Origin of the sequence: Bradyrhizobium sp. IAR9, assembly GCF_013408065.1 — a bacterium.
GTDB lineage: Bacteria > Pseudomonadota > Alphaproteobacteria > Rhizobiales > Xanthobacteraceae > Bradyrhizobium.
Window position 1 is genome coordinate 1 of sequence record NZ_JACBZW010000020.1, and the last position, 57,671, is coordinate 57,671.

At 64.4% G+C, this 57,671-nt stretch carries 50 protein-coding genes (1 of these 50 running past the window's edge); 18 read left to right on the forward strand and 32 right to left on the reverse strand.

Annotation, left to right across the window (positions count from 1 at the left end; translation table 11 throughout):
• Nucleotides 1-119 precede the first annotated feature (119 nt).
• From GGD67_RS35670 to GGD67_RS35695, 6 genes are all read right to left on the reverse strand, one after another.
• On the reverse strand, nucleotides 120-890 hold the full coding sequence (locus GGD67_RS35670) for a triacylglycerol lipase (protein ID WP_026201525.1): 771 nt from the start codon (nucleotides 888-890) through the stop codon (nucleotides 120-122).
• Nucleotides 891-1,078: 188 nt separating this feature from the next.
• Entirely contained in the window at nucleotides 1,079-2,365 is a 1,287-nt protein-coding gene (locus GGD67_RS35675) for a DUF445 domain-containing protein (RefSeq protein WP_092259562.1), read from the reverse strand.
• A gap of 220 nt (nucleotides 2,366-2,585) precedes the next feature.
• Entirely contained in the window at nucleotides 2,586-3,041 is a 456-nt protein-coding gene (locus GGD67_RS35680; RefSeq protein ID WP_092259565.1) for a phasin, read from the reverse strand.
• Nucleotides 3,042-3,259: 218 nt separating this feature from the next.
• On the reverse strand, nucleotides 3,260-3,853 hold the full coding sequence (locus tag GGD67_RS35685; protein ID WP_161966493.1) for a GNAT family N-acetyltransferase: 594 nt from the start codon (nucleotides 3,851-3,853) through the stop codon (nucleotides 3,260-3,262).
• Nucleotides 3,850-4,932 (reverse strand): alpha/beta hydrolase, encoded by a 1,083-nt coding sequence (locus tag GGD67_RS35690; protein WP_018315581.1) that lies wholly within the window; start codon nucleotides 4,930-4,932, stop codon nucleotides 3,850-3,852. Before GGD67_RS35690 ends, GGD67_RS35685 begins: the two co-directional genes overlap by 4 nt.
• On the reverse strand, nucleotides 4,929-5,312 hold the full coding sequence (locus GGD67_RS35695) for a hypothetical protein (RefSeq protein ID WP_026201523.1): 384 nt from the start codon (nucleotides 5,310-5,312) through the stop codon (nucleotides 4,929-4,931). The genes GGD67_RS35690 and GGD67_RS35695 overlap by 4 nt, the downstream gene beginning before the upstream one ends.
• A 168-nt stretch (nucleotides 5,313-5,480) precedes the next feature.
• Between GGD67_RS35695 and GGD67_RS35700 the strand changes: the two genes are divergently transcribed.
• Nucleotides 5,481-6,395 carry an alpha/beta fold hydrolase gene (locus GGD67_RS35700; RefSeq protein ID WP_179739415.1) on the forward strand — a complete coding sequence of 305 codons (915 nt, stop codon included), beginning with the start codon at nucleotides 5,481-5,483 and terminating at the stop codon, nucleotides 6,393-6,395.
• On the opposite strand, the gene GGD67_RS35705 is transcribed toward GGD67_RS35700, so the two are convergent.
• The 6 genes from GGD67_RS35705 to GGD67_RS35730 all read right to left on the reverse strand — a co-directional run bounded on the left by GGD67_RS35705 (nucleotide 6,392) and on the right by GGD67_RS35730 (nucleotide 14,110).
• On the reverse strand, nucleotides 6,392-7,066 hold the full coding sequence (locus GGD67_RS35705) for a spermidine synthase (RefSeq protein WP_018315578.1): 675 nt from the start codon (nucleotides 7,064-7,066) through the stop codon (nucleotides 6,392-6,394). The genes GGD67_RS35700 and GGD67_RS35705 overlap by 4 nt on opposite strands.
• A 30-nt stretch (nucleotides 7,067-7,096) precedes the next feature.
• A complete protein-coding gene (locus GGD67_RS35710; RefSeq protein ID WP_179739429.1) occupies nucleotides 7,097-10,333 on the reverse strand; it encodes a bifunctional cytochrome P450/NADPH--P450 reductase in 3,237 nt (1,078 codons plus the stop codon).
• A 115-nt stretch (nucleotides 10,334-10,448) separates the two neighbouring features.
• Nucleotides 10,449-11,444 carry an alpha/beta fold hydrolase gene (locus GGD67_RS35715; protein WP_018315576.1) on the reverse strand — a complete coding sequence of 332 codons (996 nt, stop codon included), beginning with the start codon at nucleotides 11,442-11,444 and terminating at the stop codon, nucleotides 10,449-10,451.
• 10 nt (nucleotides 11,445-11,454) lie between these two features.
• Nucleotides 11,455-13,005 carry a wax ester/triacylglycerol synthase family O-acyltransferase gene (locus GGD67_RS35720; RefSeq protein WP_179739432.1) on the reverse strand — a complete coding sequence of 517 codons (1,551 nt, stop codon included), beginning with the start codon at nucleotides 13,003-13,005 and terminating at the stop codon, nucleotides 11,455-11,457.
• A 47-nt stretch (nucleotides 13,006-13,052) separates the two neighbouring features.
• A complete protein-coding gene (locus GGD67_RS35725; protein ID WP_179739434.1) occupies nucleotides 13,053-13,853 on the reverse strand; it encodes a triacylglycerol lipase in 801 nt (266 codons plus the stop codon).
• Entirely contained in the window at nucleotides 13,853-14,110 is a 258-nt protein-coding gene (locus GGD67_RS35730; RefSeq protein WP_028135213.1) for a DUF6489 family protein, read from the reverse strand. The genes GGD67_RS35725 and GGD67_RS35730 overlap by 1 nt, the downstream gene beginning before the upstream one ends.
• A gap of 305 nt (nucleotides 14,111-14,415) precedes the next feature.
• Here GGD67_RS35730 and GGD67_RS35735 point away from each other — a divergent pair, with 305 nt between their 5' ends.
• From GGD67_RS35735 to GGD67_RS35790, 12 genes are all read left to right on the forward strand, one after another.
• A complete protein-coding gene (locus GGD67_RS35735; RefSeq protein ID WP_018315572.1) occupies nucleotides 14,416-16,011 on the forward strand; it encodes an ABC transporter substrate-binding protein in 1,596 nt (531 codons plus the stop codon).
• A 104-nt stretch (nucleotides 16,012-16,115) separates the two neighbouring features.
• Nucleotides 16,116-17,096 carry an ABC transporter permease gene (locus GGD67_RS35740; RefSeq protein WP_026201522.1) on the forward strand — a complete coding sequence of 327 codons (981 nt, stop codon included), beginning with the start codon at nucleotides 16,116-16,118 and terminating at the stop codon, nucleotides 17,094-17,096.
• A gap of 9 nt (nucleotides 17,097-17,105) precedes the next feature.
• Nucleotides 17,106-18,077, forward strand: a complete 972-nt coding sequence (locus GGD67_RS35745; RefSeq protein WP_028143436.1) for an ABC transporter permease — start codon at nucleotides 17,106-17,108, stop codon at nucleotides 18,075-18,077.
• A gap of 28 nt (nucleotides 18,078-18,105) precedes the next feature.
• Nucleotides 18,106-19,092 (forward strand): ABC transporter ATP-binding protein, encoded by a 987-nt coding sequence (locus tag GGD67_RS35750; RefSeq protein ID WP_179739437.1) that lies wholly within the window; start codon nucleotides 18,106-18,108, stop codon nucleotides 19,090-19,092.
• A complete protein-coding gene (locus GGD67_RS35755) occupies nucleotides 19,089-20,078 on the forward strand; it encodes an ABC transporter ATP-binding protein (RefSeq protein ID WP_091953652.1) in 990 nt (329 codons plus the stop codon). Before GGD67_RS35750 ends, GGD67_RS35755 begins: the two co-directional genes overlap by 4 nt.
• Before the next feature lie 81 nt (nucleotides 20,079-20,159).
• The gene (locus GGD67_RS35760; protein ID WP_179739440.1) at nucleotides 20,160-21,965 is read left to right on the forward strand and encodes a gamma-glutamyltransferase family protein; all 1,806 of its coding nucleotides are present in this window, start codon (nucleotides 20,160-20,162) and stop codon (nucleotides 21,963-21,965) included.
• Between the two features lie 9 nt (nucleotides 21,966-21,974).
• Nucleotides 21,975-22,685 carry a DUF1028 domain-containing protein gene (locus GGD67_RS35765; RefSeq protein ID WP_018315566.1) on the forward strand — a complete coding sequence of 237 codons (711 nt, stop codon included), beginning with the start codon at nucleotides 21,975-21,977 and terminating at the stop codon, nucleotides 22,683-22,685.
• A complete protein-coding gene (locus GGD67_RS35770) occupies nucleotides 22,682-23,671 on the forward strand; it encodes an ABC transporter ATP-binding protein (RefSeq protein ID WP_179739443.1) in 990 nt (329 codons plus the stop codon). Before GGD67_RS35765 ends, GGD67_RS35770 begins: the two co-directional genes overlap by 4 nt.
• On the forward strand, nucleotides 23,671-24,777 hold the full coding sequence (locus tag GGD67_RS35775) for an ABC transporter ATP-binding protein (RefSeq protein ID WP_179739446.1): 1,107 nt from the start codon (nucleotides 23,671-23,673) through the stop codon (nucleotides 24,775-24,777). Before GGD67_RS35770 ends, GGD67_RS35775 begins: the two co-directional genes overlap by 1 nt.
• A gap of 22 nt (nucleotides 24,778-24,799) precedes the next feature.
• Nucleotides 24,800-26,308: an ABC transporter substrate-binding protein gene (locus GGD67_RS35780; protein WP_179739449.1), complete on the forward strand. Its 1,509-nt coding sequence runs from the start codon at nucleotides 24,800-24,802 to the stop codon at nucleotides 26,306-26,308.
• A 10-nt stretch (nucleotides 26,309-26,318) separates the two neighbouring features.
• On the forward strand, nucleotides 26,319-27,260 hold the full coding sequence (locus GGD67_RS35785) for an ABC transporter permease (RefSeq protein WP_018315562.1): 942 nt from the start codon (nucleotides 26,319-26,321) through the stop codon (nucleotides 27,258-27,260).
• 3 nt (nucleotides 27,261-27,263) lie between these two features.
• Nucleotides 27,264-28,148: an ABC transporter permease gene (locus GGD67_RS35790; RefSeq protein ID WP_179739452.1), complete on the forward strand. Its 885-nt coding sequence runs from the start codon at nucleotides 27,264-27,266 to the stop codon at nucleotides 28,146-28,148.
• 219 nt (nucleotides 28,149-28,367) lie between these two features.
• On the opposite strand, the gene GGD67_RS35795 is transcribed toward GGD67_RS35790, so the two are convergent.
• The 9 genes from GGD67_RS35795 to GGD67_RS35835 form a co-directional block, all read right to left on the reverse strand.
• A complete protein-coding gene (locus GGD67_RS35795) occupies nucleotides 28,368-29,114 on the reverse strand; it encodes a hypothetical protein (protein WP_179739454.1) in 747 nt (248 codons plus the stop codon).
• Nucleotides 29,115-29,123: 9 nt separating this feature from the next.
• Entirely contained in the window at nucleotides 29,124-30,374 is a 1,251-nt protein-coding gene (locus GGD67_RS35800; RefSeq protein WP_179739457.1) for an adenylate/guanylate cyclase domain-containing protein, read from the reverse strand.
• On the reverse strand, nucleotides 30,371-30,760 hold the full coding sequence (locus tag GGD67_RS35805) for a response regulator (protein ID WP_018315558.1): 390 nt from the start codon (nucleotides 30,758-30,760) through the stop codon (nucleotides 30,371-30,373). Before GGD67_RS35805 ends, GGD67_RS35800 begins: the two co-directional genes overlap by 4 nt.
• A complete protein-coding gene (locus GGD67_RS35810) occupies nucleotides 30,757-33,354 on the reverse strand; it encodes an ATP-binding protein (RefSeq protein ID WP_179739460.1) in 2,598 nt (865 codons plus the stop codon). Before GGD67_RS35810 ends, GGD67_RS35805 begins: the two co-directional genes overlap by 4 nt.
• A gap of 146 nt (nucleotides 33,355-33,500) precedes the next feature.
• Entirely contained in the window at nucleotides 33,501-36,596 is a 3,096-nt protein-coding gene (locus GGD67_RS35815; RefSeq protein WP_038972774.1) for a MexW/MexI family multidrug efflux RND transporter permease subunit, read from the reverse strand.
• Nucleotides 36,597-36,666: 70 nt separating this feature from the next.
• On the reverse strand, nucleotides 36,667-37,860 hold the full coding sequence (locus tag GGD67_RS35820) for an efflux RND transporter periplasmic adaptor subunit (RefSeq protein WP_018315555.1): 1,194 nt from the start codon (nucleotides 37,858-37,860) through the stop codon (nucleotides 36,667-36,669).
• 1 nt (nucleotide 37,861) lies between these two features.
• Entirely contained in the window at nucleotides 37,862-38,548 is a 687-nt protein-coding gene (locus GGD67_RS35825) for a TetR/AcrR family transcriptional regulator (protein ID WP_018315554.1), read from the reverse strand.
• Between the two features lie 161 nt (nucleotides 38,549-38,709).
• Complete coding sequence (locus GGD67_RS35830; RefSeq protein WP_179739463.1) at nucleotides 38,710-39,300, reverse strand: thiamine pyrophosphate-dependent enzyme; 591 nt, start codon at nucleotides 39,298-39,300, stop codon at nucleotides 38,710-38,712.
• A complete protein-coding gene (locus GGD67_RS35835) occupies nucleotides 39,297-39,839 on the reverse strand; it encodes a phosphonopyruvate decarboxylase (protein WP_179739465.1) in 543 nt (180 codons plus the stop codon). The genes GGD67_RS35830 and GGD67_RS35835 overlap by 4 nt, the downstream gene beginning before the upstream one ends.
• Before the next feature lie 105 nt (nucleotides 39,840-39,944).
• Between GGD67_RS35835 and GGD67_RS35840 the strand changes: the two genes are divergently transcribed.
• From GGD67_RS35840 to GGD67_RS35850, 3 genes are all read left to right on the forward strand, one after another.
• A complete protein-coding gene (locus tag GGD67_RS35840) occupies nucleotides 39,945-41,165 on the forward strand; it encodes a cytochrome P450 (RefSeq protein WP_179739468.1) in 1,221 nt (406 codons plus the stop codon).
• 195 nt (nucleotides 41,166-41,360) lie between these two features.
• Nucleotides 41,361-42,575, forward strand: coding sequence for an ornithine--oxo-acid transaminase (gene rocD, locus GGD67_RS35845; protein WP_179739471.1), 1,215 nt, complete (start codon nucleotides 41,361-41,363; stop codon nucleotides 42,573-42,575).
• A 589-nt stretch (nucleotides 42,576-43,164) separates the two neighbouring features.
• The gene (locus GGD67_RS35850) at nucleotides 43,165-44,538 is read left to right on the forward strand and encodes a Spy/CpxP family protein refolding chaperone (protein ID WP_246784481.1); all 1,374 of its coding nucleotides are present in this window, start codon (nucleotides 43,165-43,167) and stop codon (nucleotides 44,536-44,538) included.
• A gap of 164 nt (nucleotides 44,539-44,702) precedes the next feature.
• Here GGD67_RS35850 and GGD67_RS35855 read toward each other — a convergent pair whose 3' ends face one another.
• The 10 genes from GGD67_RS35855 to GGD67_RS35900 form a co-directional block, all read right to left on the reverse strand.
• Nucleotides 44,703-44,894, reverse strand: coding sequence for a hypothetical protein (locus tag GGD67_RS35855; RefSeq protein WP_092259961.1), 192 nt, complete (start codon nucleotides 44,892-44,894; stop codon nucleotides 44,703-44,705).
• Between the two features lie 603 nt (nucleotides 44,895-45,497).
• Nucleotides 45,498-46,361: a sugar phosphate isomerase/epimerase gene (locus GGD67_RS35860; protein ID WP_179739477.1), complete on the reverse strand. Its 864-nt coding sequence runs from the start codon at nucleotides 46,359-46,361 to the stop codon at nucleotides 45,498-45,500.
• Entirely contained in the window at nucleotides 46,361-47,551 is a 1,191-nt protein-coding gene (locus GGD67_RS35865) for a dihydrodipicolinate synthase family protein (RefSeq protein WP_179739479.1), read from the reverse strand. The genes GGD67_RS35860 and GGD67_RS35865 overlap by 1 nt, the downstream gene beginning before the upstream one ends.
• Before the next feature lie 132 nt (nucleotides 47,552-47,683).
• Nucleotides 47,684-48,835, reverse strand: coding sequence for a Gfo/Idh/MocA family protein (locus tag GGD67_RS35870; RefSeq protein WP_179739482.1), 1,152 nt, complete (start codon nucleotides 48,833-48,835; stop codon nucleotides 47,684-47,686).
• Entirely contained in the window at nucleotides 48,832-50,229 is a 1,398-nt protein-coding gene (locus GGD67_RS35875; RefSeq protein WP_179739484.1) for a hypothetical protein, read from the reverse strand. Before GGD67_RS35875 ends, GGD67_RS35870 begins: the two co-directional genes overlap by 4 nt.
• 203 nt (nucleotides 50,230-50,432) lie before the next feature.
• Nucleotides 50,433-51,278 (reverse strand): ABC transporter ATP-binding protein, encoded by an 846-nt coding sequence (locus GGD67_RS35880; RefSeq protein ID WP_018322821.1) that lies wholly within the window; start codon nucleotides 51,276-51,278, stop codon nucleotides 50,433-50,435.
• Between the two features lie 151 nt (nucleotides 51,279-51,429).
• Nucleotides 51,430-52,422 (reverse strand): ABC transporter substrate-binding protein, encoded by a 993-nt coding sequence (locus tag GGD67_RS35885; protein ID WP_179739487.1) that lies wholly within the window; start codon nucleotides 52,420-52,422, stop codon nucleotides 51,430-51,432.
• 56 nt (nucleotides 52,423-52,478) lie between these two features.
• Nucleotides 52,479-53,288 (reverse strand): ABC transporter permease, encoded by an 810-nt coding sequence (locus GGD67_RS35890; RefSeq protein ID WP_018322819.1) that lies wholly within the window; start codon nucleotides 53,286-53,288, stop codon nucleotides 52,479-52,481.
• Between the two features lie 315 nt (nucleotides 53,289-53,603).
• The gene (locus tag GGD67_RS35895) at nucleotides 53,604-54,311 is read right to left on the reverse strand and encodes a TetR/AcrR family transcriptional regulator (protein ID WP_177237255.1); all 708 of its coding nucleotides are present in this window, start codon (nucleotides 54,309-54,311) and stop codon (nucleotides 53,604-53,606) included.
• Nucleotides 54,312-54,522: 211 nt separating this feature from the next.
• Entirely contained in the window at nucleotides 54,523-55,371 is an 849-nt protein-coding gene (locus tag GGD67_RS35900; protein ID WP_179739489.1) for a VOC family protein, read from the reverse strand.
• A gap of 225 nt (nucleotides 55,372-55,596) precedes the next feature.
• Here GGD67_RS35900 and GGD67_RS35905 point away from each other — a divergent pair, with 225 nt between their 5' ends.
• Entirely contained in the window at nucleotides 55,597-56,490 is an 894-nt protein-coding gene (locus tag GGD67_RS35905) for a sugar kinase (RefSeq protein WP_018322816.1), read from the forward strand.
• A gap of 6 nt (nucleotides 56,491-56,496) precedes the next feature.
• On the forward strand, nucleotides 56,497-57,411 hold the full coding sequence (gene rbsK, locus GGD67_RS35910) for a ribokinase (RefSeq protein ID WP_179739492.1): 915 nt from the start codon (nucleotides 56,497-56,499) through the stop codon (nucleotides 57,409-57,411).
• Here rbsK and GGD67_RS35915 read toward each other — a convergent pair whose 3' ends face one another.
• Nucleotides 57,412-57,671, reverse strand: the 3' portion of a protein-coding gene (locus tag GGD67_RS35915; RefSeq protein ID WP_179739495.1) for an NAD(P)/FAD-dependent oxidoreductase. It continues 961 nt past the right edge of the window; the window shows 260 of its 1,221 coding nt (coding positions 962-1,221); the start codon falls outside the window, past its right edge; it ends in the stop codon at nucleotides 57,412-57,414.

Sequence of the window (57,671 nt, forward strand, 5' to 3'; positions counted from 1 at the left end):
GGATCGCGCTTCCCTCCGGCGTAAAATCAAGCGCGCTGGCTGGGACAACGCATTCCTCTTGGCCACCCTCAGCCATATGCGATAGCCCTGCCGCAAGTGGGGCGAGGTGAAGAGGCGCACTACCGATGCGGATCGGGATAGGCCAGGCTGCGCCAGCCGCTACGATCGAACGGCCGCCACTGGCCTTCCTTCTGCGCGAGCCGGTCGGCCACCGCATAGACCACGGCGGGATGATGGCCCATGCCGCAATGGCTGCTCTCGACCTCGATGCTCTCTGTCTGGGCGCCCGTCTTTTCCATGCAGCCCTGCCAGGCGCAGACGCCGTCGGTGCGGCTGAAGATGGCGGTGGTCGGCACCGGCGGTGGCACAGCGAGCTCGCCGCCGAACCGCGGGTCGACCTCGTCGGACTTCCGCCCGCTCGCCCATTCATAGACGCGCCAGGCGTTGGTGGAGCGGGGATTGCCGGCGAAGGGGCTGCCGAGCGTGATCACCTGGCGCACGCGCTCGGGCATCATCTTGGCGAGCTGACGTGCATAGAGGCCGCCAAGGCTCCAGCCGACCAGGCTGATCTTGCGGCCATGGGTGTCGCTGAGCTCCTCGACCAGATCGACCATGGCATGCTGCACGCCCTCGCGCAGACCATAGTTGCGGCCCTGGCGCCAGCCGCTCACCGCATAACCCTTGCTGGTCAGAAACGTCCGCAACGCACGCGTGGATGCATCCGAGGCCACGAGGCCCGGCAGCACCAGCACCGGATGCCCATCGCCGCGCGGCGCAAGGCTCAGCAGCGGCAGCGCGCCGAGGAACGCGCCGAACTCGTGGATCGCGCGCCCTTCCAGAAACATCAGTGTTCTCGACGGCGGACGCAGCGTCTGGGCAGTAGCGGTCATCAATGTTTCCCCTGAGAAGACGCCGGGCGCGATGCCGGCAAATGGGCATGAATTCCAATACGCCGGCTTCTTGATCGTTCCGCAGCGCAGCATGAATCAGCTAGGCGGCCGGTTCCCGACATTCAAGCGGGAGAGTCGCGGGGCGACAATAGGCCCGCGCGTTAATGCTAACGTCCGTGACGCAAAAGTCACAGCAATCGGAGCAGGTATTCTACGGAGTAGAGCACCAGCCCGGCGAGCCCACCGATCAGCGAGCCGTTGAAGCGGATGTATTGCAGGTCGCGCCCGATGTTGATTTCGATCAGCGAAATCAACTGCGCCATGTCCCACGCCTTGACCTGGTCGGAGATGAAGATGGAGACGCCGCTTTTCTGGTCGGCGACGAAGCTGCGCAGCACCGTTACCAGCCCCTTGTTGATCTCGCCGCGCAGCTCGGCATCGCCCGCGAGCGCTTCTCCTGCAGCGACGAACATGCCGGCGAGATGATGCTGCAGCACCTGCGTTTCGCCGCTCGCGCTGCGCTCGATGAAAGAGCGCGTGTTGGCCCACACGGTGCGGGCGAGATCGGCAAGCTCGGGCCGCGCAAGCAGATCGCGCTTCAGCCCGTCGATCCGGTCGATATAGGCCTGATCGGTGCCGAGCCGGTCGACGAAGCTCAGCACCATGCGATCGAACTCGCCGCGGAACGGATGTTTGGGATCGCTGCGCACTTCATTGAAGAAGGCGGTGGCGGACGCCACGATCTTGTTCACCAGAAACTTGTCCGCGCGATAGAGCCGCAGCAGGGTTGGCAATTCCGCGCGCACTTTCTCGCGGATCATCCCCATCGTCTCTTTCTGGTTCAGCGTCTCGTGCATCACGCGCAGGAGATCGTCGAACAGGATCTGATGGCGTCCCTCCGCCACGAAGCCGCGCAACGTGCCGGCCGCGAGCGGGGCGAGGTCGATGGCCTGGAGCTGCGAAGACATGCGGCGGATGATGAAGGTCATCAGGCCCGAGCTCTCCGTCGCCGAGACGGCTTCCGGCAACAGGCGGAGCGCGAAGCGCGCGAGATCGTCGCTGCGCTTGCGGTCGCGCAGCCAGTCGGCGACGAAGGAGCCGAAATCGATCTCCTTCAACTTGGCCTCGACCGGACCGGCCTCGAGGAAATGCACCTGGATGAATTCGCCGAGCTTATCGGCGATCCGGGCCTGGTTGCTCTGGATGATCGCGGTATGCGGGATCGGCAGGCCGAGCGGACGCTTGAACAGCGCGACCACGGCATACCAGTCGGCAAGCCCGCCGATGGTCGCGGCTTCCGCGAAGGCGGCGATGAAGCCGAACACGGGATGCACCGGCAGCAGCCATTTCGCGACGATGAAGAGCAGAAGCGTCGCGGCCAAGACCAGCGTCGCCAGCGCCTTCACGCGGCGCAGCTCGGCCGCGCGTTCGGCATCGCCGGGAGTGTCGAAGGAGAAGGTGGCGGGTGCATTCATGACGGATGGGAGATTACGTCATTCCGGGGCGATGCGAAGCATCGAACTATGGTGCGCTCTTGTGCACCTGAGAAGCTCGAGATTCTCTGGTGCGCAATTGCGCACCAGAGTTCGCCCTTCGGGCGCCCCGGAATGACGGTCAGTCACAATGACGGCAGCGCAGAAACAAAAGGCCCGCCGAAGCGGGCCTCAAATTTCAGTTTTCACTCAGGGCGCCGGATCAGGCGGTCTTGTTGTAGACCTTGGCAAAATTGTCCTGAGCGGACTTCGCACCGTTGGCGGCGAGCTGGCCGAAATAGTCGGCGGTCGCCTTGGCACGCGAGACGAACACTTCGCCGCGGGCGCGGAGCAGGCTCGACTGGATCTCGACGGCTTCGCTGACCGACTTGGCGGAAGCAAGCTTGTCGATGCCGGCGAAGAACGCCTGGGCGTCGTCATAGATCGCCTGCTGGATGTTGCGGCTGATCTTGCCGGCCTCAGCGACGGATTCGGTCACCGCGTTCTCGACGGCGGCGGTCACGCGCTCGGAGCCTGCGAAGGCCTCGGCAGCACGATCCTTGGCGGTGTTGGCGGTCTTCTTGACGAACTCGCGGGCGGCCTCGGGAACTTCCAGATTCTGGATGTTCTTGAAAGCGTCCTTGAAGCCCTCGAAAGCGGTGTTGGTTTCAGTGGTCATGGGGTTCTCTCCATCCTCATTGGTTTGAGCTATGGGCTCACCCCGTCCGCATTGGCCCGGGGCACGGCTTATATGGCATAGTTAATTGTGCGATGCAACATTCATATTGCGATGCGATATCACGAAACTGTGAACATCCTTAACGGGCGGCAATCTGATGCCTCCCTGGCCAAGCGGGTTCCCTAGAATGGTCGGACCGCGGTGGCTGGACGGCGGTCCTAGTGCTGGACGGCGCCTGGCAGCCCGTAGGCCTCCATCTGGGCCTGGACCTGCGCGATGTTGTGGCCGAGCACGACGATGTCGTGGGTCTTGCCGTCGACGTCCCGGACATGGTCGCGCAGCAGCGCCTCGGCCTTGAAACCGAGGCTCTCGAACACGGCGATCGCAGCCTGCTGGTCGACCGTCATCTGAACCGAAAGTTTCTCCAGGCCCGCACCGAGCGCGAGCGCGAAGGTCTCCTGCGACAGCGCCCGCCCTACCCCCTTCCCGCGAACGTCGAGCGAGACGACCATGCGGATCTCGCCGACATGGGGTGACCAGGAGTGCGGATCGCGCACCAGCGTGCCGCAGCCGACGACCTTACCGTCCCTAACCGCAAGCAGGCTCGTAATCGCGCCACGCTCGATCTCCTTGACCCAGGCCGACAGCACCTTCGGTTCGCTGATATTGCGCGGCAAAAACAGCAAATCGTGGGTCGGCAGGCCTTTGCCGAAGGCGAGCACCGCGGCTTCATCCGCGGGCGACATCAGGCGAATCTCGATATCGCCGGCGTCGGTCTTGACGTGGCGCGGATACGAACGCTGCTCGCTCATGTCGATCTCTTCCCTAGCCAGGAATCCAGTTTCGGCCATAGCCGCTTGACGGCGTTGGCTCCCGCGACGAGCGAGACGTGACCGCCCTTCAGCATCACCTCTTCCTTGTCCGCAGAACCAATCTTCGCGATCAGGTGCTTGGCGGCCTCATACGGCACGATGTGATCGTGCTCGGCCACCGCATGCAGGATCGGCACCTTGATATTGTCGAGCTTCGCAGGCCGGCCGCCGACCGACATGGTGTCGTTGAACAGCTTGTTGTCCCACATCAGGTCCTTGGTGATGGCGCGGAAATACTCGCCAGCCAGCGGCAGCGTGTCGGTCGCCCAGCGGTCGAACATGCGGTACGACTTGACGAATTCGTCGTTCCAGATGTTTTCCCAGAGCTGGATCTGGCTGACCGTGCGCGAGGCTGGACGCAACATCTCGAACGAGGAAAGGATCATCTCCGGCGGCACGTTGCCGACACTGTCGACGAGATGGTCGACGTCGAAATAGCGACGGTCGGAGAAGTTCGAGAACAGCTTCATCTCTCGGAAGTCAATCGGCGTGGTGAAGCAGATCAAATTCTTCATCGGCCCGTCCTTGTGGATCGCGCCGTAGAGCAGCGACAGCACGCCGCCGAAGCAATAGCCGATGACCGAGACGTCCTGCTCACCGGAATCAGCTTGCACCCGGCGGACGCAGTCCGGGATGAAGTCGAGGACGTAGTCCTCCATCCGCAGGCTCTTCTCCTCCGGCCGTGGCGCACTCCAGTCGAGCATATAGACGTCGTAACCGCGCTTGAGCAGGAATTCGATAAAGCTCTGGCCGGGCACGAGGTCGAGGATGTAGCCGCGGTTGGTGGTCGCCATCACGATCAGCACCGGCACACGGTAGATCTCGTCCGACATCGGCCGATAGTGATAGAGGCTCATCGTGCCGCGCGAATGCAGCACATCCTTAGGCGTCGATCCAAGTGACGGACCCGAGGTCGAGAAATATTCGACGCCCTTGATGCTGCGCTGGATGGCGCGCTGCACCTCGGATTGGATGCGTTCCGGGATAGATGCGAAATCAAGTCCGGGAGCTGCATTCATGCCTGCTCTCCGCCCTCAGACGGCGGACGCTTGGTGCGTGGCGGCCGCAATGCGGAATCGGCCCCCTGAGACACGCCGGCACTTGCAGCCATCTGGCTCAGCAGCGACTTGATCTCACCGATCTGGCCTTCGATAGCTTGCAGCCTTTCGGCAAGGCCTGTGACCTGCTCCCGGCTCGGCAGGTTCATGGAGACCAGATACTTCTCCATGAGTTCGCCGAGCTGCTTCTGAGCACCTGCAGCAACTCCCCCCGCACGGTTCATCGCCTGCGAAAACTCGGGTGACGACATGGCCTGGTTGGCGAAGGAGTTGAACCCCTTCTCCATCTCACCAACCATCTTTTGCCACATGGCGACCGGGTCATTGGTCTTGTCGGTCATCGGCGTCCTCCAGATGTCGAGAGCTTCGATGCCCTTCTTTTTCGCCATACCACACCGTTGCGCCGTGCCGGTCAACCGGCAAGCAGCGGCTCGGTGCCGCGTGCGACTTTCATTGCAACGGGAAACCGTGCGATACACAATCGAGCAAAAAGCCAAGGGAAAGCGCCCGTGAATGCCCATCAGCCGCCTCAGACCGTCCGCGCCAACGGCATCGACATCTGCTACGAGATTTTTGGCAACGACAATGCCGAGCCGCTGCTGCTGATCATGGGATTAGGCGCCCAGATGATCCATTGGGACGATGCGTTCTGCGAGCAGCTTGCCGCACGCGGCTTCCGCGTGATCCGCTTCGACAATCGCGACATCGGCAAGTCGAGCCATCTGACGGGCGGCAAGCGGTTGACGCCACTCGAGCTACTGAAGCTGCGCTTCTTCAAGATTCCCGTCGCGGCAACCTACAGGCTGATCGACATGGCGAAAGACACGGTCGGGCTGATGGACGCGCTCGGCATCAAGTCGGCGCATCTTGTCGGGGCGTCCATGGGCGGAATGATCGCGCAGGAGGTGACGCTGTCGTTCCCGCAGCGCGTGCGCTCGCTGACCTCGATCATGTCGACGACAGGCAATCCGCGCGTGCCGCCGCCGACGCGCGAGGCCGCCGCAATGCTGATGGCGCCGCCGCCGCGCAGCAAGGAAGAGTTCATCGTCCGCTACGGCCAGACCTGGAAGGTGCTGCGCGCCGGACATTTTCCGGAGGAGGAAGCGCTCGATCCTGAACGCGCCGAGCGCGTGTTCGCGCGCGGGCTCAATCCGGCCGGCGTCGGCCGCCAGCTCCGCGCCGTGCTGGCGTCCGGCAGTCGCAAGGAAAGGCTGCACGCCGTGCAGGCGCCGACGCTGGTCATTCACGGCACCGTCGACCCGCTGGTGCGGCCCGAGGGCGGCAAGGACACGGCGGCGTCAATCCCGAACGCAAAACTGTTGATGATCGAGGGCATGGGCCACGCGCTGCCGATGCGGTTCTGGCCCGAGATCATTGGCGCCATCGACAAGCACGCGCATGGCGCGGCCGCGCAGGCGGCTTAACTCTTCTTCGCCATCCAGATTACGTGGCGCGCGCCGCCGCCTCTGCCGGTGGCGCGGACGGCGACTTCATTGACGTCGAAGCCCGCCCGCTTAAGGCGCTTGGTGAAGGCGTGATTGGGTCCCGACGACCAGACGGCGAGCACGCCGCCCGGCCGCAGTGCTGTCTTCGCCGCCGCCAGCCCGCTTGCACTGTAGAGCGCATCATTGCCTTTGCGGGTCAGCCCCTCGGGGCCGTTGTCGACGTCAAGCAGGATAGCGTCGAAGGCCGCGCTCTTGGCACGGATGACTTCGCCGACATCGGTTTCCCGGATGCTGACCCTGGCATCATCGAGACTATCGCCGAAGACCTCCGCCATCGGTCCACGTGCCCAGGTGACCACCGCGGGCACCAGCTCGGAGACCACGATTTTCGCCTTGGCGCCAAGCACCGCCAGCGCTGCACGCAGCGTAAAGCCCATGCCGAGGCCGCCGATCAGGACGACGGGTTTTGCGACCGTCTCGATCTGCTTCGCCGCGAGCGTTGCGAGCGCGGCCTCCGAGCCCGACAGGCGGTTGTTCATCAGCTCGTTGGTGCCGAGCTTGATGGAAAACTCCTTGCCCCGCCGCATCAGGCGGAGCTCCTCGTCGGAGCCGGGGATCTTGGCGGTATCGATTTTTTCCCAGGGAATCATGAGGGACGTTTAGCATGATCGGGCGAACAATCACCCACCCGCCCAGACGTCCAGCACATACCGGTTCTTCGTCCCCATCTCCTCGATCCAGCGCGCAGCTGCGGCCGCGTCGCTGCCGCTGTTCTCGCGATGGATCGCGACCAGTGCCGCCTTCACGTCCGGCTCCATCTTGCCGCCGTCGCCGCAGACATAGATGATCGCGCCCTGCCCGATCAGCGGCCAGACCTTGTCCTTCTGCGCGGCGAGCAGGTGCTGCACATAGGTCTTCGGTCCGTCCGCGCGCGAGAACGCCGTGAAGAGTTCCGTGATGCCGCTCGCCGCCAGCGCCTTCAGCTCGTCCTCGTAGAGAAAATCCTGATCGGGATGGCGGCAACCGAAAAACAGCATCGCGGGTCCGAGGGTGGCGCCCTTCGCCTTGCGCGCCGCCCGCTCCTGAAGGAAGCCGCGGAACGGCGCGAGGCCCGTGCCGGGGCCGATCATGATGATGGGCACCGAGGGATCGTCGGGAAGCCGGAAGCCGGCCTTGGTCTCGCGTACGGTGGCGTAGATCGCATCGCCCGCGCGACGGTTGGCGAGGTAGTTCGAGCAGATGCCCTTGTAGGTGCCGCGGCCGGAGGCGGCCGGCCCTTCGACCACGCCGACCGTGACGCTGCAGCGCGCCGGGTCGACCGACGGCGAGGACGAGATCGAGTAATAACGCGGCGCCAGCAGCGAAAGCATTTCCAGATAGGCATGGAACGGCAATTCGCAGGCGGAATATTCGAGCAGCAGATCGAACACCGATTTGCGACTGGTTAGAATCTCGCTGCGGTAACGCTCGAGCGGCTCAGGCTCCTCGCCGACGAAGGCGAGCAGCTTCGGCTTGGTGACCGGGCACCGGGTGTGCTCGGCCATGATCTGGATCTGCTTGCGCGTCGCGACCTGCTGCAGCTCGACGAACTCGCTGAGCAGGCGGCCGACCGACACGGCATCCCCTACCGGCAATTGCGCACGGCGGCCTTCGGCGACCTGAAGCCTGATCTGGTCGGCGGGCAGAAAGCCGAAGCGGCGGGCGACCGAATCCACCAGCGTGGGATCGTTGCGTGGCACGACACTCAAATGATCGCCGACGCGGTAGGCGACGTTGGACGGCAGCTGCACCTCGATGTGGCGCGTCGAACGCTCGGATGGATTGGATCCGCCCTTGTTCTGAAGCTCGTCGTTGGCGAGCACCTTCATCGCGACAGCACCGCCCTGGGCGACGATGGTGTTGACGGCTGTGACCGCCACCGGCTCGATCGCATAGAGCGGATCATCCTCGGCAGTGCGGGTGAAATTCCAGTCGATGCCGAACTCCTTCGTCGCGACCTGGGCCGCCGCCGGGAACCATTTCTGGAACTGGCCGTCGAGATCGCTGCGCGCATCGCCCTCGCCGCGCGGATAAACCGCGCGCGCACCATGCGACGACAATTGCTCGTCAATCAGGCGCGGCACCGATTGATAGGTCGCAGCCCAGTCGCTGTTGCCGCAGCCGAACACGGCGTAGCGGACGCCGGCGAAGGCATCTTTCGGCAGATCGCCGCCGAGCCATTTGACGAACTGCGTCGCGTTGTCAGGCGGCGCGCCGTTATAGGAGGCGCAGATGATCAGAACGCCGCCCTCCTGCGGCAGCTTTCCGACGTAATCGTCGAGCGGGCCGAGATGCACGGCAAAGCCGTTGATCTCGGCGAGATCAGCCATGCGCGTCGCGAGTTCCTCGGCGGTGCCGAGATTGGAGCCGTAAAGCACCAGCATCGGCGTGTTATGGCCGGGCCGGGCCGTCGGCTGGCGCGGCGCCTTCGGCGCCGAGGACGTAGCCGCGATGGGCCCGCCATAGGCGCCACGCTCGCGATCGGCGCGCGGACGCACCTTGATATTGAAGCCTTCCGGCTTCATCGTCAGGGTTTCCTTCAGATGCATCTGATAGCGCTGGTGGTCGATCAGCTTGAACCGCTGCAGGATCATGCCGAGCGCGAGCGCGGCCTCGTGCATGGCAAAGCCGCGGCCGATGCAGGCGCGCTGGCCGTTGCCGAACGGCTTCCAGGCATTGACCGGCCGCTTGGCCTCCGCCTCACGGCTGAAATTCTCGGGATCGAACGCATCCGGATTCGGCCCCCAGACGCTGGGATCGCGATGCAGCGCCGTCACAAGGATGGTGGTGAAGGTGCCCTTCCGGAGCTTGTACTTGCCGCCACCGAGTGTCTCGTCCTTGAGCGGCGAGATGCCATAGGCCGGCGCCGGCGGCCACAGCCGCAGCGCCTCTTTCAGGATCTGCGTGATGTAGGTGAGCTGCGTCACCTGCTGGTAGGTCGGCTTCGCGTTGACGTCGGGGCCGAAGACACGATCGACCTCGTCATAGGCCTTCTTGAGGATGTCCGGGTGCTTGAGCAGCGCATAGAGCGTGTAGGACAACAGGCCGCTGGTGGTCTCGTGGCCCGCGATCAGGAACGTGTTGATCTGGTAGCGGATGTTGACGTCGTCGAGCTGCTCGCCGGTCGAACGGTCGACGCCGGTCATCATCGCGGCGAGCATGTCCTTCTTGTCGTCGATCCCCTCCGCGCTCTTGCGCCGCTCGGCGATGATCTCGTCGACCATCTTGTTCATGAAGGCGACGTCTTCGGCGAGCGTCTTGCGCCGCTTCTGCATCCAGATCTGCTCGAACGGCAGGCCGCGTGTCATCATGATGGTTTCGAGCGAGCGCACCAGCGACTCGACGAAGGGATGGTAGTCGCGCCGGTAGAACGAATTGAAGCGATACTCGAAACCGCACAGGCCGATCGTATCCAGTGTCAGCGCCGTCATGTCGTGGACGACGTCGATCTCGTCGTCGGCGTTGAGCCGCTCCCACTTCTGGACGAGCTGCTCGGCGATATCGACCATGCTCGGGTGGTAGGACTGCATGGCGCGGTTGCCGAACGGCTGGAGCAGGATGTTGTGGGCCTTGCTCCAGTTCGGCTCGCGGGTGTCGGCCGTGAACAGGCCGTCGCCGCCAACCGCGCGCACGCGCCGCAGCGCGCCGCGCACCGTCTTGTCGAAACGCTTCTCGTCGGAGAGCTCATCGACGAGATCGTGGCCCGAGACGACCACGATCGGCGAGCCCATCATGTCGAGCCAAAAGATCGGACCGAGCTCCTTGGCGAGCCGCGTCAAATGCTGCACGGGGGCGGCCGAGTCCAGCGACAGCATGTTGCCGACCACAGGCTTGGTCGGCGGATGCGGGATCGGGTCCAGACGGTTCTTGGATGACATTGACGTGCGCTTCCCCCTGCCTTGCGTCATTCCGGGATGGTCCGAAGGACCAGACCCGGAATCTCGAGATCCCGGGTTCGATGCTATGCATCGCCCCGGGATGACGTCTGCGTCCTCACCCAAACCGCCTTCTACGCCATTCGATCAGCTTGGCGCTGACCTCTTCCGGCTTCTCCTGCTGCGTCCAATGGCCGCTGTCCTTCACCAGATACTTCTCGAGATCGGGAATCAGCTTGTCCATGCCATCGGCGGAGGACGGCGGCAGCACCGCGTCGTTCTCGGCCATGATCATCAGCGACGGTACGCGCACCGTATGATCGAGCCCTTCGGCACGCGTCCAGTTGCGCGACATGTTGCGGTACCAGTTGATGCCGCCGGTAAAGCCGGTCCGGGTGAAATTGTCGACGAACACCTTCTTCTCTTCCGGTGACAGGATGGGCGTGCGCGGATCGTGCTTCGCATCATAGGCAGCAATCATTTGCGGAAACGCCAGATTGACCCGCGGCGAAGCGCCGACGCCGGCAACCACCTCCTCTGCCGGCGCGTCGGGCGGGCGCGGCACCGGCTTGCGCATGAAAGCATCGAAGGTTTGCTCGACGCGACTGCCAAAGATCTTGTCGGGCTCACGCGCCGGATCCTGGAACTGCACGATGTACATCTTGTCGCCGAAGCGCGCGCGCAGGAGCTCGATCGGATCGGCCCAGGCGCGGTTGGTATGAGGCGTGTTGATGCCGACCACCCCCGCAACCCGCTCAATGTGGCGCAACGGCATCTGCCAGACAATGAAGCCACCCCAGTCGTGACCGACGAAGATTGCCTTGTCGATATTCAAATGATCGAGGAGCCCGACGAGGTCACCGGTCAGGTGCTCGATGTCGTAAGCCTCGACCGGCTCGGGCCGGTCGGTCGCGCCATAACCGCGTTGGTCGGGCGCGATCACGCGGATGCCGGCCTCGCTCAGCGCCTTGATCTGGTGACGCCAGGAGAAGGCGAGCTCGGGCCAGCCGTGACACAGCACCATCGGCGGCATGTCGGTGTTCGGGCCAGCTTCGTAATAGCCCATGCGGATTCCGTTCGTCTGCACGAACTTGAGCGGTGGCATTTCAATCATCGAACCATTCCTACTCAGCGGCACCCTTGATGTCGGCCGCCGGCGGCGCGTAGGCCGCCTCCAGCGCGGCGAACTCCTCCGGCAGCATGTCGCACATCACCTGCACATGCGGAATGATGTTGGCGCCGACGATGAAGCCGAAATCGAGCTGGTCGCGATAGCTCTGCACGGTGATGTTGAGCGCCTGCCCGTGCGTCGAGATCGACACCGGGAAGATGTGCAATAGCTCCGCGCCGGCAGCGTAGAGCGTCTGCCGCGGCCCCGGCACGTTGGACACCGTGATGTTCGCGGCCGGCGGCAGCACGTCCGACAGGTTCGAGCGGCTGTAGAGCAGCGCCAGGATCTGCACCATGATCGGCGCGCCGAGCATCGAGATGTTGGAGACCTGGGGCATCAGCGCGCGCAAGGGGTGCGACATCTCCTTGGACTTGGTCGATTGCGCGATGATGGCTTCGAGCCGCGCCTTGGGATCGTCGATGTTGGTCGCGATCGCGCAGATCATGCCGAACACCTGGTTATTGGCTTCGGTGTTACCCTCCTCGCGCAGCGAGATCGGCACCGCCGCGGTCAGCGATTTCGCCGGCAGCGTGCCGTACTCCTTCAGGTAACGCCGGACCACGCCGGAGGCGAGCGCCAGCACGACGTCGTTGAGCTTGCCGCCGGCCTGCTTGGCCAGCGCCTTCGCCCGCGACAGCGGGATCGAGACGCCGGCGAAGCTTCGCTCCGAGGAGATGGTCTTGTTAAGCATGGTCGGCGGCGACACCATGCTGGCGAGACTCTCGCGCGACTTCGGATCGGCAACCTTGCCAAGCACCTCGGAGACGCTCTTGACCATGGTCGGGATATTGCCGGCAAAGCGCACCGCGCTCTCGATCTGGTACATCGCGTTGTCGAACAGGATCGAGCCGATGTCGCTCTTGCCGGTGCGCGGCAATTGCAGATTCTGGGCGGCCTTGCCCGCGTCGAGTGGCTGGTTGAACAGCTGCTGATAGGAATCGAGCAGGTTGGCGGCGATGTCACGCGGCTCCTGTCCAGGCTTGGATCCCGCGGCCGGCGGATCGACCTTCCGCGGGATCGGCGAGATGTCGTAGATCATGTTGGTCAGGGCGGCACCAGCGCCGCCGTCGATCGCGGCATGGTGCATCTTCGAATAGAGCCCGACCTCGTTGTCCTTCATGCCCTCGAACACGTAGAACTCCCAGAGCGGGCGAGCCCGGTTCAGGAGCTTGGCGTGCATCCAGCCGACGATGCGCTCCAGCGTGGCGCGGTCGCGCGGCTGCGGCAGGCTGGCGCGGAAGATGTGGCGGTCGATGTCGAACTGATCGTCCTCGACCCAGGAGGGATGATCGATATCGAGCGGCGCCTTTTCCAGCCGCGCCTTCAGGATCGGCGCGATGTGCAGGCGCGATACGATCATCGCCTTGAAGTCTTCGAAGAAGTCGCCCTTGTAGTCGTCGGGCAGGCGAAAGATCGCCATGCTCCCGACATGCATCGGCATCTCCGGCGTTTCCAGATAGAGAAACGACGCGTCCAGCGACGACAGCTTCTTACCGTCAGCCATAGTTCCCTCCCGCAAGATTTGACGGGCGCCTTGGCCAGCGCTTCTCGTCAGGCCGATACTGCCTGTTCCGGCGGGGCATATGCAATGGCAAACGGCCCTGCCCGGTCAAATGGCGAGAATTCCCCTTCCGGTTGCGCCAGGCGGTCGGCCACGGCCCACAGCGCCGCAGGGTTCACCCCGAGCCCGATATGGCTCGCCAGATGCACCTCGATGTTCTCGGCACGGTCGGAGGGACGCAGCAAGCAGGTTCGCCAGTTCACGACACCGTCGGCCCGCGAATAGATCGACGTCGCCGGCACCGGAAGATCGCCGGCGATCGCCTCGCGCAATTCGGCGAAATCCTCGACCCGCTCGCCTGACAGCGCCTCGTAGAGCCGCGTGGCATTGGTCGCCCGCACGTCATTGGCAAACGGGCTGCCGAGCGTGACGACATAACGGACCATGTCGGGCGCCTGGAGCGCGAGATCGCGAGCATAGACGCCGCCGAGGCTCCATCCGACCAGGCTGACCTTGCGTCCGCTCGCAGCATGGATTTCGGCAAGACGGGCGCGCAGCGACTGGCGCATCCGCCCCAAGCCGCCAAAATTGCGGCCCATCCGCCAGGCATGTGCCTCATAGCCGAGCTCGGCGAGATAGCGCCGGATCGGGGCCATCGAGAGGTCACTGGCCAGAAAGCCCGGCAGCGCCAGCACCGGATGACCGTCCCCCCTGGGCGCGCGCATCAGGACTGGCGACAGCAGCAGGCTCGCATTGAATTCGAACAGGCCGCGCGCTTCTGCAAGCAGCAGGGCGAGGCCCGGCGGACGAAGCCCGCCCGGCGCCTGCCGCCCGTCCGGCCCGGACGACATTATTTCTTCTTGTCGCTGCTGCGCGTGCCGCCGAGGCCCGCCATCGTGACGAACATGTCCTGAAACCGCTCGGCGATCTTGGGATCGAAGGTGAACCAGCTCTGGATCAGCGATTCCGGCGAGACCTTCTCGATGTTGCTGAGTACCTGCTGCTGCAGCTTGTCCATCACCGCCGTCTGCATCGGCCCCACGTCAGGCAAACCGAAGAACTGGCGGGCCTCGAGGGGGGTGCAGTCGATTTCGATATTAACTTTCATGTCCCCTCCGGATGAGATTCGAGCGGCCTGTCGGCAGTATCGCCGCGAGTTGTGGTGCGACGCAAGCGACCTGATGCAGGCGCGACATGCCCCGTCCCGCAATCGGCCGATATAGTCAACCAAAGTCGAAAGACGCGGTCCTCCATGCCAGGCGGCACGGTCAGCATTGCTGCACAGCGGTGCAACTTGGCGCGTTCCTTGCTGGAATGGCGCTTGCACCGGTCGAGAACTCTGGGCAACATGGATCAATCAGCCCTGCCGAACAATCAAAAATCATCGGCACGGTAGAGTGGAGAGGGTCAAGAATGTCAGTCGGTCGAAGTCTGTTTGCGGCGACGCTCGCCGGTACGCTTGCGTTGACGGTCGCGCCGGCGTCGAGCCAGACGCTGCGTTATGCCAACCAGGGTGACCTGAAATCCCTTGATCCCTATACGCTGAACGAAAGCACCACCCACGCCCATCTCGGCCACGTCTATCAAGGCCTCACCGCGCGCGACAAAGACCTCAAGATCATTCCGGCGCTCGCCGAAAGCTGGGAAACCCCGGAGCCGACCCGCTGGCGCTTCCATTTGCGCAAGGGCGTGAAATTCCACAACGGCGACCCCTTCACCGCCGACGACGTAGTCTTCTCGGCCGATCGCGTCCGCAAGAAGGGGTCCAATATGCAGACCCGCCTTGCGCCCGACGTCAAGGTGGTCAAGGTCGACGACTACACTGTCGATTTCGTGCTGCCTTCGCCCAATCCCATCCTGCATAACTCGTGGGATGTCTGGTACATCATGGACAAGAAATGGGCCGAGGAGAACAACGTCGTCGACCCGACGCCGGTGGCGGCGACCACGCCGAGCTATGCCTCTCTCCACGAGAACGGCACCGGTCCGTTCACCATCGAAAGCCATCAGCCCGGCGTGAAGACGGTTTTCAAGGCCAACCCCAATTACTGGGGCAAGGTCGAGGGTAACCTGAAGGAGATCGTCTTCACCCCGATCGCTTCGGACGCAACCCGTGTCGCTGCGCTGCTCTCAGGCGAAGTCGACGTCATCGAGCCGGTGCCGATCCAGGACATCTCCCGCGTCGATTCCAGCCCGAACGCCCAGGTGCTGAAGGGGCCGGAGCTGCGCACCATCTTCATCGGCTTCGATCAGATGCGCGATGAGCTGCTCTACTCCAACATCAAGGGCAAGAACCCGTTCAAGGACGTCCGCGTCCGCGAGGCCTTCTACAAGGCGATCGACATCGAGCTGATCAAGAAGCGCGTGATGCGCGAGCTGTCGACGCCATCGGCGCTGATGATCGCTCCGGAGTTGTTCGCACTGTCCAAGGAGTTCACGCGGCCGAAATTCGACCCTGATGGAGCCAAGAAGCTCCTGACCGAAGCCGGCTATCCCGATGGCTTCGAGGTCACGATGGATTGTCCGAACGACCGTTACGTCAACGACGCCGCGATCTGCCAGGCCGTTGTCGGCATGCTGGCCCGCATCGGCGTCAAGATCAACCTGCTGGCGCAGCCGAAGGCGCAGTACTTCGCCAAGGTGTTGAAGCAGGGCGGCTACCAGACCTCATTCTACCTCCTGGGCTGGACGCCGAGCACGATGGACTCCCACAACGTGCTCTACGACATCATGGGCTGCCGCGACGATGCGAAATCCTCACGCGGCGAGGCCAATCTCGGCGGCTACTGCAACAAGGAGTTCGACGCCATCACCGACAAGGTGCTGGTCGAAACCGATACTGCCAAGCGCAACCAGCTGATCAAGCAGGCCTACGAAATCGGCAACAAGGACTGGTCCTACATCCCGCTGCACCAGCAGGCGCTGGCCTGGGGCGTGTCGAAGAAGGTCAACCTGCCGCAACGCGCCGACAATCTGGTCATGTTCCATTGGGCGACCAAGAAGGAATAGCGCCAGTTGAACACGAGGTCCCGGCGGCGTCAGGCATCCGGGACCTTTCCTTTTCCGGCTGACAAAGACGTCGACCGCACGCACACCCAAGGATAGTGGAAGGCATGCTCGCTTTCACTCTTCGCCGCGCCGTTCAGGCCATCGGCGTCATGTTCGCCGTCGGCATCATCGCCTTCTCGATGTTCCGTTTCGCAGGCGACCCCGTCAACCAGATCGTCTCGATCGACACGTCGGCGGCCGAACGCGAAGCCGTGCGCAAGTCGCTCGGCCTGGACGATCCCGTGCCGGTGCAGTTCGTGCGTTATTTCGCCGACGCCGCGCAATTCAAGTTCGGCGTCTCCTACCAGTTCCGCCAGCCGGTCTCGACCCTGTTGATGGAACGTATGCCGGCCACGCTGGAACTTGCGATCTGCGCCACCGTGTTTGCAATGGTGTTCGGCATTCTGATGGGCGTCTATTCGGCGCTGAGGCGCGACACCGTGCTCGCCAAATTATTCCAGGCGGTTTCGCTGATCGGCATCTCATTGCCGACTTTCCTGATCGGCATTCTCCTGATCTATCTGTTCGCGGTGACATTGGGCTGGTTGCCCTCGTTCGGCCGCGGCGAGGTGGTCAAGCTCGGCTGGTGGAGCACGGGCCTGCTCACGCTGTCGGGATTGAAGGCATTGATCATGCCCTCGATCACGCTCGGCCTGTTCCAGATGACCCTGATCATGCGGCTGGTGCGCGCGGAGATGCTTGAAGTGCTGCGAACCGACTATATCCGTTTCGCCCGCGCCCGCGGGCTGACTACCCGCGCCATCCATTTCGGCCACGCGCTGAAGAACACGCTCATCCCCGTCATCACCGTGGCCGGCCTTCAGTTTGGCTCGGTTATTGCATTTTCGATCATCACCGAAACCGTGTTCCAATGGCCGGGCATGGGACTCCTGTTCGTGCAGGCCGTGCAAAACGTCGATATCCCGATCATGGCCGCCTACCTGCTGATGGTCTCGCTGATCTTCGTCACCATCAATCTGGTGGTCGACATTCTCTACACCGTGGTCGATCCGCGCCTGCGCGCGACCGTCGGCCGCGCTACATAAGGCCCCTGCATGTCCGACGCCGTCGCCTCCAATTCCGACAAGCAGAGCGCGCCGCCCGCGCATGCCGGTCGCAGCTGGCTCAGCCGCGCCCTCGACAGCGACATCTTCTATTCGTTCCGCCGCTCCAAGCTGACCATGGTGGCAGCGGCCATTACCGTGCTGCTTTTCCTGCTCGCGATCTTTGCATCCGCGCTCGCGGTGCAGAACCCGTTCGATCCTGCGCAGCTCCAGTTGATGAACTCGCGCATCTCGCCGCTCTGGACCGCCGATGGCCAAAGCCCGTTCCTGCTCGGGACCGACGAGCAGGGTCGCGACGTGTTCTCCGCCATTCTCTACGGGATGCGCATCTCGCTCGCCGTCGGCGTGGCCGGTGTGATCTTCGCCGGCGCGCTCGGCATCGCACTCGGCCTGATCGCCGGCTATTTCGGCGGCGCGGTCGATGGCGTGATCATGCGGATCGCCGACGTGCAACTGACCTTTCCCGCCATTCTGATCGCGCTGCTGGTCAATGGCATCGCGAAATCCATCCTCGGCAACCGCCTGGATGCCACCAGCATGCTGGTGGTGCTGGTGATCTCGATCGGCCTGAGTTTCTGGGTCGGGTATGCAAGGACGGTGCGCGGTTCCGTGATGGTCGAGAAGAACAAGGACTACGTGGCCGCCGCGCAGCTGATCGGCCTGCCCGCGCCAAAGATCATGCTGCGGCACGTGCTGCCGAACACGATGGGCCCGATCCTGGTCATCGCCACCATCAACCTCGCGCTGGCCATCATCACCGAGGCGACGCTGTCCTTCCTCGGCGTCGGCCTGCCCGACACCATGCCCTCGCTGGGCACACTGATCCGCATCGGCAACAATTATCTGTTCGCGGGCGAATGGTGGATTGTCGCATTCCCCGGCCTCGCCCTGGCCGGGCTGATCCTGTCGATCAACCTGCTCGGCGACTGGCTGCGCGATGCGCTCAACCCGAAGCTCCGATGAGCAAAACCTCGACAAGAGCGCCTCACTCATGACCGAGCCCATCCTCTCCGTCCGCAACCTTCAGGTGGAGTTCGCCTCCCGCCGCGGCACGCTGCGCGCCATCGACGGCGTCTCCTTCGACATCGCCAAGGGCGAAGTGCTGGGCGTGGTCGGCGAATCCGGCGCCGGTAAATCCGTCACCGGCCTCGCCGTGATCGGCCTGATCGACCCGCCGGGCCGCATCGCCGGCGGCGAGATTCATCTCGCCGGCCTGCGCATCGACAATCTGCCGCCGGAGGAGATGCGCCGCATCCGCGGCAAACGGATCGGCATGATTTTCCAGGACCCCCTCACCTCGCTCAATCCGCTCTACCGGGTCGGCGACCAGATCATCGAGACGATCCGAACCCACCTGAACCTGTCCGAGACGGCCGCCCGCCGCCGCGCCATCGACCTGCTTGCCGAGGTCGGAATTCCCGCGCCGGAAAAGCGCATCGACGGCTACCCGCACGAATTCTCCGGCGGAATGCGCCAGCGCGTCGTGATTGCGCTGGCGATCTGCGCCGAGCCCGAACTCATCATCGCGGACGAGCCGACCACTGCGCTCGACGTCTCCGTGCAGGCGCAGATCATCTCGCTGATCAAGCGGCTCGGCCGCGACCACGGCACCGCCGTGATGCTGGTGACGCACGACATGGGCGTGATCGCGGAGACCTCCGACCGCGTCGCCGTGATGTATGCCGGCCGTGTCGCCGAGATCGGTCCGGTGCAGGATGTCGTCAGAAATCCGCTGCATCCCTATGCCAAGGGCTTGATGGGCGCGATCCCGACGCTGGCCGGCGACGACAAGCGTCTCATGCAGATTCCTGGCTCGATGCCGCGGCTGTCGGCGATCCCGCGCGGCTGCTCGTTCAACCCGCGCTGCGCGTTCGTGTTCGATCGCTGTCGTGTCGATCGACCCGAGCCGCTGCCGCGCGGTGCGCAATCGGTCGCCTGCCATCTCTATGACAGCGTGCCGGCGGAGAGCGCGGCATGAGCGCTTCCTTCGTCCAGGCCACAAATCTGCGCCGGGTGTTCGACGTCTCGAAACCCTGGCTCAACCGCGTGCTCGAAGGCGGCCATCTCGAATATCTCAAGGCCGTCGATCACGTCACCTTCGATATCAGGAAGGGCGAGACCTTTGCGCTGGTCGGCGAGTCCGGCTCGGGCAAGACCACGGTGGCGCGGATGGTCGTCGGCCTGCTGCCGCCGAGCTCCGGCGATGTCTTGATCGACGGCGTCTCGATGACCGATCCGCGGCAGGCGCCGGCGCGCCGAAAGCTGCGCCGCCGGATCCAGATGATCTTCCAGGACCCCTATGCGAGCCTGAACCCGCGCTTCCGCGTCGATGCCATCATCTCCGAGCCGATCCGCGCCTTCGACCTGATCCAGGGTGAGCGCGACATCCAGGCGCGCGTCGGCGAGCTGCTCAGCCTGGTCGGCCTGCATCCCGACGACCGGTTGAAGTTTCCGCACGAATTCTCCGGCGGCCAGCGCCAGCGCATCGCGATCGCCCGGGCGCTCGCATCGGATGCCGAGTTCATCGTCTGCGACGAGCCGACTTCGGCGCTCGACGTCTCGGTGCAGGCGCAGATCCTGAACCTGATGCGCGACCTGCAGGACAAGTTCGGTCTGACCTACATGTTCATCAGCCACAACCTTGCCGTGGTCCGCCACATGGCGAGCCGCGTCGGCGTGATGTATCTCGGCCGCATCGTCGAGATCGCGGAAGGACGCGAGCTGTTCGCCCGTCCGCGTATGCCCTACACCAAGATGCTGCTGGGTGCCGTGCCCGACCTCGCCATGAGCGGCCGCCAACGCATTCCGGTGAAGGGCGAGATCCCGAACCCGATCAATCCGCCGCCCGGCTGCGCCTTCAATCCGCGCTGCCCGCTGGCGTTCGATCTCTGCCGCAAGGAGACGCCGGAACTGATTGACGGCGTCGCCTGCCACGCCGTCAACACCGCGCCGGTCCCGGCGTGACGCGCGCGTGCCATGCTGGCAGCGCATTGGCGGCGCGGCATCGCCTGTGATCAATTGCGCGCGCCGCAAATGAGGTAATCCATGGCCAGCAATGTCAATCCCGATCCCTTCACGACCCGCCCCGAGATCGAGGGCACGTTCGGGGTCGTCGCCACAACCCACTGGATCGCGACCGCCGTCGGCATGGCCATCCTGGAAAAGGGCGGCAATGCCTTCGACGCCGGCGTTGCCGCCGCCTTCACGCTGCAGGTGGTCGAGCCGCATCTCAACGGCCCCGGCGGCGACGTGCCTGTCATCGTGCACGACGTGAAGCGCGGCCGCACCGAGGTGATCTGCGGCCAGGGCCCCGCCCCGGCGCGCGCCACCATCGCGCATTACAAGAGCGAAGGCCTCGACATGGTGCCCGGCACCGGCCTGCTCGCGGCCTGCGTCCCCGGCACCTTCGAATCCTGGATGATGCTGCTGCGCGACTACGGTACGATGCGCGTGCGCGACGTGCTGGAGCCCGCAATCTCCTATGCGCGCGACGGCTATACGCTGGTGGAGCGCGCCTGCGCCACGATCCAGACCGTCGAACAATTATTCCGCAAGCACTGGCCAACGTCGGCCGCCGTCTACCTGCCGAACGGCGAGGTGCCGAAGCCCGGCACGCTCTTTACCAACAAAACGCTGGCCGCGACCTACGCACGAATTCTCAGCGAAGCCGAGAGCGGCGGCGGTGGCCGTGATGCCGAAATCGAGCGCGCGCGCAAAGCCTGGTCGCAAGGCTTCGTCGCGGAAGCCATCGACAAATTCTGCCGGACGCAAGAGGTGATGGACGTCAGCGGTTCGCCGCATCGCGGCGTGCTCTCTGCCGACGACATGGCGCGCTGGCAACCGACGATCGAAGCGCCGCTCACCTACGACTATGGCCGCTATACCGTCTGCAAGGCCGGAGTCTGGAGCCAGGGTCCGGTGACGCTGCAACAGCTCGCGCTGCTGAAGGGCTTTGCCCTCGACGGGCTCGATCCCACCGGGCCGGAGTTCATCCATCTCCAGATCGAATGCGCAAAACTTGCCTTTGCCGATCGCGAAAAATTCTACGGCGACCCAAAGTTCAGCGAGATCCCGATCGCGACGCTGCTATCGGACGCCTATAACGACGAACGCCGCAAGCTGGTTACCGAGAAGGCTTCGCTCGATCTCCGGCCCGGCGCAATCGAGGGCTTTGGCGGCGTCGTCAAGCTGCGCCGCGCTGAAGGCCAGCGCGAGGCCGTTGGCGCGCTCGGCGCCGGTGAACCAACCGTGGGGCGCTTCGGCGAGGTGCGCGGCGACACCGTGCATTTCGACATTGTCGACAAAGCCGGCAACATGGTGTCTTCGACGCCTTCAGGGGGCTGGCTGCAATCTTCGCCCATCATTCCCGAGCTGGGTTTCTGCCTCGGCAGCCGCGCGCAGATGTTCGATTTGGAGAAGAACCAACCTGGTTCGCTCGCGCCGGGCAAGCGGCCGCGCACGACGCTGTCGCCGACCATGGCACTGCGCGACGGCGAGCCGTACCTCGCCTGGGGTTCGCCCGGCGGCGACCAGCAGGACCAGTGGATCACGCAGTTCTTCCTGCGCCATGTCCATTGCAATCTCAATCTGCAGGAGGCGATCGACGCGCCGGCTTGGCACTCCGAGCATTTCCCGATCTCGTTCTGGCCGCGTACAGCGCGCCCCGGCGTGCTCGTGGTCGAGAACCGCGTGCCCAAGGCGACGATCGAGAACCTTCGTGAGCGCGGACACATCGTGGAAGTTGGCCCCGACTGGTCCGAAGGCCGCCTCACCGCGGCCTCGCGCGTGGGCGTGCGGCGGCGCGCCGCCGCGAATCCGCGCGGCATGCAAGGTTACGCCGCGGGACGCTGAAGGCAGCACATGACCTGGTCGATCATCGCGCGAGACCCTGCTACCGGCCAGTTCGGCATCGCCGTTGCGACCCGCTTCTTCGCCGTTGGGGCACGCGTGCCGTATATTGCTGCCGGCGTCGGCGCCATCGCGACGCAGGCCTTCGTCAATCCCTATTACGGCATCGACGGCGTCAAGCTGCTGCGGGAGGGCCTCAATGCGCACGACGTGCTGGCCGCGCTGCTCGCGACCGACGATGGCCGCGAGAGCCGTCAGATCCACATCATGGATGCGAGCGGCGAGATCGCCGCCCATACCGGGCGCGACTGCGTCGACTGGTGCGGGCACATCGCAGGCAGCGGGTTCTCCATCGCCGGCAACATGCTGGCTGGCGCCGACGTGCTCGACGAGACCGCGAAGACCTATATCGCCAATGACAGCCTGTCCTTCCCGCGCCGCCTGCTCGCCGCGATGCGAGCGGGCGAAGCCGCCGGCGGCGACAAGCGCGGCAAGCAGTCCGCCGCGCTCTTGATCCATGGCGAGGAGGAATGGCCGGCACTGGATATTCGCGCCGACGACCATCCCGATCCGATCAGTGAGCTCGAACGGCTTGAGCAGGTCAGCCACGAGCTATGGGTTCATTTTCGCACATCCATGCCGACGCGGCAGAACCCGGCCGGCAATACCGATCGCAGCGTCATCGACGCCAGCATCCAAGCAGCGCGTGCAAGGCAATCATGAGCGCGAGCCCCCTCATCGAGATCAGGGACCTCCGCATCCGTTTCCACGGCGACGACGGCCGCATCACCCACGCGGTCGACGGTGTCGACCTCAGTGTCGCCAACGGCGCGACGCTCGGCCTCGTCGGCGAATCCGGTTGCGGCAAGAGCGTGACGTCGCTGGCGATCATGGGCCTGTTGCCGAAGCAAAGTGCGGAGATATCGGGCGCGATCCGCTTCGACGGCCTCGATCTCCTGCGGACGCCGGACCAGACCCTGCGCAATCTGCGCGGCAACCGGCTCGCGATGATCTTCCAGGAGCCGATGACCTCGCTCAATCCGAGCTTCACCATCGGCGACCAGATCATCGAGACCATTTTGCGCCACCGCGGCGGCTCGCGGAAAAGCGCGCGCGAGCGGGCGATCGAGCTGCTGCGCCGCGTCCACATCCCCTCGCCCGAGCGGCGGATCGACGAATATCCGCACAAGCTCTCCGGCGGCATGCGCCAGCGCGTGATGATCGCGATGGCGCTGGCCTGCGATCCGCGCCTGCTGATCGCGGACGAGCCGACGACCGCGCTCGACGTCACCTTGCAGGCGCAAATCCTGGAGCTGATGCGGGAGTTGAAAGCGGCAAGCGGCGCCGCGATCATCCTGATCACGCACGATCTCGGCGTGGTCGCCGAGGTCTGCGACGAGGTCGCGGTGATGTATGCCGGCGAGATCGTCGAGCGCGCGCCGGTGGACGACTTGTTCTCGGCGCCGCAGCATCCCTACACCGTCGGCCTGCTCGGCTCGATCCCGCGGCTCGACCATCGCGCCGAACAGCTTGCGACGATCGAGGGCATGGTGCCGAACATGGCGCAGCCGCCCGCCGGCTGCCGCTTCGCCGCACGCTGCCCGTTCGTGCTGGACGCCTGCACCAAGGCACCGCCGCCATTGATCGAAGTCAGTCCCGGCCACCTCTCGCGCTGCATCCGCGCGCCGCTCGAACGTCTGGTGTCGTGATGGCACTGCTCGAGGTCACGGGCCTGGTCAAGCACTTCGTCGCCGAGCGCTCGCTGTTCGGCCGGGCGCTGGCGCACGTCAAGGCGGTCGATGGCGTCTCCTTCTCGCTCGAAGCCGGCAAGACGCTGGCGCTCGTCGGCGAATCCGGTTGCGGCAAATCCACCGTCAGCCGCCTGGTGCTGCGGCTGATCGAGCCGGATGCGGGCACGATCCGGTTCGACGGCCGCGATCTTCTCTCGCTTGATCCCAATGCGCTGCGCGCCTTCCGCCGCGAAGCGCAGATCATCTTTCAGGACCCCTACGCCTCGCTCAATCCGCGCATGACCGTCGGGCAGATCCTCACCGAGCCGCTGGCGCTGCACGATCTCGTGCCGCCGGCAGAGCGGCGCGCGCGCGTCGCGGAAATCTTGCGGCTGGTCGGGCTGGAGCCGAGGCTGGCACGGCGGTATCCGCACGAATTCTCCGGCGGCCAGCGCCAGCGCATCGCCATCGCCCGCGCGCTCGCGGTCGAGCCGAAGCTGATCATCTGCGACGAGCCGGTCTCGGCGCTCGACGTCTCGATCCGCTCGCAGATCCTCAATCTGCTGCGCGAGCTGCAGGACCGGCTCGGCCTCGCCTACATTTTCGTCTCGCACGACCTCGCCGTGGTCAAGCACATCGCCGACCACGTCGCGGTGATGAATCTCGGCCAGATCGTCGAGACGGCGGAGGCGGATGCGCTGTTCGCCTCACCCCGACATCCCTATAGCCGAGCGCTGCTGTCCGCGATCCCGCTGCCACAGCCGAAGGCGAAGCGCGCGACCGTCCTGCTCGAGGGCGAGATCCCGAGCGCGCTCAATCCGCCCGCCGGCTGCCGCTTCCACACCCGCTGCCCGTTCGTGATCGAGCGCTGCCGCAACGAGGCGCCTGCGCTTCTAGCTGACGGCGCTGGCCACGCCGCCGCCTGTCACCGCACGGCGGAGCTGCCGTCTGCCGACGCCATCCTGCCGGCAGCCGGCGGGTTTTCGCCGGCGCTTGGAAAATTGGTCGCGGCCTTCAGCCGAAAGACGGAAGGCGGGAGCCCTGCCGGGGTTGGTATACAAGGCGCCGCGCCCACAACGACGTAGCCGAAGCAACGGGGATTGTCCGATGAAGATGTTTCGCCTGGCCGCAACGGCCGCCGCTGTCCTGCTGTCGCTTGGAGCCGCGCAGGCCCAGACCACGCTGCGCATCGGCCTCGCCGAGGATCCTGATATCCTCGATCCCACGATGGCGCGCACCTATGTCGGCCGCATCGTGTTCTCCGCCTTCTGCGACAAGCTGTTCGACATCGACGAGAAGCTCAACATCGTGCCGCAGCTCGCCCTGTCGAGCGAGACCGCCGACGACGGCAAGGCGCTGGTCATCAAGCTCCGGCCCGGCGTAAAATTCCACGACGGCGAGCCATTCGACGCCGAAGCCGCAAAGTTCTCGCTGGAGCGGCATCTGACGTTCCCCGGCTCGTTCCGCAAGCCCGAGCTCGCCTCGGTCGATCATATCGAAATCGTCGATCCCCTCACGGTCAAGCTGGTGCTGAAGTCGCCGTTCTCGCCGCTGCTCGCTCAGCTCACCGACCGCGCCGGGATGATGGTGTCGCCAAAGGCGGCGAAAGAGGCCGGCGACAAGTTCGGCCTGCGTCCGGTCTGCGCCGGCCCGTACAAATTCGTCGAGCGCGTGCAGCAGGACCGCATCGTGTTCGAGAAATTCGCGGACTATTGGAACAAGGACAACGTCTTCATCGACAAGATCGTGTTCCAGCCGATCGTCGATGCCACGGTGCGGCTCGCCAACCTGAAATCCGGCGGCCTCGATTTGATCGAGCGCGTGCTCGCCACCGACCTGAAGGAAGTCCGCGCGGATTCACGGCTGAAGGTCGCGACCGCGATCGAGCTTGGCTATCAGGGCGTCACGCTCAACATCGGCAAGGACAAGGCCAAGGGGCCGCTCAGCCAGTCCGCCAAGGTGCGCCAGGCGCTCGACCTTGCGATCGACCGCGACGCCATCAACCAGGTCGTGTTCAACGGCGAGTTTCAGGTCGGCAATCAATGGGTCAACCCTGATCATCCCTACTATCAGAAATCCCTTCCGGTCCGTCCCCGCAACGTCGAGAAGGCCAAGGCATTGCTAAAGGAGGCCGGCGTGACACCGCCGGTCAGCGTCGATTTCCTGGTGCCGAAGGGCGCGGAGACCGAGACGCCGGCGCAGGTCATCCAGTCGATGGCGGCCGAGGCCGGGTTCGACATGAAGATCCGCCTCACCGAATTCGCGACCGGGCTGAAGCAGGCGGAGTCCGGCGATTACCAGGCCTATATGCTGGCGTGGAGCGGGCGCGTCGATCCCGACGGCAACACCTTTGTATTCCTGCACAGCGGTGCGCCGCAGAATTACGGCGCGTGGAACAACCCGCAGGCCGACAAGGCGCTGGAGGACGCGCGATCGGTCACCGATCCCACCAAGCGCAAGGCCAGCTATGAGGCCCTGGCCAAGTTGGTCCAGGACGAGGAGCCGCTGCTGTACCTCTACCACCGCCGCATCATCATCGCGCACACGACCAAGCTCGAAGGCTACAAGCAGATGCCCGACGGCCTCGTGCGCGTGATCGGGCTCAAGCTGAAGTGACGCCGCCAGAATGCTGAACTTCCTCGCCCGCCGCCTCGCGCAGATCGTGCCGACGCTGTTCTTCGTCTCGGTACTGATCTTCTCGCTGCAGCAATTGCTGCCGGGCGATCCCGCGCTGGTGATGGCGGGCGAAGAGCGCGATCCGGCCGTGATCGAACAGATCCGCCGCCAGTACCGGCTCGATCAGCCGGTCCCGGTGCAGTACGCCTACTGGATCAAGGGCGTACTCTCAGGCGATTTCGGCGAGTCGCTACGCAACAAGATGCCGGTGCGCGAGCTGATCGCTCAGAAGCTGCCGGTGACGCTGCAGCTCGGCGGCATGGCGATCGTGATCGCGTTCCTGATCGGCATCCCCGCCGGCATCGTCGCAGCCGTGAAGAAGGGCTCGGCCTGGGATTACGGTGCGAACCTGTTTGCGCTGTGGGGCATCTCGACGCCGAACTTCTGGCTCGGGATCATGCTGATCTTCCTGTTCTCGATCGAGCTTGGCTGGCTGCCGGCTTCCGGCTACGTGCCGCTCACCGAGAACTGGCGCGCGAGCCTGGCGGTCACCATCATGCCGGCTTTCGTGCTCGGCAACGCGATTGCCGCGGTCCTGATGAGGCATACCCGCAGCGCCATGCTGCAGGTGCTGGAAAGCGACTACGTCCGCACCGCCCGGGCCAAGGGACTGTTGGAGCGCTCGGTGATCCTGAAGCACGCGATGCGCAATGCGCTGACGCCCGTCATCACGCTCGGCGCGCTCGAGCTCGGCACGCTGTTATCAGGCGCCGTCCTGACCGAGCAGATCTTCTCCATTCCCGGCTTCGGCAAGCTGATCGTGGATGCCGTCTTCAACCGCGACTACGCCGTGGTGCAGGGCGTCGTGCTGGTGACGGCCACGATCTACATCACGCTGAACCTCGTTGCCGACATCGCCTATATCCTCGTCAATCCGCGGCTGCGGGGCTAGAGCATGACCGACGCCGCGCTGCCGGGCCCTCTCACGCAAGCCGACGAGCTGGATAGCCCGGCCCGCCGCGCGCGTCGGCGGCTGTTCAAGCGCAAGGCGGCGGTGTTCGGGCTCGTCGTGCTCACGATGTTCATCGTGCTCGCCGTGCTGGCTCCGCTCATCGTGCCCTATGATCCCATCGCGACGAGCTGGAGCCTGGTGCGCAAGCCGCCCACCGCGGCGCATTGGTTCGGCACCGACGAGCTCGGCCGCGACATCTTCAGCCGGATCGTCTACGGCGCGCGCGCCTCGCTGCTTGCGGGCCTCATCTCGGTAGCGATCGCGCTCGGCATCGGCGTGCCGCTCGGCCTGCTCGCCGGCTATCGCGGCGGCTTCGTCGATGCGCTGATCAGCCGGATCACGGATGCGATGCTGGCCTGCCCGTTCCTGATCCTGGCGATCGCGCTGGCGGCGTTCCTCGGGCCGAGCCTCGGCAATGCCATGATCGCAATCGGCATCTCCGCAACGCCGATCTTCATCCGCCTGACCCGCGGCCAGGTGCTCGTCGTCAAGGCCGAGGACTATGTCGAGGCCGCGCGCGCGCTCGGCAACCCGCCGTGGCGGATCGCGCTGTCGCATATCCTGCCGAACATCCTGCCCGCGCTGCTGGTGCAGGCGACGCTCTCGATCGCCGCCGCCATCATCGCCGAAGCCGCGCTGTCGTTCCTCGGCCTCGGCCAGCAGCCGCCGGCGCCGTCCTGGGGCAGCATGCTCAACGCCGCGCAACGCTTCCTGACGCAGGCGCCGTGGATGGCGATCTGGCCGGGGCTTGCGATCTTCCTCGTAGTGCTGTCGCTGAACCTGCTCGGCGACGGCCTGCGCGACGCGCTCGATCCGCGGCAGCGCTGAGATCTTAAGAAAGAGACCTCGCCTGGCGCGCCGACGGCGGTAGCGTTCCCTCCCCCCTTGTGGGGGAGGGCTAGGGAGAGGGGTAGCCCAGGAAAAGGTGCCGGTTGATTGCGCGCGGAGGACGGCTGCGCCACGGAGGGAATCCCCGTGTGGCACCCCCCTCCCTGCCCCTCCCCAACAAGGGGGGAGGGAACGGAGAGAGCGTTGCCGTCAGAAACTCTAGATCACCACTTCCCGCAATACCCGACGGCAATCCATCTCGTATTCGAGATCGACCACGGGCGGGCGGGCGAAATGCCAGGTCAGGCCGGAGCGCAGCGCGCCGCGGCGGACCAGTTCGTCGGCGAGTGCGTGGTGGAAGTCGTGCACGGAGTAGGCCTGCACCGCGGTGGTGTCGCTCCAGCCGAAGCCGAAGGCCGCCATGCGGTTTTCCATCTGCGACGTCGTCGTGAAGCGCACCTTCTCCCGCAGCCCCTCCGGACTGAGGTCGCGATAGCGCACGGTGCGCTCGACATAGGTGCCGCTGCCCTCGCGCGCCTCGGCGCCGCCTGATATCACGAAGGACGGCGCTTTCGAGCGGGTCGGACGCGTGAACGAGAACGCGTAGAACGACGGCTCTGACGGCGGATCGATCTCGGGACAGACATTGCTGCGCGCCACCGGATTGGTGGTGCCGTCGAAGATGCTCCATTCGGACAGCGTCTTCACATAGTGCAGGTTGAACGCGCGAAAGCCCTCTTCGCTGAAGGCTGCCGGTGAACGCAGCTCGCAGGCGCAGAATGCCGTCAGCGGCCGTCCTGCCTCCTGAATGAATCTTGCCGCCAGTGCAAACCCTTCCGCGAGCGGCACCAGACGATCGAAGCGGACACGCTCGATCTCGTAGCCGTCGTCCGCGGCCGCGCCGGCCGAATACTGGAACACGGACGGAATGAAGCGGTAATTGCCGGCAGCGAACTCACGAACCATGGCGAACTCCTATTCCAGTTGCATGCGAATGCCCTTGGCGCCGTTGAGTAGGCGCTTCAGGTGAAAGCCGGCCAGGGAATCGTCGGCGTGCATGCCGACCAGCGCGGCAAAGGCCGGCATGGCCGCGGCATCACCGGCCTCCATCTTGGCGAAAGCCTCCGAATACAGCGCCGTTTCCGGCGCTTCGAACTTGCCCGGTGGGAGCGGCTCGAACGCGCGCAACGGCTCGCTGCGTCCGCGCAGCATCAGCTCCCCCACGGGGCGGCCTTGAAAATTCTCAGCCGCCTCGGCGACGCTGGCGCTGACGCAAATGCGGGTGCCCAGATGCTTGTTGGCGGCCTCCAGCCGCGCCGCGATGTTGATGGAGTCCCCATACGCGGTGTAATCGAAGAAGCGGTTGCCGCCGAAATTGCCGACCAGCGCGGGACCGGCGTGAATGCCGATGCGGGTGGCACCGAAGGTCACGCCCATCGCGCTCTGGCGCGCGCGAAAGTCCTGCGCCCAGGCATCGAGCTCATGGGCGCAGGCGACCGCACGCGTGGCATAATCCGGCTGATCGCCGGGCGCGTTGAAGAGCACCTGGATCGCATCGCCGATGATCTTTGCGACCGTGCCCTCATGGGCGAAGACGATTTCGGTCATGCCGCCGACATACTCGTTAAGCAACTTGCCCAACGTCTCGGGCGGTGCGCTCTCGACTAATGAGGTGAAGCCGGTAATATCGGTGAAGATGGTGGCGACATCGCGCCACTGCACTTCGATGCCCTCGCCGTCGCCGCTGGCGGCCAGACGCTTGGCAAGCTCGGGCGAGAAATGACGCGATAGCGCGGCATGGGCGCGCTCGGCTTCCATCTGGCGCCGCCGCACCTCGCGCAGCATCTCGATATGGCGGATGGTCTTCTCGATGGTGGCTTCCAGATCGGCGAAGTCGATCGGCTTGGTCAGGAAGTCGAACGCGCCGCGGTTCATTGCGGTGCGGATATTGCTCATGTCGCCATAGGCCGAGACGATGATGGTCGACTTCTTGTCCTCGGCCTCCTGGAGTTTCGCGAGCAGCGAGAGGCCATCCATCCTGGGCATGTTGATATCGGAGACCACCATGTCGACCTGTGGGTTCTGCTCGAGCGAGGCCAGCGCCTCGATACCGTCGCGGGCGAATATGATGGCGACCTGTCCGTCGCGGATCTGCCTGCGAAACTTTTGCAGGACCAGCGCTTCGAGATCCGGCTCGTCGTCGACGAAGAGGATGGTCGCGCTCATGCGGCTTGCTCGAGCCTCGTGTCGATCTCCTGTCGCAGCAAGGCAAAGTCGATCGGCTTGGTGAGAAGCCCGACGGCGCCGCGCTCGATCGCCTTTCGCCGCGTCTCGGCGTCGCCATAGGCCGTGATCATGATGACGGGGACGTCCGGATGCGCGGCACGCACCTTCGGCAGCATGTCGAGCCCGCTCATGCCGGGCATGTTGATGTCGGACAGGATCAGGATCAGCGAAGGATCGCGAACCTCGGCGGCCCGCTTGAGCGCATCGGGCGCCGAGGAGGCGAACTCCATCTGGAAGCGGCCGGCGCGCAGCTCGCGCCGGAATTGCTGCCGGAACAGCGCCTCGACGTCGGGCTCGTCGTCGACGACCAGGATGTAAACGTTCACGACTTGCCTCCGGAAGTGCCGTCCGCCGCCATCGTGCGCGGCAGGGTGATGATGAACTCGGTGAATACACCTTGTGTGGTGTTCACGTCGATGGTGCCACCGTGCTGCTTCACGACGATGTCATGGCTCATGGAGAGGCCGAGCCCAGTGCCCTCGCCGGCCGGCTTGGTGGTGAAGAAGGGATTGAACATCTTCTCCTTCACCTCGGGCGGAATTCCCGTGCCATTGTCACGAATCCGGATCTCGACCCTGCCGCCAAGGTCCTTTGTTGCTGCGCTCAAACTCGGCTCGAAGGTCTCACCCGCGCTCTCCTTGCGCTTGGCCGTGGCATAGAAGCCGTTCGAGATCAGGTTGAGCAAGACGCGCGTGATCTCCTGCGGATAGATGTCGACCATACCGGCAGCGGGATCGAACGTGCGCTGGAGCGTAACGTTGAAGGACGGCCGTTCGGCGCGCGCGCCATGATAGGCGAGATTGAGGCTCTCCTCGACGATCGCATTGATGTCGACGGCCCGATGCTCGCCGGAACCCTCGCGCGAATGCAGCAGCATGTTCCTGACGATGGAATCGGCGCGCTTGCCGTGCTGCACCACCTTCTCGAGATTGCTCCTGAGCATGCGGGTCAGCTCGTCGACCTCCTCCCTGGACTTGCCGTCGAGCGCAGCCGATTGCAGCGCCTCGTTGAGCTCATCGATCAGCTCCGTCGAGAGAGCGGAGAAATTGTTGACGAAGTTGAGCGGGTTCTTGATCTCGTGGGCGATGCCGGCGGTGAGCTGGCCGAGCGAGGCAAGCTTCTCGGTCTGGATCAGGCGATCCTGGGCGGCGCGCAGCTCGCTCAGGGATTGGGACAGTGCCTCGGTGCGCTCACGCAACTCTCGAAGCAGCCGCGTGTTCTCGATGGCGATGACCGCTTGCCTGGTGAAGTTTTCGACCAGCGCGATCTGCTTGTCCGTGAAGAGCCGTACCTCCTTTCGAAAGATCGTAATCGCGCCGATCAATTGATCTTCCTTAAGCATGGGCACGACCATGAGCGTGCGGGCTCCGGCAACCTCCACCATCGGAATGACATTGGGAACGCGAGCCAGGTAAGCCGAGCTCTCCCTAAGATCGGGAACCTGCGAAGACTTGCGTGTCTTGACGACAGTTTCAAGCGAGGTGCCGGGATAAGGACGCATCGGTGTGCGTCGCCTGAAATCAGAGAACTCGGAGGGAAGGTTGTAGTCCGCAGCCAGATTGAACTCTTCGCCGTCCCAAAAATTCATCGTTCCAAAGGATGCGCCGCACACGCGCGTGGCATTCTCCAGCATCTTGCGAAACACCGGCTCCAGCTCGCCCGGCGAGGAGCTGATCACTTCCAATACTTCGGACGTTGCGGTCTGCTGTTCCAGCGATTCCCGCAGTTCCGCAGTGCGCTGCTCGACCTTGTTTTCGAGGTCGGCATAGGATTCCTGCAAGCGCGCGCCCATGTCGTTGAACTGGTCGGCGAGCCCTTCGAGCTCGTCGCCCGTCCGGATCGAGATGCGCTGGGAGAAGTCGCCACCGCCGATCCTTTCCGCACCGCTGCGCAGCGCCTGGATCGGCCCGACCATGCGGCGCGCAAGGAATACCCCCGCAAGCACCGCGAAGATCGACGCCCCGAGCAGCACGATCGCAAGCCGCTGCAGCGAGGCGTAGAGCGACGCATAGGCCTCCTCGACCGGCAGCTCGACGAACATGGTCCAGTGCAACGGCTCGATTGGCGCCGACGCGGTCAGGACCTTCTGGCCCTGGATGTTGCGCGCTTCCTCGAGCGCGTCCGGCATGGTGCCGCCGGCAGCCTGCGCGGCGCGCACCTGTGCGAGGCCGGACATGTCGGTATTGCGCAGCACGAGACTGATATCGGGATGCGCGATCAGGCGCCCTTCCGGGCCGACGACATAGGCATGCCCGTGCTGGCCGACCTTGATCTGCGAGACCACGTCCCAGATCAGCTTGAGATTGACCTCGGCGATGCTGACACCGGCATCCCTGCGCGCGCCGGCCAGCGCCAGCGTCATGTAGGGCTCAGACTCCCGGCGGAAATAGACCGGACCGTAATAGACCTTGTGCGCGACCGCCTCGGTGAACTTCGGATCATTGGACAGGTCGATCCCGCTCTCGATCGCATCCATCGCCAGCCGCGAGACCCGCAACCGTTCCTTGCCGGTCGAATCCACCTGGGCAAGCTCGGTGATCCCGGGCACCTGGCGCAGCAGCCGCAGCGCGTCGAACCGGCGCTGCTCGGTCGAGCCCGCCGACCACGGCAGTTGCGTCGTCCATCCGAGCTGGTTCTCGATTTCCTTGACGAATTGGCCGATCTTGGCTGCGGCCGCCTCGGCCTGCTCATGCTGGACCCGGATCAGCGAAGCCTTGTGCTCGCGATAATAGAAGAAGACCTCGAACAGGCCGTTGGCCAGCAGCGCGATGGCGACGACAGCCACGAACAGCGCGACATATTTGGTGAACAGCCGAGTCCTGATCCCCCGCCCCGCACCCGCGCCGGCAGCGACGCCATCCGAGGCCGCGCTCGGCAGCGTCCTGGCTTGCGGGGTGTCGGGATGGAGAGAAAGGCTCATCACCCGGAACCTAGCAAGAAGACGGGACCTTGTCTTTCGCAAGCGCGGGATAAGGCCCCATCCAGTGAGCCCGGCGCCCGGACGCAACAAAAAGGGCGACAGCGGACCCGCCGCTGCCGCCCTCGTTCGCTTGCTAGCTTGCGGCGTCAGGTCGGCCGCAGGGCCTTGGAGCCAAGGTCGAGCTCATTGACCTGCTTGTTCCGCTCGGAATCGGCGGCCGCGCGATGGTCGGTTGCCAGCACCACATAGACCGCGGGCAGCACGAACAGCGTGAACAGCGTGCCGATCGACATGCCGGCCACGACGACCAGGCCGATCGAGAAGCGGCTGGCCGCGCCCGCGCCGGTCGCAGTCAGGAGCGGGATCAGTCCGGTCACCATCGCGGCCGTCGTCATCAGGATCGGCCGCAGGCGGATGCGGGCCGACATTTCGATGGCCGAGCGGCGGTCGAGCCGCTCGTTGACCTGGAGCTCGTTGGCGAACTCCACCATCAGGATGCCGTGCTTGGTGATCAGGCCGACCAGGGTGAGCAGACCGACCTGGGTGTAGATGTTCATGGTCGCCACGCCGAAGAACAGCGGGATCAGCGCACCGACGATCGCCATCGGCACCGAGATCATGATCACCAACGGGTCACGCAAGCTCTCGAACTGCGCGGCCAGCACCAGGAAGATGATGATGAGCGCGAAGCCGAAGGTGATCGCAAGCTGATTGCCTTCCTGCACGTACTGCCTGGAGTCGGCGAGATAGTCGTGGCTGAAGCCTTGCGGCAGCTTCTTGGCCTCGCTTTCGAGGAAGTCGACCGCCGCACCGACGGTCACGCCGGGCATCGGCACGGCCGAGAACGTCGCCGAATTGAGCTGATTGTAGTGCGTCAGCGAGTTCGGATCGGTCTTGGTCTCGATCGACACCACCGTCGACAGCGGAAGCTGCTGGCCGGTGTTGGTCGTCACATAGAAGCCACCGAGCGATTCCGGCGACAGCCGCTTGGCGCGCGGAACCTGCGGGATCACCTGGTAGGACCGGCCCTCCAGATTGAAGCGATTGACGTAGTTGCCACCCAGCAGGACCGCGAGCGTGGCGCCGAGGTTCTGCATATTGACGCCGAGATCCTGCGCCTTGGTGCGGTCGATCGTGACCTTCACGTTCGGCTGGTTGTAGGCAAGATCGCTGTCGGAGACGATGAACATGCCGCTCTTGCGCGCAGCGTCCTTCAGCTTCTCCATCTGCTCATAGACCGTCTGGAACCCGGCGGTGGAATTGATCACCATCTGCACCGGAAGACCGCCCGGCCCGCCCGGCAGCGGCGGCAGGTTGAATGCGAAGGCCTGCACGCCCTCGATCTTGGAGAGCTCGGCCTGCACCAGCGGCTTCAACTGGATCGACGAGCGCTTGCGCTCCTCCCAGGGCTTGAGCAGCATGCCGGCGATGCCGCCCTGCGGGCCGTTGATGCCGTTCAGCACGAAACGCAGATCGGTCTCGGGGAATTTCGAAAATTCGTGGTCGAGCTTGTCGCCGTAGAAATCGACATAGTCGATGTTGGCGTATTTCGGCGCTTTGGTCACCGCGAACACGATGCCCTGGTCTTCCTCGGGCGCCAGCTCCTTCGACGTGTGCATGTAGAGGAAGCCGACGAGTCCGAGGATCGTCACCGCGAACAGGCCCGTGATCGCCTTGTAGTCGAGCGAGCGGTCGAGCCTGCGGCCATACCAGCGCGTCAACGCACCGAACACCTTGTTGACGGCCTTGGCGAAGCGGCCCTCTTCGGTGTTCTTCAGCAGCACCGAGCACATCATCGGCGACAATGTCAGCGCGATCACGCCCGACACGATCACCGAGCCCGCCAGCGTGAAGGCGAATTCGCGGAACAGCGATCCGGTGAGGCCGCCAAGGAAGCCGATCGGCGCGTACACCGCGGCGAGCGTGATGGTCATCGAGATGACCGGGCCGACGATCTCGCGCGCGCCTTGCAGCGACGCCTGGACCGGCGTCTTGCCCTCCTCCAGATGGCGATGGATGTTCTCCACCACGACGATGGCGTCGTCGACCACGAGGCCGATCGCGAGCACCATCGCGAGCAGCGTCAGAAGGTTGAAGCTGAATCCCAGCGCCAGCATCAGGGTGCAGACGCCGATCATCGACAAGGGAATCGTGACGACGGGAATGATGACCGACCGCAGCGACGCCAGGAACAGGAAGATGACCACGATCACGATGATCACGGCTTCGCCGAGCGTCTTCTCCACCTCGTCGATCGAGGACTGGATGAACTTGGTCGAGTCGTAGGCGACCTTCATCTTCATCGACGGCGGCAGATTGCGCTCGAGCTCGGGGAACAGCGCGCGCACGCCCTTGACCAGCGTCAGCGGGTTGCCCTGTGGGGTTGCCTGCACACCGATGAAGATCGCGTGCTCGCCGTTGAAGGCGACGCTCGCATCCGTGCTTTGGGCGGCAAGCTCGACGGTGCCGATGTCCTCCATCCGCACGAAGCCGCCGTCCTTGGCCTTGACGATCATCTTCTTGAACTGGTTGACGTCGGTCAGGCCCGTGTTCGTCGAGACGTTCGAGACGATGAGATAACCCTTGGTCTGCCCCGCCGCGGACTGGAAGTTGTTGGCGGTGATCGCCGCCGCGACGTCGGCCGGCGACACGTTGCGGCCGGCCATCTTCTCGGGATCGAGCCACAGCCGCATCGCGAAGGTCTGGCCGCCGAGAATGTCGGCGGAAGCCACACCGTCGACGGTCGACAGCACCGGCTGCACCACGCGCGTCAGATAATCCGAGATCGCCGAGCCCGAGAGCTCCTCGGACGAGAAGCCGAGATACATCACGGCCGTAGTCTGGCCCGTAGTCTTGGTGACGATTGGGTCGTTGGATTCCTTCGGGATCAGGTATTTGACCGAATTCGTCTTCGCCAGCACCTCGGTGAGAGCCTGGTTCGGATCGAAGTTCAGCTTGATGTAGACCTGGATCGTCGAGGTGCCAAGCACCGAGGACGAGGTGATGTAGTCGACGCCCTCGGCGGACGCGACCGCCTGCTCGATCGGCGTGGTGATGAAACCCTGGATCAGATCCGCGGACGCGCCCGGATAGACGGTCGTGATGTTGATGACCGTGTTCGACAGCTTCGGATATTGCCGGATCGGCAGCACCATCGCCGCGCGCAGGCCGATCAGCAGGATCAGCAGGCTGACGACGACCGACAGAACCGGGCGTTTGATGAAAATATCGGTAAAGCGCATCGCGGCGATCTCGATCTAGATGTCTCAAGAAAAGTGATCCGGCCGAGCCGGATCACTTGAATGCAGAGGGTCAGTAGCGCGGCGGCTGCGCCGGGATCTGCGGAGCCGGGTCGGTCGAAATCGACACCGCCGCGCCCGATTGCAGCTTGAGCTGGCCGACGGCAACGACCTTGTCGCCCGCCTTCACGCCCTTGATGATTTCGACGCGACCTTCGACCCGGTTGCCGGTCTGCACAAAGGTGCGCACCGCGGACAGGCTGGTCTTGCCGTCTTCTTCCTTCTTCTCGGTGATCACGAACACCGAGTCGCCGTACAGCGTGTAGTCGACCGCCGTCTCCGGAACGGTGATCACGGCCGGCTTGTCCGGCAGCACCACCGTGGTGGTCACGAACATGCCGGGCTTCAGGATCTTCTCCGGATTGGCGATCGTCGCCTGCACGCGGATGTTGCGGGTGTCGGTCGAGATTTGCGGTTCGATCGTGGTGATCTTGCCTTCGAAGATACGGCCCGGATAGGCATCGACCTTCAACTTGACAGTCTGGCCGACCTTGAGGCTGCCGGAATCCTTTTCCGTCACGGTGAAGTTGGCCCACAGCTCCGACAGATCGGTCAACGACACGATCGCCGTACCCGCCGTCAGATACTGACCGACCTCGACCTTGCGGACGCCGAGATCGCCGGAGAACGGTGCGCGCACCAGCTTCTGCGAGATCAGCGCCTCGGTCTTGGCGATGCCGGCCTGCGCCTGGTCGTAGGCGGCCTGCGCGGTATCGACGGTCGCCTGCGGACCGAACTGGCGCGCGGCCAGCTGCTTGGCACGATCAAGCGACAGCTGCGCGACGGTCGCCTGGGCCTTGTAATTGGCAAGGTCGCCCTGCTCCGGCGCGTCGAACAGCTGGACCAGCGGCGTGCCGGCTTCGACGCGCGTGCCCGGCGCGAACTTGATCTCGGTGACGCGGCCGTTGACGTCGGCACTGACGTCGACCTGGTGCACGGCGACGAGGCCGCCGACCGCGGTGAGCAGGTTCGGCACCACCTCGGACTTGGCCTCCGCCGCGCTGACCGCGGTCGGCGGCGGCTTGTTGTTGGCGAAGAACTGCTTGATCATCTGGCCGCGGAAATAATTGAACCAGACGAGGCCGCCGACCAGCACCGCCAGGAGCGTGCCGACGATGATGAACCAGAGCACCGGCCGGACCGGACGCTTGGGAGCCTTGTTGTCGATCGGTTCGCCCGAAATCTTGTGTTCGGTTACGATGTTCATGTCATGCACTCTCTGCAATCGCCGCCTTGCCGGCACCCGCGGCCTGATTGTGGCCCAGATGCGAAGCAATTGCGGCGTCGTTAAGTCCGATACCCCTCAGGAGAAACTCACACAGCTGCCGCTCGAGGTCTTCAGCCTTGCCGTAAGCGAGGCAAGGCGTGGCCGGCAGCCTGGTCAGCGCCGCAGTCATCACCGAGTGATGCGCAAACCAGAACAGGTTGAGTGGATTGCCGCTGCATGGCCGCGCGTCCCCGGCGGCAACGGCACGTTCGAGCGAGGAGACGAAGATCGCCCCGATCAGCGTCTCGATCTTGGCATACAGCAAACGGGCGAATTCGCCATCATCCAAATGGCTCGTGGCCATCAGTCGCAGGCGCTGAGCCTCTTCCTGATCGGGACCGTCAGCGATGTGCAGGAAATGCTCGACCATGCCGCGGATCACTTCGACCAGCGTGGCGGTCGAAGGCTCCCGCTCGAGAAGCTCGGTGAGCGCCGGGTCGGCCTCGCATTCGTCGCTGAGGATTTCGGCGTAGAGCGCCGCCTTGGACGGGAAATGCTTGAACAGCAACGCCTCGGAAATGGCAGCGGCGGCCGCCACGCTCTTGGTCGTGGTGCCGGTATAGCCATGTCGGGCAAAGCAGCGTTTCGCGGCTCCGAGGATCAATTGACGCCTCAGGTCGCTCGTCATACGCAATGAGCTCATGCTAGTGAGTAAGCACTCACCCACGCAAAAAGTCAAGCACTATGTTGCATCGCAACCTGAGTGCGTCGTTAGTTCAGTGGAAATTGGCCCTGCCTGCACGGCTTCCGTGCAGGACCTGGGCGCCGGTGGGAATGGACAGGCCCGCCCTAGATTGGCTGGAAGCCGAGGTCGCCGCGGATCCGGTTGAGGATGTAAGTCCCGTCCCGGCTTGGCAAAATCCGCTCAAGGCTGGCGCTGTCGATCTTCATATTGGCAAAGCGCGGCCCCGCAGAGACGTCGTGGACGGCTTTGGCAAAGGCCTCGACCTCGGCCATGGTCGTGACGGCCCGGCTATCCCCGATGCCGCAGGCCTTGGCGACGCCAACGAGATCGGCGGCAGCGCAGGTGTGGCTGGTCTGGCCGCCCGTTTCGCCATAGGCCTCGTTGTCGAGCACTGCGATCGAGAGGTTGGACGGCTTCTGCAGCCCGATGGTGGCCAGGCTGCCCATGCCCATCAGCATCTCGCCGTCGCCGGTGATGACCAATACCGGCAGTTTTGGCTGCGCCAGGGCGAGCCCCAGCCCGATCATCGCGGCGCCGCCCATGCCGCCCCAGAGGTAGAAATTGCGGGCGTGGTCGCCGGCCGCGCACATGTCGTTGGTGGAGGCTCCGAGGCCGCCGATCGCGACGACGTCCTTGCGGTTCGCGAGCAGCGTGGACACCACCTGGCGGCGATCGAGGAGATTAGCCTTGCTCATTTGGTGAAAACCTTGGCGCCGATCAGGCGCTGCGACAGAAGGACAGCGGTGGGGGTGAGCGCGTTGTAGGCTTGCGACGCAGCGGCTTCGAGCACGGCCGGCACCTCGGCCGCGCTGGAGGCCCGCAGCACCTGGACACCCGACAGCTCGAACACGCCCTGCGTGGTCGAGCCCATCGGCACCTGCCACGGATTGAACTCGCCCCACTCGCCGCGCATGGTCACCAGCGTCAGGAACGGGAAGCGCAGGATCGGGATCAGCGACAGCATGTTGATGCAATTGCCGACGCCGCTCGACTGCATCAGCAGGACGCCGCGCTGTCCGCCGGCCCAGGCGCCGGCGAGAAGCGCCACGCCCTCCTCTTCCGTCGTGAGCGGAATGCCGCGCATCGTGGACGATGCCAGCACGCGCTGGATCAGCCTCGAATGGCCGGCATCCGGCACGTAAGGCACCTGCTTGATATCGAAGCGTTGCAAGGTCGCGAAAATATCATCGGGCCAATTCGGCGCCGTGTCGGCAGCGTCAGCGCGTGCGTGCATTTTCCTGTCCGGTCGGCTAGCAAGGTGGGCAGACTGTAGACGCATGCATGCGCCGACCAGAACAACAAAAACGGCATAACGGCTTTAACCGGCGAGTATAACGGGATGAACGCAGATGCGAAGGCGCTGGCGGCAAGCTTCGACCTCGAGAAGCTGACGCCGGAATTCTACGACGACCCCTACCCGACCTATCGTGCACTGCGGGAGAACGAGCCGGTCAAGCGTCTGCCGAACGGCACCGTGTTCCTGACCCGCTATGACGATCTCGTCACCACCTACAAGAACACCAAGTCGTTCAGCTCGGACAAGAAGCGCGAGTTCGCGCCGAAATACGGCGACACCCCGCTCTACGAGCATCACACCACCAGCCTCGTCTTCAACGATCCGCCGGCGCATACCCGCGTGCGTCGCCTGATCATGGGCGCGTTGTCGCCGCGGGCGATCGCCGGCATGGAGCCTGACATCGTCAAGCTGGTGGACGGTCTGCTCGATGCCATCGCGGCCAAAGGGGCTTGCGAGCTGATCGAGGATTTCGCCGCGTCGATCCCGATCGAGGTGATCGGCAATCTGCTCGACGTGCCTCATGAGGAACGCGGGCCACTGCGCGACTGGTCGCTGGCGATCCTTGGTGCGCTCGAACCCGTGGTGTCGCCCGAGGTCGCCGCGCGCGGCAACCAGGCGGTGACGGATTTTCTCAGCTATCTCCAGACGCTGGTGGCACGCCGGCGCGACAAGCCGGGCAATCCCGAGCGCGATGTGCTGACACGCCTGATCCAGGGTGAGGAGAATGGCGAGCGGCTGACCGAGAAGGAGCTGCTGCACAATTGCATCTTCCTGCTCAATGCCGGGCACGAGACCACCACCAATTTGATCGGCAACGGCCTCGTCGCGCTGGATCGCAATCGCGACCAGAAGCAGCGGCTGATCGGCAATCCCGACATGATCAAGACCGCCGTCGAGGAGATGCTGCGCTATGAGAGCTCGAACCAGCTCGGCAACCGCATGACCACGGAAAGGATCGAACTCGGCGGCGTCATGCTCGATGCCGGCACATCGGTGACGCTGTGTATTGGCGCCGCCAACCGCGATCCCGCACAGTTTCCGGACCCCGAGAGCTTCGACATCGCGCGCACGCCGAACCGGCATCTCGCCTTCGCCACCGGCGCGCATCAATGCGCCGGCATGGCGCTGGCGCGGCTGGAGGGCGCGATTGCGATCTCGCGCTTCCTGGCGCGCTTCCCGAACTATGCCGTCAGCGGCCAGCCGGTGCGGGGCGGACGGGTGCGGTTTCGCGGCTTTTTGAGCGTGCCCTGTACGATCGGCTGAGGGCTCGACACCAAAAACTGCGAAAACAACCCCATGCACAGTAGAGAACCCTCTGATACTTTTGGCAAATCAGATCGGGCTACGCCACCGGAAGGGATGAAGACTTCCAAGGCGGCAAGTTGATACCCAGATCAAGCTGAGGGCCGGCGGTGCAGTCGGTTGGCACCGCCGCGCGCAGCCATGGAGTGACGACAGATGAGCGCGTCGGTCATTGATTTCGTCGCAACGGAAGCACGCTTTGGGGCCCATAATTACGAGCCGATCGGGGTCGTCCTGTCCCGCGGCGAAGGTGTCTGGGTCTGGGATACCGAGGGCAACCGCTATCTCGATTGCCTCTCAGCCTATTCGGCGGTCAGCCAGGGCCACTGCCACCCCAAGATCCTGGCGGCGATGGTGGAACAGGCGCACAGGCTGACGCTCACTTCGCGCGCCTTCCACAACGACCAGCTCGCCCCCTTCTACGAAGAGATCGCGGCACTGACCGGCTCCCACAAGGTGCTGCCGATGAACAGCGGCGCCGAGGCGGTCGAAAGCGCGATCAAGTCGGTGCGCAAATGGGGCTACGAGGTGAAGGGCGTGCCGGACGGCCGGGCCGAGATCATCGTCTGCGCCAATAATTTCCACGGACGCACGCTGGGCATCGTCGGCTTTTCAACCGACCCCGACACTCGCACACATTTCGGCCCGTTCGCGCCGGGCTTCAAGATCATCCCGTTCGGCGACGCCACGGCGCTGGCGGAGGCAATCACACCAAACACGGTCGCCTTTCTGGTCGAGCCGATCCAGGGCGAAGCCGGTGTCATCCTTCCTCCAGCCGGTTATTTCGCTGAGGTGCGGGAGCTCTGCACCACCAACAACGTGATGCTGGTGCTCGACGAGATCCAGACCGGGCTCGGCCGCACCGGCAAGCTTCTCGCCGAACAGCACGAGGGAATCGAGGCGGACGTGACGCTGCTCGGCAAGGCCTTGTCCGGCGGCTTCTATCCGGTGTCGGCCGTGCTCTCGAACAACGACGTGCTCGGGACATTGAGGCCCGGCCAGCACGGTTCGACGTTCGGGGGCAATCCGCTTGCCTGCGCGGTGGCGCGCGCGGCGCTGCGCGTGCTGACCGAGGAAGGCATGATCGAGAACGCGGCCAGGCAGGGCGCGCGCTTTCTGGAAGGCTTGAAAGACATTCGTGCCAACACGATCCGCGAGGTGCGCGGACGCGGCTTGATGCTGGCGGTTGAGCTGCATCCTGAGGCCGGCCGCGCCCGCCGCTACTGCGAGGCGCTTCAGAGCAAGGGCATCTTGGCCAAGGATACCCACGAGCAGACGATCCGCATCGCTCCGCCGCTGGTGATCACAAGCGACCAGGTCGACTGGGCGTTAGAGCGGCTCGCCACCACCCTGACGCAGGATTTCTCTTGAGGCAGCCTGCGTCGGAAGATCGCAATGCCGGCCGCGGCCGGCAACGAACGATTCCGCCAGCTGTGCGTTGAACGTCGTGGGCGATTACGAGCTGGGAGCGACAATCATGCTTCCGCATGGCGCTTGCCTTACGGCTGCTTTCATTGGTGTCTCGATGCTGGCGACGAGCGTCGGCGCGCTCGCCCAAGGACCCGGCCAGGGACATGGAAGGGGCGGACCTGCCGGTCCGGCCGCAGCGCCGGCAGCACGGCCAGCAGCACCGCCGGCCATGGCCCGTCCGGCGGCGCCGCCAGCGATGGCACGTCCCGCCGCCCCGGCGTTCCATCCACCGGCCATGCCGCAGCGACCGGCCATGGCGCCGCGCCCGGCGCCCCACATCGCCGCACCGCCGCCGCGTCCGGGCCCCCGTTTTGCAGCACCACCGCCGCGAGCCGCCCCGCACGTGGCAGCGCCGCGACCTGAAATCCACCGGGCGCCGGCAGCACCACAACGTCCGGCCATGGCCCCGCGGCCGACGCCGCATATCGCCGCCCCCTCGCGTCCAAGCGGGCCATCGGCTGTGACCGCGCGGCCGCCGCGACAGGAGGGGATGGAGCAGCGCGCGCAGCAGCATCAGCAGCAGATCCAGCAGCGACAGCAAATCGTGCAGCAGCGGCAGCGCGAGATGCTCACGCGTCAGAGCTCGGAACGGCAGAGCCGCATCGATCGGATGCAACAGCGCGTGCAGCAATTGCAGTCGCAGAAGCCGGAAGGCGTGCGGGCGCAACGTGCACAGGAGCGGACGCTGCAGACGCAGAACCGCCTGCTCCAGCGCGAACAGAGCATGCAGCAGCGCGATCAGGCACGCCTGCAGCGGTTGGGCCCCGAGCCCGCCACAGTCGGGCGAGCCGCCACTGCCGTCGCCGCCGTGCAGGCGGCCGAGCGCGGGCGATTTGCCGAACGCTTCCGCGAGCAGGCCCCTGCGCAAGCCCAGGCGGCGCTCACCACCCGCCAGAGCGGCTGGGCTCCCCGGCAGGCCTGGCGACACCGCCATCCCGCGGTGTTCGTGGCGTGGCTTGGGCCGGTGTTCTGGCCTTACGCTTATTCCGACATTTTCAACTACACGTTCTGGTCCTATGGCTACGAGCCCGGTTATTGGGCATATGCCTATGACGACTTCGTCGACACCGTGTTCTGGGGTGGTGACGGCCCCTATTCCGCCTATGCCAGCACCAACCCGTATGATTATCCGCAAGCCGGCGGCAGCAGTCGCGCCCGTCCGCGCGCGAGCGTGAGCCCGCAAACGCTACAGCAATTGTGCGGCACACCGGACAAGGGCGTCACCGCCTGGCCGCTTGCCGATATCGCGAAAGCGGTGCGGCCGACGCCGGAGCAACGCGCGCTGCTCGATGAATTGAAGACCGCGGCGGCCAACGCTGCCGGCGTGTTCAAGGACTCCTGCGCGGAGACCTATGCACTGACTCCCCCCGGCCGCCTGCGCGCGATGATGAACCGCATCAGCGCGACGCTGGAAGCCGTCAAGATCGTTCGACCGGCCCTGGAGAATTTCTACAACTCGCTCAGTGACGAGCAGAAGGCCAGCTTCAATGCGCTCGGCCCGAATGTCGGCGAGCGCTCGCCGCAGCAACAAGCCAACGTCGAGGGCTGCGGCGATCCGAAATCCAGCCTGACCCAGCTGCCGATCCAAAGGATCGAGGCTGTGCTCCACCCAGCCGGCAAGCAGAAGGAGGCGCTCGACCGCCTCAGTGAAGCGACAGCCAAAGGCGTTGAAGGCCTGCAAGCGGCTTGCCCGAACGATGTGCCGCTGACGCCGATCGGACGGCTGGAGGCGATGCAGCACCGGCTCGAGGCGATGCTGACGGCCGCCAAGCTGGTAGAGCCTGCGCTGGACGAGTTCTATGCCACGCTGAGCAGCGAGCAGAAGGCGCGCTTCAACACGCTGCAACAGGTCGCGGGGCCGTGAGGACGGCATCGCGTTCTCTCGTTGCAATTTGCGTCGCGGTCGAACGAAGCGGGGTCACGTAATCGTCCTGCTTCAAAGCTCAACGAGACCATGTATGTCGCTGCCGCGCACTTTCTGTGAGGGTGCGGCGGCACGTAACGCAAGCGACAGCCTCGTTTCCGTCCTCACGAGGACTGCCCAGCCTCATTCGTGTTTGTGATCGCGTTGCATTGCTGGAAGTGAGAAGACAACTCGAGATTAGCCAGATGATCCCAGTATTCCGCTTCTGCGAGCAGCTTCCATTTGTTCATGCTGTTGTACGCGGCCTGTTGGCGGCATAGTGAGCTCATCGCACGCAAACGCTGCACCTTATCCACTGCGAACCTCTCTTCACGCTTGCTTGTTTGCAAGCGCATTCTGTTGTCACAGCTTCGCAGATCGAATTGACAGGTGATAGTCCGGTGTTTGACGGTGAATCAATGATAGCGCAATCGTCCGACTTTTCGGCGAACGGCCGTGGCCGACAAATTCGATCGCAAAACCAGTTTGGCACGGCGCATTGAATTGCAGATCGTCCTTGGCGGTCCTTCGCCGCGCCAAAGCACGCCAGTGCCTTCGGCAAAGCTCGCCAGCCATGTCACGCCGGACACGGCAATGGCCCCGACGGTTGCACGTCGGGGCCATTCAAGGTCAACAGGCATGGGTACATCCGCCGTCCCTGCTGATCGTTGATGCCACGGATTACCGCATCCGATCTGGCACAGACTGTGGCGAGGCTGCGGCATCGGCATGATGACATTCTGCCTGAAAGCTGATGGCAGTCCACCACATCTTTGGTGGTACTCCGACCAGCTCGCCGCCTCGCCAGCGGGGCGAACTTGCGCTGGACCAGTTCTATCGACGCCGAACAGCGGGCAGAACGTCCGCTTCAACACGCTGCAACAGCTCGCCAGCCCGTAGGGGCCGCACTCGTGGTAACTTTACACCGCCGCCTTATGCCGCGCGATGCAGGTCCGCAGCACCTCCTCCATCGGCTTGCCCCACCAATCGTGGGAGAAGATCTCGATCTCGGAATAGCCTTCAAAGCCCTCCGCTTCGACCGCCGCCCGCACGGATTTGATGTCGATGACGCCGTCGCCCATCATGCCGCGGTCGTTGAGGATGTCCTTTGTCGGCACCAGCCAGTCGCAGACATGGAACGCGAGCAGGCGATCCTTGCCGGCGCGCGCGATCTGGCTCATCAGCTCCGGATCCCACCAGATGTGATAGACGTCGAGCGCGACGCCGAGCATGCCGCTGCGAGCAGGATCGAGCCGGTCGCAGATGTCGAGCGCCTGCTTCGTCGTGTTCACGCAGGCGCGGTCGGCCGCGTAAGCCGGATGCAAGGGCTCGATCGCCAGCGGCAGCTTGGCCTGCCTCGCGTAGTCGAGCATGTCGGCGAGAGCCTCCTCGACCTGCCCGCGTGCCGTCACGATGTCCTTTGAGGCCTCGCTGCCCGGCCGCGAATATTGCGGCAGGCCGCCGACGACCAGGACGATGCAGGGCGCGCCCAGCGCCTTGGCTTCGTCGACGCAGCGCCTGTTGTCGTCGCGCACTTCACTCCGGCGCGATGCGTCCGAGGTGAACATGCCGCCGCGGCAATAGCCTGAGAGCTCGAGGCCGGCATCGCGCACTGCGCGCGCGGCGCGGTCGAGGCCGACGGATGCCACCTGGTCGCGCCAGGGATCGATGGCGCGGATGCCTTGCTTTGCACAGGCATTGATGATCTCGACCAGGTCACCCTGCTTGCGGACGGTCGCCGTGTTCAGCGACAGCCAGCGATGGTCGGACGAAAAATCGCGCATCAGGATTCGATACCGTGGGTGGCGAGCACGGTCTTCATCCGCTGCGTCGCGAGTTCAGGGTTGGCGAGCAGGCCGGCCTTGTCGGCCAGACGGAACAGCTCGGCCAGATGCAACGTGGAGCGCGTGCTCTCCTGTCCCCCGACCATGGTGAAATGGTCCTGGTGGCCGTTGAGATACGCCATGAACACCACGCTGGTCTTGTAGAACCGCGTCGGCGCCTTGAAGATGTGACGCGACAGCGGCACCGTCGGCCCCAGCACGTCGTGGAATCCGGCCTCATCCCCGGCCGCCAGCCGCGACAGCGCGTAGGATGCCGCCGGCGCAATGGCGTCAAAAATACCAAGCAGCGCATGCGAAAAGCCCTGCTCGTCGCCGGCGATCAGCTCCGCATAGTTGAAGTCATCGCCGGTGTACATCTTGATGCGCTTGTCGAGGCGCCGGCGCATGTCGATCTCGCGCTGCTTGTCGAGCAGCGAGACTTTTACGCCATCGACCTTGGCGGCGTTGCCGTTGATGATGGCCACGGCCGTGTCCATCGCCTTGTCGAGATCCCCGGTGCCCCAATAGCCCGCCAGCGCCGGATCGAACATGTCGCCGAGCCAGTGAATGATCACGGGCTCACGGACCTGCGACAGCACGCGGTCGTAGACCTTGGCGTAGTCATCGGCGGTGCGGCCGAGTTTCGCCAGCGCGCGCGATGCCATCAGGATGATGCGGCCACCGACCTTCTCCACCGCCGAGATCTGCTCCTCATAGGCGCGGATCACGTCGTCGAGGCTCCTGGCATCCTCGACCGCGAGATGGTCCGTGCCGGCGCCGGAGAACACCAGCGCGTTGCGGCGCTTGGCGGCGGCGACCGAGCGCGTGATCAGCTCCAGCGAGGTCGGCCAGTCCAACCCCATGCCGCGCTGCGCGGTGTCCATGGCCTCGGCAACACCAAGACCGAGGTCCCAGACGTGCTCGCGGAAGGCGATGGTCTTGTCCCAGTCGACGGCGACAGAGAGCCAGGGATCGTTGTCGGCGAAGGGATCAGCCACCGTGTGCACGGCCGAGAAGGCGACGCGGTTCAGCGGCCCCTCGAGCTTTGCAGGGAACGTGCGCGAGGCCGCGAGGCGGTAGGTCTCGATCGAGCGATCGGCCTTCGGCAATTTCAGCGACAATGATGACATGGGTTGGACGGGCTTGTTCATGATTTCGGACCTCTCCCCGTCATTGCGAGGAGCGAAGCGACAATCCAGACTGCCTCTGCGGAAGGACTCTGGATTGCTTCGCTCCGCTCGCAATGACGGCTTGGTAGATATCGGGACGCTATCCAATCGATCTCACGCCTTGATCGGCGCGACGTCGATCCAGCGCCGCTCCTTCCAGCTCTTCAGCGCGCATTCGGCGAGCTGCACGCCCTTGACGCCTTCGAGCAGCGTGAACTTGTAGGGCGCATCCTCGTAGACGTGACGGATGAACATCTCCCACTGCTCCTTAAAACCGTTGTCGTAGCTGACGTTGTCAGGCAGCTTCTGCCAGTCGCCGTAGAAATCGTGCAGCCGCTTCTCGTCGGGATTCCAGACCGGCCTCGGGGTAGCCTGCCGCGCCTGGATCATGCAGTCGCTGAGCCCCGCGACCGCCGAGCCATGCGTGCCGTCGACCTGGAAGGTGACGAGGTCGTCGCGATAGACGCGCGTCACCCAGGACATGTTGATGTGGGCGATCACGCCACCTTCGAGCTGGAAGGTCGCATAGGCGGAATCATCCGCGGTTGCCTTGTACTTCCTGCCCTGCTCGTCGAAACGCTCGGGGATGTCGGTGTTGCCGATGCAGCTCACGCTCTGGACATTGCCGAAGAGGTTGTCGAGCACGTAGCGCCAGTGGCAAACCATGTCCAGAATGATGCCGCCGCCGTCTTCGTCGCGATAGTTCCAGGACGGCCGCTGCGCTTCCTGCCAACCACCTTCAAACACCCAATAGCCGAACTCGCCGCGCACCGAGAGGATGCGGCCGAAGAAGCCGCTATCGCGCAGGAAGGCGATCTTCTTCAGGCCGGGCAGGAACAGCTTGTCCTGCACCGTGCCGTGCTTGACGCCCTTGGCATTGGCGAGCTTGACGACTTCGAGCGCCTCCTCAAAATTCGTCGCGATCGGCTTCTCGCAATAGACGTGCTTGCCGGCATTGATCGCCTGGGTCAGCAAACCCGGCCGGGCCTGCGTCGTCGCGGCATCGAAGAACATGGTGTCGTTCTTGTCGGCGAGCGCCGCATCGAGATCGGTGGTCCAGCGTGTGATGTTGTAGCGCTTGGCGAGCGCCTCGACCTTCTCAGCGCTGCGGCCGACCAGGATCGGATCTGGCATCACGCGGTCGCCGTTCTTCAGCCGTACACCGCCCTGCTCCCGGATCGCGACGATCGAGCGGATCAGATGCTGGTTGAGCCCCATGCGGCCGGTGACGCCGTTCATGATGAGGCCGAGGCGTTGGGTGGTCATGTCAAATGCTCCTGAAGTGATCTCGGCTGTTCGAGCGGGCGGAGCGCCGACCAGTCCGGATGAACCGACGTCGCAAAGCCCGTTGCGTGGAGCGATCCCGTCAGGAGATCGCCGTTGTGAATGGAGAGGCGAATGCCCTGCCCGGTATCGGCATAGAGATCGGGATGCGCGGCGGCGAACGCCTGCGCTTCGGCGAGAGGCGTCTCGCCAAAGCCGTCGACATAATGATGGCCGTTGCGTTCGGCATGCGTGACGCCGATGAAGGCGCCGAGCGCGAGGTCCTGCTGCACGGCGAGGCCGGCCTGGCAGGTCAGATCCTCACCTGTGATGAAAAACGTTTCAGCGCCGGTAGTCCATTGCGCGGCGCGGACCGCGTTAAGGATCCATTTGTAGAGACCCTTGCAGGATTTCGAGGAGATGCCGCGATAGCCGAGCGGCCTCATCGCCAGAAACGTTCCGTAGGAATCATCGGCTTCGTCGATGATGAAGTCACGCGTGGCGAGCGACCCGAGAGCGGTCTGGAATGTAATATCGCGCGGCATTGGCTGCTCGATGTAAAGAAGCCGGGTCGAGATTCCGTGCAGGGCTGCGTCGCCATCAAGGCGATCGATCAATGCACGCAATGCAGCAAGGTCGGCGTATTGTTCGTTGGCGTCGAGGGAGACCTTGTAGTCACGATTCAGGTTTCCGAGTTCTTTGCCGATGCGCGCCAGCCGTGCCACATCTGCTTCCGGATCGCCCGACAATTTGAGCTTGAAATAGCGAGCGCCAGCGTTTTCGCGTACGTCCGCTACCCCACCCTCGCCCTCGATCTTGTCATCGAGGCCAACCGTGTGCCGTATAGCAACCCGCGGCAGAGGCGTTCGGCCCTTCAGAAACCCTGCGATCTCGGCGCCGGTCAGATCGAGTGACATCCGCCCGTCGATCCCCGCGATGTTGTCAGCCATTCCCTCGAAAAAGCTCGCACCGACCGCGCGCAGGAGCGCGTCGAGGATCGCCTTGTCGATTTCCGCCGGACCATAGCCCGCTGCAAGCGGCGGAATATCCTCTTCCGCGCACGCCTTGACTTGGGCGGCAATACACGACGCATGCAATCCAAACGCTGGACGAAACCCGGTCTCCGCAAGATAAAGCCCGCGCGCAATCTCGAGCGACCGTCGCAAGCCATCCACCGTCTGCGCCGGGGACAGCTCCGGCCGCTTGTCGAACCATTTTGGCACGAGCAGCTCGGCACTGGCGCCGACCGCGCTCCCCCTGCCCTCCACCTCGATCTCGACTCGCACGAACAATTGTGGCGTCGCGTTGATCGTGATCGCACCGAAGCGGAATGGCCGCGCGAACTGCACGGGACGTTCGAAGAAGGCGATGTCTCGCAGCTTCAGGCGGGGTGACATGGTGCTAGTTGGTCCCGACGATTTCGCCACGGCGGCGGTGCACCTCTCCCGCTTGCGGGAGAGGTCGGCGCAACGCGCCGGGTGAGGGTTTTCTCCTCTTAGGGGTCCTCGCGAGCGGAGACACCGCCTCCCCGACCCTCCCCCGCAAGCGGGAGACGGAGCGCATCGTCGTCGTGGTTGCAGCCGAGATCAATCGCATTGCCTCAGTCCAACGCCCCTTGCGAGAAGAAATGCTTGCGGATGCGCTGCACAAGCTCGGTGAAAACCGGGTCGGCCATGACGTCGAGCGAGCGCGGGCGCGGCAGCGGTACGTCGTAGATCGCGGCGATTGCGCCGGGGCGCTCGGTCATGACCAGCACGCGGTCGGCCAGGAACACGGCTTCCGGAATCGAATGCGTGATCAGGAGCACCGTCTTCCTGGTCTCGCGCTGGATCCGCATCAGCTCGACATTCATGCGCTCCCGCGTAAGTGCGTCGAGCGCGCCAAACGGCTCGTCCATCAGCATGATTTTTGGATCGTGCACCAGTGCGCGACAGATCGAGGCGCGCTGCTGCATGCCGCCGGAGAGCTGCCAGGGCAGCTTCTTCTCGAAGCCTTCGAGGCCGACCAGCTTCAGCAGCGCCTTGGCGCGGGGAAGATATTTGTCCCGGGGCAGCCGCTTCATGTCGATCGGCAGCATGACGTTGGACAGAATGTTGCGCCAGGGCAGCAGTAACGCGTTCTGGAAGACGATGCCGACATTGCCGTGCGGGGTTGTCACCTTCTCGCCCTCGACCAGGATCTCGCCTGATGTCGGCGGCAGCAAGCCGGAGATTAGCTTGAGCAGCGTGGACTTGCCGCAGCCGGATGGCCCGACCACGACGAAGAACTCGCCGTCGTTGATGTGGAAGTCGAGCGGACGCAGCGACGGCACATCGCCGTCGCGCGTCCTGTAGGTCTTCGACACGCCGGACAGTTTGATGCCCGAGGCATCGCCCGCGGCCCGGTCGCTCACCAGTCTCAGATGGGCGGCCGGCTGGACATCGATTGGTTTGGTCGCAGGGTTCATCGCAGCGCTCTCCCTCCGTCGTCCCTGCGAACGCAGGGACCCATACGCCGTGCCGGCGCATCCGGGCACGCGGAGTGAGACCTTTCGTAACAACCGAGGCCGGTGGTAATGGGTCCCTGCGTTCGCAGGGACGACGGCGGATATTGATCGCTCACGAGCCACTCTTCGGCAGATAGTCGTTGGTGTAGAAGGCTTTCGGGTTGTCCTTGGCCTTGGCATCCAGTCCGCCATATTCGACCATCAGGTTGACGGAGTCCGTCATGTTCTGGTCCGTGACCTGGAACGGCCGCTTGCTCTTGGTCTCCGCGGTCCGGTACAGCGGAATGGTCAGCTCAAAACCCTGCGTCAGCGTGTCGATCTTGCCGCCCTTGGGGTTGGCATCGAGGATCGACTGCGCGGCGGCCTTCGGCTCCTTCTCGGCGGCTTCGACCGCCTTGGTCGTCGCCGACATGAAGCGGCGAACGAGATCGGCATTGGCCTTCACATAGTCAGCATTGGCGATGATGCCGGAGGAGACCATGTTGATGCCGTAGTCGGCAAACTTGATCGGGTAGACGTCCTTGCCGGTGGCGTCCTTGATCTTCATCGACTGGTCCATGACATAGCCGAGCAGCAGATCAGCCTGGCCGTTGATGACCGCGTTGAGCTTGGTCTGACCGTCGCCGGCAACGGTCTGGAAGTCGCTTTCCTTGAGGCCGGTCTTCTTCAGGAACAGCGGCCAGATCTGGGTCATGGAATCGGCCGGCGTGATCGCCACCGTCTTGCCCTTGATGTCTTCGGGCTTTTTGATGTTCTTGTCAGCAAAACCCATGGCGGACATCGGTGAGGTCTGCAGCAGCACGCCGGTCGCAACCACGGGCGCGCCCTTGATCGCGGCGCGCATCATGGTGGGGACGTCGACATAGCCGAAATCGGCGGTCTTGGCGGCGACGGCCTGCGTGGTCGCAGCCGAGCCGCGGCCTTCCTGGATTTCGAGCTCGATGCCCTCGGCGGCATAGATGCCCTTGGCCTTGCCGTAATAGAACGGCGCGTGCTCGCCATAGACGTACCAGTTCAGCATCAGCACGACCTTGTCGGCCGCCTGCGCCGGCATGGCCGCGAAGGTCAGCAGCACCGCCGAGACAGCTCCTATCCACCGCTTCATCGTCACTCTCCCTTTGCCGTTGTTGCGTCGGCCATTGGTGGCCGTTTGCGCTTTAGTTAAGAAGCGAAAATCACGTCCTCGCGCTGGCTGACATGCCAGGGAATGACCAGCTTCTCGATCCGGTCGACGATCCAAAACAGGATCACGCCGAGCAGCGCGAGGATCACCAGGGCTGCGAACATCGTCGGCAGGTCGAAGGTGCCGATCGAGCGCTGCATCACGTAGCCGATGCCGGAATTGGACCCCACGAACTCGCCGACGACGGCGCCGACCACGGCGAGCGTCACCGACACTTTGAGACCCGAGAAGATCGCCGGCAGCGCGTGCGGCAGATTCACCGCACAAAACACCTGGAAGCGGCTGCCCTGCATGGCGCGGGCGAGATCGACCATGTCAGGATCGACCGATTTGAAGCCCTGCACGGCCGAGACCACCACCGGAAAGAAACCGAGCAGGAACGCCGAGATCACCTTTGGAATGATGCCGAAGCCGAACCAGACCACGAAAAGCGGCGCGATCGCGATCTTGGGCACGGATTGCGAGAACACCAGCAGCGGATAGATGTAGCTCTCCACCGTCTTCGAGCCCGCAATCAGCATCGCGACGGGAATGCCGAACAGAGCGGACAGCGCGAAACCGCACACCGTCGCATAGGTCGTCGGCCAGGACTGGCGCAGCAGTTCCGGCCAATCGGTACGCAATACGGCAACGACATCGAGCGGCGACGGGATCTGGTAGGCGGGGATCCTGAACAGCCGGATGGCGAGATCCCAGGCGACGACGATGAAGACGAGGAACAAGAACGGCCGAACCCAGGCCGCATTCAGCAGCTTGGAGATCGCATTCTGCGGCTTCAGCTCGGCCAATTTTCACTCCCGGCAGTCTTCTTCGTTGTGGGGAGAAATTAACCCGTTGGATAAATACTGTCCAGACCTTTCCCTGTGACGTTTTGCGGCGGCGGTTCCGCGGTGCTTTGGAAATGGGACGTTGCTGCGCTGCGTCCGGGGCATGAGACCGCCCCACTCTCGGTGTCATTCTCCGCGAAAGCGGGAATCCAGTACGCCGCGCCCTCTCCGCATCCCTTCGCTGTCTCTGGAATACTGGATCGCCCGATCAAGTCGGGCGATGACAGCGGAGAACTTGGAATCAGCAGCCGATCGTCGACCAGCGACGAGCGAGCACTACACCGTCTGCGCTACCACGCTGCGCGACTTCGGCGCTTTCGCGATCTCGAACAAGGCCACGGACTGTCCCGTCAGCGCAGCCAGCACCAGGCCGACCATGTGCGCCAGCCGTTCGTCCTTGGCCTTTTTGTCCAGGAGATCGCGGCCGAAGATCACGCTGAGCGTCGCCGAGTTCGAGAGGTAGAAGAAGCAGAGGCCTGCGATCGAGATGTAGAGCTGCACCGGATCGACCGCGACCTGGAAGTCGCCGCTGTCGACGCCGCGTCGCACCACAGTACGGATCATCTCGACGAAGGGCGAGTGCATCGACTTGACCTTGGTCGATTTCTTCAGGTGCTTTGCGCGCGCGAGGTTCTCGGTCTGCAGCAGCGACAGGAATTCGGGATTGCGCAGGAAGTAGTTCCAGGTGAACTCGATCAGGCGCCGGATGGCCTCGGGCGGATCGAGATGTTCGAGATCGAGCCCCCGCTCCTCGCTGCGGATCTTGTCATAGGCGCCTTCGAGCACCGCGAGGTAAAGCTCGTCCTTGTTGCCGACGTGGTAGTAGAGCATGCGCTTGTTGGCGCCGGCCTTGGCCGCGATGCGGTCGACGCGTGCGCCGGCGAGCCCGTGGGCGGAAAACTCCTGCTTGGCGGCTTCGAGAATGCGCAGCCGCATCCCCTCGGGATCACGCTGCCATTTCAGAGTTCGCTTTGCCTTCGCCAAGTGGAGTGCTCGCTGGGGTGCTGTCGGTACGCGTGTAACACGCGGGCAGCCCGCCGCATAGTTTCGCGACAGTGAAAGCCAAGCAAGCCGGTTTCGTAGGGTGGGCAAGAGCGCTCTTGCGCCGTGCCCACGTCTTCTCATCGAGCAGCCAAGACGTGGGCACGCTTCGCTTTGCCCACCCTACGAGAGTCTTCGAGTGGAAAGACCGCTTTCACCCCACCGGCTTGGGCGAGCGCTCCAGCAGCACGGTCTGGATGCCGCAGGTGCCGTTTCGCACCGTCATGATTCGCGTGCCGGGCTTGCGGCCGTTGCGGACCTCGGTGACGTCGAGGCCGGCGGCGATCAGGCGGGCGCGCGTGGCGTCAATGTCGGCGACCCGCCAGCTCAGGCCCCAGAGCCGGTCACGCGCGTGGTCACCGCCGGCGACCAGCCGGCGGACCACCTCGACGATGAGATCGCCGCAGCGGAAGAACATCAGCTGGCCCCAATCCTGGTGCGAGCGGTCGAGCGCCAAATCGAGCCCGAGCCGTGCGCCGTAGAGCGCGGCGGCGCGTTCGGAATCCTCGGTGGTGACGACGACATGGTCGAGTGCGTCGATCGGCGCGACGTCGGTCGCCGGGGAGAGCGGACGCTCGTCGGCCAGTTCGAGGAAGAACATGCGCACGCCGCGCGTGAGTTCCGTGGCGGCGCGCGTGCGCTTCCAGTGCAGGACGTTGCCGGTTTCCGAATCGCTGCTTTCGACCTCGGCAACCGGATCCGGGCTCAAGGCCACCCGCTGCAGCCGCCGGTGCATCCTGCTCATGTCTGCGACACGAAAGCACAGGCTGGCGAGCACGCCCTCCTGGTCGTCGAGCAGCGCACGCATCCGATCGGCCGTCACGCTGAAACCGCTCGGCGCCATCAATTCGATCGTCATGTTCTCGAGGGTGAACAGCACGCGGTCGGCGCCCTCGCCGGAATTCTGCCAGGCCGGCGCGCGGGCGAGCAGCGTCTGGTAGGCCGCCTTGGCTGCACCGATATCCCTGACCAGAGCGACGACGTGATCGAGGCCGGTGATCATATGTCCCCCTTTTGATCGACCCTTTTATTGACCTGGAACCAATGCGCAGAAAACACGGCGTTTGTCCGGGGCTTGGCATTGCCCGGTGATGGTCGTATTCCGGCCTCATGCTGACCTCAAGCGCTTGGGGCGGCAGATTTGCGAATAATTTCAGCGATCCCTGAGCGGAACCGGTGCTACAGTAAGCGCGCCGGCCTGGACCACAAAGCGCATGACGGACAAGCAATGCAGGCTCTCTTCATCGGACAGACCTATATCGACGTCGTCTTCATCACCGACCACATGCCGACTGGGGACGAGAAGCACGTGGCCTCGGACTACGCGGTCTCCTTCGGCGGCAACGCGGTGACGGCGGCGTTCTGCTGCGCCAAGCTCGGCATCGTGCCGGATCTTATCGCCACCGCGGCCAATGACTGGCTGGGGCGCATGTTCCAGGACATGTGCGCGAAATACGCGATCTCGCTGCACGGGCGGAAGGTCAACCAGTCCTCGCTATCCTTCATCATGCCCAAGGACGGCAAACGCGCCATCGTCCGCTGCCGCGACGACGAGCACATCCACCCCTTTCCGATGCTCAATCTCGGCGGCTGCCGCGCGCTGCACGTGGATGGTCATCAGCCCGATGCCGCGATCCACTACGCCAAGGTCTGCCGCGAGGCCGGCATCCTGACCTCGCTCGACGGCGGCGGCCTGCGCACCAACACCCATGAGCTGCTGGAATATATCGACGTCGCCATCGTGGCCGAGCGCCTGTGCGAACAGATGGACCTGACGCCGGAGAAGATGCTCGACTATCTCAAGAGCCGCGGCTGCAAGATCGGCGGCATCACCATGGGCGAGAAGGGCCTGCTCTGGTACGACGAAACAGGGACGGTGCAGGTGATGCCGGCGATGCCGATTCCGCGCGAGCGCGTGATCGACACCAACGGCGCCGGCGACGTGTTCCATGGCGCCTATGTCTATTCCTACCTCGCCCATCCCGGCAAAAGCTGGCGCGAGCACTTTGATTTTGCCCGGGCCGCCTCGACCTTCAAGATCCAGCGCCTCGGCAACGAGGCCGGCTTGCCGACGCTCGTCGACATCGCCAAGGTCAGGCACGAGTTCGAGGTCAGGGTCTAGATCCAGATGGGGCGCGTTTTCGTCGCCGGCAGCATCAACATGGATGTGGTGGCGACCGCCGATCGCCACCCGCGCGTCGGCGAGACCGTCGCCGGCCGCGAGGTGCTGTATTTTCCAGGCGGCAAGGGCGCGAACCAGGCGGTGGCGGCGTCACGGCTCGGCGCGAAGACCACGTTGATCGGGCGATTGGGGAAGGATTCGTTCGGGGCCGAGTTGCGGACGTTTCTTGGCGATCAGGGCATCGATCTCGGCTCGGTGCGCGACGCCGACACCCACACCGGCACTGCGATCATCACCGTCGCCGCCTCCGACAATACGATCGTCGTCATCCCCGGCAGCAATGCGCAGGTCAGTGCGGACGACATCGCGGACGTGCCGCTGGCGAAGGGTGACGTCGCGGTCAGCCAGTTCGAGATCCCGCTGCCGACGATTGCCGCGTTCTTCCGGCGCGCACGCGATGCCGGGGCCGTGACCTTGCTGAACCCGGCGCCAGCGCAAAAGATGTCCGGTGAACTGCTCGCGCTCGTCGACATCCTCGTGCTGAACGAGACCGAGCTCGGCTTCCTCGCCGGTGAGGAATTGTCCGACGGCGACGAGGCCGCGAAGATCTTCGATGTTGCGCGAATACTTCAGGCGCGCGCGGACCAGACCATCTGCATCACGCTCGGCAAACGCGGCGTGCTTGCGCTTGCGGGGCGCGAAGAGGCCGCCGTGCCCGGGCGTGCCGTGAAGGCGGTCGATACCACCGGTGCCGGTGATTGTTTTGTCGGCGCGCTCGCCGCGCAACTGGCTGACGGTGTGCCCTTGCGCGCCGCCCTCGCCTTCGCCAACGCGGCCGCCTCGATCAGCGTGCAGCGCATGGGCGCGGGGCCGTCGATGCCGACGGCCGCGGAAGTGGCGGCTGTGCTCCGCGCTGGTTGATCACGCCAGCGCGCTCTTCAGATCGAAGCTTTCATCCGCGGCCTGCGCCGGCGTGATCGAGCGATTCATGCCCTGCAACCGTCGGCCGAACATGTGATCGCCGGCGCGGTTGATCGATTCGATGCCGAGCAGCGTCTCACCCTTGTAGCAGAACGCGGAAAACGCCTTGTTCGCGGCGCTGCCACGCAGCACGACGCGGTCGTAGCCGGTGGTGAGGCCGGAGATCTGGAGCTTATCGTCGCCCTGGTCGCTCCAGAACC

Bases quoted from the DNA above. Each gene is read 5' to 3' on its own strand.
- GGD67_RS35720 (WP_179739432.1), bottom strand. From the start codon at position 13,005: ATGGCTGACGGTAAGAAGCTGTCGTCGCTGGACGCGTCGTTTCTCTAT.
- GGD67_RS35680 (WP_092259565.1), bottom strand. From the start codon at position 3,041: ATGACCACTGAAACCAACACCGCTTTCGAGGGCTTCAAGGACGCTTTC.
- GGD67_RS35755 (WP_091953652.1), top strand. From the start codon at position 19,089: ATGAGCGCTTCCTTCGTCCAGGCCACAAATCTGCGCCGGGTGTTCGAC.
- GGD67_RS35860 (WP_179739477.1), bottom strand. From the start codon at position 46,361: ATGCGCGATTTTTCGTCCGACCATCGCTGGCTGTCGCTGAACACGGCG.
- GGD67_RS35760 (WP_179739440.1), top strand. From the start codon at position 20,160: ATGGCCAGCAATGTCAATCCCGATCCCTTCACGACCCGCCCCGAGATC.
- GGD67_RS35850 (WP_246784481.1), top strand. From the start codon at position 43,165: ATGGAGCAGCGCGCGCAGCAGCATCAGCAGCAGATCCAGCAGCGACAG.
- GGD67_RS35685 (WP_161966493.1), bottom strand. From the start codon at position 3,853: ATGAGCGAGCAGCGTTCGTATCCGCGCCACGTCAAGACCGACGCCGGC.
- GGD67_RS35765 (WP_018315566.1), top strand. From the start codon at position 21,975: ATGACCTGGTCGATCATCGCGCGAGACCCTGCTACCGGCCAGTTCGGC.
- GGD67_RS35800 (WP_179739457.1), bottom strand. From the start codon at position 30,374: ATGAGCGCGACCATCCTCTTCGTCGACGACGAGCCGGATCTCGAAGCG.
- GGD67_RS35790 (WP_179739452.1), top strand. From the start codon at position 27,264: ATGACCGACGCCGCGCTGCCGGGCCCTCTCACGCAAGCCGACGAGCTG.
- GGD67_RS35880 (WP_018322821.1), bottom strand. From the start codon at position 51,278: ATGAACCCTGCGACCAAACCAATCGATGTCCAGCCGGCCGCCCATCTG.
- GGD67_RS35870 (WP_179739482.1), bottom strand. From the start codon at position 48,835: ATGACCACCCAACGCCTCGGCCTCATCATGAACGGCGTCACCGGCCGC.
- rbsK (WP_179739492.1), top strand. From the start codon at position 56,497: ATGGGGCGCGTTTTCGTCGCCGGCAGCATCAACATGGATGTGGTGGCG.
- rocD (WP_179739471.1), top strand. From the start codon at position 41,361: ATGAGCGCGTCGGTCATTGATTTCGTCGCAACGGAAGCACGCTTTGGG.
- GGD67_RS35770 (WP_179739443.1), top strand. From the start codon at position 22,682: ATGAGCGCGAGCCCCCTCATCGAGATCAGGGACCTCCGCATCCGTTTC.
- GGD67_RS35900 (WP_179739489.1), bottom strand. From the start codon at position 55,371: ATGATCACCGGCCTCGATCACGTCGTCGCTCTGGTCAGGGATATCGGT.
- GGD67_RS35820 (WP_018315555.1), bottom strand. From the start codon at position 37,860: ATGAACATCGTAACCGAACACAAGATTTCGGGCGAACCGATCGACAAC.
- GGD67_RS35695 (WP_026201523.1), bottom strand. From the start codon at position 5,312: ATGACCGACAAGACCAATGACCCGGTCGCCATGTGGCAAAAGATGGTT.
- GGD67_RS35730 (WP_028135213.1), bottom strand. From the start codon at position 14,110: ATGAAAGTTAATATCGAAATCGACTGCACCCCCCTCGAGGCCCGCCAG.
- GGD67_RS35705 (WP_018315578.1), bottom strand. From the start codon at position 7,066: ATGATTCCCTGGGAAAAAATCGATACCGCCAAGATCCCCGGCTCCGAC.
- GGD67_RS35780 (WP_179739449.1), top strand. From the start codon at position 24,800: ATGAAGATGTTTCGCCTGGCCGCAACGGCCGCCGCTGTCCTGCTGTCG.
- GGD67_RS35785 (WP_018315562.1), top strand. From the start codon at position 26,319: ATGCTGAACTTCCTCGCCCGCCGCCTCGCGCAGATCGTGCCGACGCTG.
- GGD67_RS35710 (WP_179739429.1), bottom strand. From the start codon at position 10,333: ATGTCATCCAAGAACCGTCTGGACCCGATCCCGCATCCGCCGACCAAG.
- GGD67_RS35795 (WP_179739454.1), bottom strand. From the start codon at position 29,114: ATGGTTCGTGAGTTCGCTGCCGGCAATTACCGCTTCATTCCGTCCGTG.
- GGD67_RS35745 (WP_028143436.1), top strand. From the start codon at position 17,106: ATGTCCGACGCCGTCGCCTCCAATTCCGACAAGCAGAGCGCGCCGCCC.
- GGD67_RS35825 (WP_018315554.1), bottom strand. From the start codon at position 38,548: ATGACGAGCGACCTGAGGCGTCAATTGATCCTCGGAGCCGCGAAACGC.
- GGD67_RS35830 (WP_179739463.1), bottom strand. From the start codon at position 39,300: ATGAGCAAGGCTAATCTCCTCGATCGCCGCCAGGTGGTGTCCACGCTG.
- GGD67_RS35840 (WP_179739468.1), top strand. From the start codon at position 39,945: ATGAACGCAGATGCGAAGGCGCTGGCGGCAAGCTTCGACCTCGAGAAG.
- GGD67_RS35835 (WP_179739465.1), bottom strand. From the start codon at position 39,839: ATGCACGCACGCGCTGACGCTGCCGACACGGCGCCGAATTGGCCCGAT.
- GGD67_RS35810 (WP_179739460.1), bottom strand. From the start codon at position 33,354: ATGAGCCTTTCTCTCCATCCCGACACCCCGCAAGCCAGGACGCTGCCG.
- GGD67_RS35670 (WP_026201525.1), bottom strand. From the start codon at position 890: ATGACCGCTACTGCCCAGACGCTGCGTCCGCCGTCGAGAACACTGATG.
- GGD67_RS35725 (WP_179739434.1), bottom strand. From the start codon at position 13,853: ATGTCGTCCGGGCCGGACGGGCGGCAGGCGCCGGGCGGGCTTCGTCCG.
- GGD67_RS35885 (WP_179739487.1), bottom strand. From the start codon at position 52,422: ATGAAGCGGTGGATAGGAGCTGTCTCGGCGGTGCTGCTGACCTTCGCG.
- GGD67_RS35815 (WP_038972774.1), bottom strand. From the start codon at position 36,596: ATGCGCTTTACCGATATTTTCATCAAACGCCCGGTTCTGTCGGTCGTC.
- GGD67_RS35775 (WP_179739446.1), top strand. From the start codon at position 23,671: ATGGCACTGCTCGAGGTCACGGGCCTGGTCAAGCACTTCGTCGCCGAG.
- GGD67_RS35715 (WP_018315576.1), bottom strand. From the start codon at position 11,444: ATGATTGAAATGCCACCGCTCAAGTTCGTGCAGACGAACGGAATCCGC.
- GGD67_RS35735 (WP_018315572.1), top strand. From the start codon at position 14,416: ATGTCAGTCGGTCGAAGTCTGTTTGCGGCGACGCTCGCCGGTACGCTT.
- GGD67_RS35865 (WP_179739479.1), bottom strand. From the start codon at position 47,551: ATGAACAAGCCCGTCCAACCCATGTCATCATTGTCGCTGAAATTGCCG.
- GGD67_RS35905 (WP_018322816.1), top strand. From the start codon at position 55,597: ATGCAGGCTCTCTTCATCGGACAGACCTATATCGACGTCGTCTTCATC.
- GGD67_RS35750 (WP_179739437.1), top strand. From the start codon at position 18,106: ATGACCGAGCCCATCCTCTCCGTCCGCAACCTTCAGGTGGAGTTCGCC.
- GGD67_RS35740 (WP_026201522.1), top strand. From the start codon at position 16,116: ATGCTCGCTTTCACTCTTCGCCGCGCCGTTCAGGCCATCGGCGTCATG.
- GGD67_RS35675 (WP_092259562.1), bottom strand. From the start codon at position 2,365: ATGAATGCACCCGCCACCTTCTCCTTCGACACTCCCGGCGATGCCGAA.
- GGD67_RS35690 (WP_018315581.1), bottom strand. From the start codon at position 4,932: ATGAATGCAGCTCCCGGACTTGATTTCGCATCTATCCCGGAACGCATC.
- GGD67_RS35875 (WP_179739484.1), bottom strand. From the start codon at position 50,229: ATGTCACCCCGCCTGAAGCTGCGAGACATCGCCTTCTTCGAACGTCCC.